This window comes from Sinimarinibacterium thermocellulolyticum (genome assembly GCF_040327995.1).
Lineage (GTDB): Bacteria > Pseudomonadota > Gammaproteobacteria > Nevskiales > Nevskiaceae > Solimonas > Solimonas thermocellulolyticum.
Genome location: NZ_JBEPIJ010000019.1, coordinates 1 through 43,556, shown reverse-complemented (window position 1 = coordinate 43,556; position 43,556 = coordinate 1). Strand labels below are relative to the sequence as shown.

Sequence of the window (43,556 nt, the reverse complement as noted above, 5' to 3'; positions counted from 1 at the left end):
CCCGGCGCACCTTCATCGCCGCCGCCGAGTCCGACAAGCACGGCGAGACCGCCGCCAACTGGATCAAATTCGTCAGCGCCGAAATCGAACGCAAACGCGCCATGGAGCAGATGCCGCAGCAGGGGGGAGCGGGGATCCAGAACCTGTGAAGAAATGCACGTTTGCGGGCATTTCTCCCGTCGCAAGCCCAGTCTATGCCCGGACTGATCGAACGTGAGTCGAGCACGTCTCGCAACCACGCTCGGCTGGATCGGCGTGCGGCCATTCTGGGTTGGCCGAGCGGCTGCGCACTTCCTCGACGCTCGGGCCACGGCGCGGGACCCGCGTCGCTGTCGCATCGGTCTATCGACTCGCGGACAAACGAAGAGCCAGGCACGGGCCTGGCTCTTCGACGTGTCTGGTGGACGGTACAGGGCTTGAACCTGTGACCCCCGCCGTGTGAAAGCGGTGCTCTACCGCTGAGCTAACCGTCCAAGGGGCGCAGATGATAGTGGTGGGACCCTGCCAGGTCAACGCGCGCTGGATGCGGCAGCGGTTGGCGCCGCGCGGAGTTCAGGACGGGTTCAGAGCGCAGCGGCCACCTTTGCGGCATCCGGTCCACACGGGAATGAATGCGATGAAAAAGGGTTTGCGGGTCTGCGCGGTGGCGCTCGGCTTGGGCTTGTCCGCCCCGGTGATGGCGGATGACAGGGTCATCGGCGCGGTGATCGGCGGCACGGCCGGCGGTGCCGTGGGTTATCAGCTCGGCGGCGAGGATGGCGCGGCGATCGGCGCGCTGGTCGGCGCCGTGGTCGGTGCCGAACTGGCGGACGATCACGGGCATCGACCGCATCGGCACCCTCGGCACTACGACGCTTACCCCTACCATCGCCATCTCGACTACGCGCCGCCGCCGCACGCGGCGGTCTGGGGTCATCGTCCGCCGGTGCGGGTCATCTACGTCGACCACGGGCGTTCTGGATACCACGCCGATCGGCGCCACCGGGACCATTGGCGCGATCATCGTCATCGTCACGGCCGGTATTGCGACCACTGAATCCGGTTGACACCGATGCAGGGAACGAGAGCGGGCCTTGGGGCCCGTTTTCGTTATGCTCGCGTGCATGGATGAACAGCGTCTCATCGACATCGAAACCAAGCTCGCCTTCCAAGAGGAGGCGCTGCGCCAGCTCAACGATACGCTGATCGACCAGCAGGCGCGCGTCGCCGATCTCGAGCGCTTGTGTCGAGAGCTGGCCGCGCGCATCGCGCGCATCAGCGAGGGCGCCGAGAAGGGGAGTGCGGCCGAGGAGATCCCGCCCCACTATTGAGACGGGCGCTGACGCCTGTGCTGCGCCGCGGCGTCGCCGATCGACGCGCTGGGGGCCGTCACCGGCGCTTTCGAAGACTGCTTCGTCGACGGGGCGGCGGGGGATCGGCTACCGTTGCGGGTTCGGCTAAAGCGTGCGCCGCAGCGCGATCACTTGCACGTGCCGTGACGGCCCGATCATCTGAACCGTGCGCCGGCGACGCGCGACGGCTCAATGTCCGGTGGCAGCAGCACGTGCGCTTCGACCAGGCGCGGATCGTCAAAGCGCAACTGCAACGGAGCCAGCGGCGCGTGATGCCCGAGTTGCCGCGCGGCTCCGCCATCGGCGTCACGCAAGTGACCGCGCGCATCGAAGACGCTCATCGTGCCGCCGCCGCGGGGCAGCGTCAGCAGGTCTTCGTACGCGGCCAGCGTGTATTCGCGCGGCGCGGCGGCGACCGACGACGGCGTCGTGCCGTCGGCCGAGACTGCGATGACACCTGCGGTATCGGCGTCGAGCTCGACGCGCACTGGCCCGAGTCCGACCACCTCGTCGGCGATGACGCCAGACTCGGCGATGGACGCGCTGCGCGCCTCGAGTGCCCGTGCCGGATGGATACGATATCCCCGTCCGTCGGCACCCAGGCTGTCGTAGAGCAGCGGCCGACCTTGCGGATCCAGTGTCACACGCAGAATCACGCCGTCGATCGCATCGTCGTGCCGTGCGAACCAGACGAAGTAGTGGAACTGCATCAGTACGGTGTCGCCGGCGCGTGCGAAGGCAGGCAGGAAATACACCGTCGGCGTCGACGGGTCGGCCGACAGGCGGTCACCGTCCCAGACCAGCGCCGCCGGTGCGTTGCGGCCTGCGGCGCCGGTGATCGCCCATGTGGGTGCGAACTCGGCGGCCAGGGCCCTCCAGCCGTCGACCGTCAGGCCGGTGCGCTGGAGCGGGTCGCGTGGCAAGCTGGCGAAGCGCTCGAGCAGCGCCGTGGCCTCGGCTTCGCGTGCGCTGCGAAAGACTTGTACGGTGGCGTCACCGCGCATCGGCGCCGGTGCCGGCGAGCCGTGGGTGTTCGCCGGCGCGGCCGCTTGTGCCGACTCGCGCACGGCGCGGATCAGTGCACGCAGGCGCTGTGGATCGCTGGCGTCCATGAAGGACAGCCAGACCGCGCACAGGCGCATGTCGAGCAGCAGTGTCGATCGCTCACTGGTGTCCAAGCCGAGATTGCGCAGTTCGATGTCGCGCGCAAAGGCATCGTTGTCGCGCAGCTGCAGCAGCCAGGCCTCCAGCACGCGCGGATCGTCGAGCTCTCGGTCGTACGAGGACATCAGCCGATCGGTGCGCAGGTAGGGAAAGCCGTTCACACGCAGATAGCTCGCATCGCCCGCACCCGCCTGGGCGACACGGCGGTCGACCTCCTCAAAGCGCGGTCCGCAGCTCGGCAGGAACTCGGCCACCGCCGCGCGCGGATCGTCGGCGACTTGCACCGGCTGCGCATACAGCGCGCCATGAGCGAACGTCAGCGCAAGGCCGAGGAGCACCGGGTATCGCCGGAGATGGCGGCCGAAGAACGTCATCCGAACTGCTTCCATAACAGGACCACGCTCCGAAATTCTCGTTGCGCCCAATTGCACGTCAACCTGCCCGAACGGGTGGTGACGCGTACCGCTTGGGCGGACACAGTACGAAGGCTCGCGCTGGGTCGCGATGGTCCATTACGGAAGATCGCACCCGCTGGATGATCCACGGCCAGGGTCCGACCGTCCGTAAAAGAGCGCTGGCGTGGGCGTGCTGCCGTGCGAGCAGTGTGCGTGAGAGGAGAGCGCGGATGCAGCAGGTGGGGCTGGGCAAACATCGCTCGTTGCCGGTGTCGAGCAGCATCGGTGCGCGCGGACGCATGAGCGTCGCCGGTGCAACGGGTACGGGATCACGCCCATGAACGCGACCCGATTTCGTATCGCCGCATGGGTGATGGCGCACCGCCACTGGGCAGCGCTGTTCTTCGTTCTCGTGACGCTAGGTTTCGCGGCGGGCATTCCGGGCGTCACCATCAAGACGATCTTCTCGGATCTGTTGCCCAAGGACGATCCCTTCGTCCAAGTGTTCAAGGATCACCCGAACTTCGGCAACCCGCTGACCGTGACGGTGATGATCAAGCGCACGGACGGCCAGGACATCTACAACGCCGAGACGCTGGGCAAGGTCTGGCAGTTCACGCGCGACATCGACCTGGTTCCCGGCATCAACCACGATTCGCTGATCTCGATCGCGACCGAGAAAGCTCGTTACGCCGAGGCCACTCCAGACGGTGTCGACATGCGACCGCTGATGGGCGACAGCGTGCCGGACACTGACGATGAGATCGCCGACTTCCGCCGCCGTGTCGAGCAGAGCCCGAACGTCCGCACTTTCTACGTCTCTGGCGACGAGACGGCGACACTGGTGACCGCGGCCTTTCTCGAGAATCTGCTCGAATACGACGTGGTGTTCGAGCATGTACAGCGTCTGGCGGAACAGTATCGTGACGAGCACCACGAGCTCTACGTCGTCGGCCAGCCGATCCTCACCGGCTGGGTGTACAAGCTGCAGCAGCAGACCTACGTCATCTTCGGCATCACCCTGCTGGCGCTGGTGATCGCGCTGGCGCTGTACATGCGCAACCTCGCCGGCACGCTGACGCCGATCATCTGCTCGGCGACCGCAGCGGTGTGGGGTTTCGGTCTGGTCGGCTGGATCAGCTCGCCGATCGAACCGCTGCTGATGATCGTGCCGTTGCTGCTGATCGCGCGCTCGTTCTCGCACTGCGTGCAGTTCACCGAACGCTTCTACGAGATCTACGCTCACCTCAGGGATAAACGCAAGTCCGCGGAAGTGACGATGGGCGTGATGATGGCGCCGTCCATCCTTGGCGTGATCACCGACGCGCTGGGGATTCTCTTCATCGCCGTGGCGCCGATCCCGGCGATGGAGCGCTTTGCGCTGTTCTGCGGCTTCTGGGCGTTTTGCATCATCCCCACCGGCGTGTTTCTGATCTCGATCCTGCTGTCGTACCTGCCAGCGCCGAAGAACGTCGAGGCGATCGTCGCAGAGAGGGGCGAGGTGGGTCTTCACGCGGTGCAGAAGCGCGTGCTCGAACGCATCGCCCGCCGCACCCACGGCGAGAAGGCCAAGCTGACGGCTGCTGTCGCCGCCGTGGTCGCCGTGGTCGCGATCGCGTTGAGTTTTCAGATCAAGATCGGCAATCCGGTCGAGGGCTCCAACCTGTTGTGGGAGGATTCCGATTTCAATACCGCGATCCGCGCCGTCAACGACCATTTCCCCGGTGTCAACACGCTGGAAATCATCCTCGAAGCCAAGAATCGGGACATCAACAACCGCGTCGCGCGCACGCCCGAAGTGGTCGAGGTGTCACTCGCAATCCAGGCGATGGTCGAGGCCGACGAGACCATGCCGCCACGCGCGACGCTGTCGTTTACCGACTACATGATGGAGGGCAATCGCCTGTTTTCCGGGGGCAATCCGAAGTGGCTGCCGCTGGATCCGACCGACAGCGCGGTGCGCGCGGCAGGCAATGCCGTGGTGTTCGGTACCAACCCGGTGAACTTCTCGCACATTACCGATTTCGAGTTCCAGAACTCGACGATCTCGCTCTGGTACAAGGACAACAAGCAGGAAACCGTGGACGCGGCCTTGGCCAGCGCCAAGCGTGCGGTCGACGCCGTCGGTATCGAGCACGAGAACTTCCGCGTGCGACTAGCGTCGGGAACGATTGCCCTGCAGCAAGCGATGAACGTGGTGGTGTCGCGCTATCACTGGTTGATTCTGGGTCTGCTGAACACGGCGATCTTCATCGTCGCCGCCTACGCCTACCGTTCGGTGATCGCCGCGTTCATCGTGCTGATTCCGGTGAATCTGTCCAACTTTCTGCTCACCGCGACGATGCACGTGATGGGCATTGGCCTCGACATCAACTCGGTCATGGTCGCGGTGCTCGGCGTAGGCGTGGGTATCGACTACGGCATCTACTTACTGTCGCGCATCTGCGAGGAATTCACGGCACAGGATCATGACTGGGGCAAGGCGATCACCGCGGCGCTGACGACGACCGGCAAGGCGATCATGTTCACGGCGACGATCATGCTGATCGGCATCCTGCCCTGGTACTTCCTGTCCGATCTCAAGTTCATGGCCGACATGGGGCTGCTGCTGGTTGCGATCATGCTGATCAACATGGTGCTCGCACTGGTGGTGCTGCCTTTGTTGGTGTGGCTGATCAAGCCGAAATTTGCGGCGCGTGAGGATTTGATGGTGGGGGAATCAGTCGACTTGACCAAGTTCATGGATGCGGAACCGGCGTCAACGATGCGTACGGCGCCGGTGGCGGGATGATGTGTGCATGGATGGCGAATCCGCGCGCTGGGTTACGGCGTATCAGCCTCATCTGCCGCGGCGCGCTGGAGTTCAGCACGACGAGGTAGGCCGGAACGCGCCCCCGGCTTCCAGCGGGCGGTACAGGTGGTAATGAGGAGACACGAGATGCATATCAGGAAATACGACTTCGACTATGGACGTCGCCAACTCATGAAGAACGTGGCGATCGGTGCAGGCGCTGGCGTGCTGATGCCGCTGTCCAAACTGTTCGCCGCGGAAAAGAGCATCGCCAAGGCTTATCCCGACGAGCTGATGTCGATCGAGATGTACACCAAGGGCAAGATCAAGACCGGCGATTACATCACCGCGCAGAACGTGGACATCGTCAAGGATCTGCTCGATCCCATCGTCTACGACCAGATCAAGACGATGAACCGCAGGATCAAGATCCGTGCGACGGAGACCGATCTGGCCAAGATGTTTCCCTACGAGTCTTACCAGGCCACGCTGCGCAACCAGAGAGAAGGGATTCACGCGAAGTTCGACGCCGACGGCAACGTCGTCACCAGCGACGGGCGCAACTGGGTCGGGGGTCTGCCGTTCCCGGACCCCAAGACCGGTGACGAGGTGCAGGCCAACATGGCGATGGCCTGGGGCCGCGGTGACTACAACCAGTACGCGGTCAACGACACCGTGTTCAATCCCGATGGCTCGAAAGGCTACAGCTACGACTTGGTGTGGGCCGAGCTGCAGGTGCAGGGTCGCTCCGACGGCAAGGTGTTCCGCGACATGAAGGACCTGCTGCGCCTACAAACGGTGCTGTTCACGTCGACCCAGGATGTCGCCGGCAGCTCCTTCCTGAGCGTCTGGTACTACGATCAGCGCAAGTTCCCCGACCTCTACGGCTACCTGCCGCAGTTCCGCCGCGTGCGTCAGTTCCCGACCAACCAGCGCTTCGAGCCGCTGATTCCGGGCGTGACCTGGTTCCTGTCCGATGCCTGGGCAGCCGGCGATCCGATGCGCACCTGGGGCGAGTTCAAGATCCTCGAGCGCAAGCCGATGCTCGGCGCGTTCAACTCGAACTGGGGGGGCGCCGACTCCGACAACTGGGTGCACAAGGTGCACGGCGGGCCCAAGGGCGAGACCTTCTTCGACGTCGAGTACGAGCTTGCGCCGGAGGTCGTGGTGCTCGAATCCAAGCCGGTGGGCTACCCGCGCTCGCCGGTGGGTCGCCGCCTGGCCTATGTCGACGTGCGCAACAGCATCTTCTGCGGCTGCATCCGCTTCGACCGTCAGGACAAGCCCTGGGTCAACTTCGAAGCCGGTTTCGGCCAGTACAAGGCCGGTGACAAGGAGGTCAAGGGACCAGATGGCAAACACACCGCCTGGTCCTGGACCTACGTCATGTCCTTCGATGCGCAGACGCGGCGCATGAGCCGTATCGCGCACCAGAAGGAATGCGCAGGCGGTTGGCAGAGCATCTTCAAGCAGGGCGAAGACGAGAACATGTACAGCCGCTTCTTCACGCAGCAGGCGTTGCAGCGTCTGGGTCAGGTGTGAGCCTCGAGCGGGGGCGCGTGCGCGCCCCCGCGCCTTCACGGGAACCTTTCAGCCGGGACAAGGGGTATGCACGCAAGAGGATTGATGACGGCAGCGCTTGCGATCGCATTCGTTTGCTCGGGCACGAGTTTGGCCGCGCCGACACCCGTCGTGGTGGCCAGCGGTATCCCGCACGAAGCGCTGTTTGCGGTCGACTTCGACGGTGCGACCGGTTACGCGGTCGGCGCAGGCGGCGAGATACTAGCGTCTACGGACGGCGGTGCGAGCTGGATGCGTGAGGAAACGCCGACGCGGCTGGCGATGCTCGGCGTGTCGGTGCGCGGCGAGCGCGCGCTCGCGGTCGGGCAGATGGGCGCGGTGCTGGTGCGCGGTGCCGACGGTCAGTGGACCGAGGTGCAGAGCGGCACCGAGGAGCGTCTGTTCGGGGTCGACGTCAACGCGCAGGGCATCGCGCTCGCGGTCGGCGCATTCGGCGCGCTGCTGCGCTCGACCGACGGCGGCCTGACCTGGGCCCCGAGTGCGCCGCAATGGGCGGGCACCTTCAAGGACACGGCGGGCCGGCTCGGCGATTTCTTCGAGCCGAGCCTGTACGGCGTGCAGATCGCCGACGACGGCCGCGCCTGGGTGGTCGGCGAACTGGGCTTGGTGCTGCGCAGCGAGGACGGCGGCCAGACCTGGTCGGTCGGCCATGCCGGCGAGAGTGCGGTGGACGGCGTCGACCCGACGCTGTTCGGGCTGAGCGTGCGTGCCGACGGGGTCGGCTTCGCGGTCGGGCAGGAGGGCTACGTCCTCAGGACCGACGACGACGGCGTGAGCTGGAGCGCGATCGAGCGACCGACGCATGCCAACCTGCTCGACGTGACCGCCAGCGCCGACGGCACGGTGCTGGCGACCGGCATGCGCGACATGCTGCTGAGCCGCGATCACGGCCGCAGCTGGACCCGCGTGCAGGGCGCCGACATCGCCACCGGCTGGTACAGCGGCGCGGCGCAGCCCGGCGGCGATGCGGCACCGCTGGTGGTCGGCAATGCGGCCAGGATTCTGAGGGTGGAGAACTAGGCGCCCGGTTGTGGCGCACATGTCGACAAGATTCCGGCGGACCACGACCGGGGCGTCAAGCGAACTTCGATCACGGTGTGTCTCTTTGGAGAGAGAGGACATAAGACAATGAACGACATTCACGCCCAGCGACACTGGCTCAAAGCCGGTTGCCTCGTGGCCGGTATCGGCCTGAGCGTCCCGGCCTCGGCCGACTGGCTCGACGACATCGATGTCAGCTTCGGCGGTTTCGTCCGTGCGGAGATGGCGGCGCGCACCACGGCGCTCGAGAATCCGAACAACCAGGGCGGCAACTACTTCAACGACCAGACCAACAGCCGCACCGCCTTCGTGCCGCCGGCGCTGCTGCCGGTGCTGGGCGGCTCGGACGGCCTGTTGCAGGTGCTGCTGCCCGGCACCGAACTCGGCGAGTGGGGTTCGATCGCGATTCCCGGCTTCAGCGACTCGATCCGCCGCGGCGACGAGATCGTCTCGGTCGACAACGATTTCAACTACACCGTGCTGCGCGCCGAGGGTGAGGTCGGCATCCGCTTCTCGCCGGCGTTGCGTCTCGTCGCTCGCGCGCGCGCGATCTACGACCCGACGTTCTATGACGAGTGGGATGCCCGCAGCGTCGAGCAGTTCAACAACGGCATCGAGAGTGGTGAGGACTTCGATGCGCGGCTGTACGCCGGTGCGCCGAACTACTTCGACTACATCGTTGCCGGCGGCGGCAAGCCCAATCCGCTGGAGTGGACCGGTCGTGACTACCAGGTTTACTTCCCGGCGCTGGTGCTCGAGTACAACACCGGCGACTTGAACGTCCGCATCGGCAACCAGCAGATCGCCTGGGGGCAGTCGATCTTCTTCCGCGTCTTCGACCTGCCCAACGGCCTCGACCTGCGTCGCCACTCGATCCTCGATCGCGCGCTCGAAGAGTTCTCGGACAAGCGCGTGCCGATGCTGTCCGCCCGCATCAGCTGGCAGATGACGGACAACATCCTGCTCGACAGCTATGCCGGCAAGTTCCAGCCGACCGTGCTGGGCAACCCGAACACGCCGTACAACATCATCCCGGTGCAGTTCACCGTGCAGGACCGCTACGAGCAGGGCGGCTACGACGACGAACTCGTCTACGGCCTGCGCCTGAAGGCGGACTACGGCCAGTGGGGCTGGCAGGCGGCGGCGTCCCGACGCTACGGTCCGGAGGGCGTGTTCCGCTGGACCAAGAGCGGCGTCAACAAGCAGCTGACCGGCCCGCTCGGCAGCCTGGTCAACGTGCTGTACGCCGCGAAGCTGCCGACGACCAATCCGCTGTGCGCGAACTACAACGCCACCACCTGCCGGCGTTACGCCGATTCCGGCGAGGCGCTGGCCAACACGCCGTTCGAAGCCTCGCCGGGCGGCGTGTATTCGGCGGACGAGTGGTTCCGCTATGCCGCCGAGGTGCGCCTCGACGCGATCACCGGCCTCAACGCGAGCATCACCGACTTCGACGGTTCACCGGATGTCTACGCCACGCCGGTCGAGAACGCGCAGCAGGCCTTCGCGCAGCTCAATACCTTCTTCATCGCCGCCAACGACAGCCTGCGCGGGCACATCGAGCGCGAGTACTTCCAGGAGAACGTGTTCGCACTCGGCCTGAGTTACGTCAACGAGTCGGACAACGACTTCCTCAACCAGCTGATCTTCAACCTCGAAGCGCAGTACACGCCCGAGCGGACGTTCACCAACATCACGCTCGGCCAGGAATACATCCGGCAGGACGAGTACACGGTCTCGCTGGTGATCGACAAGTGGCATCGCTTCTTCCCCGAGTTCCCGGGCACCTACATCGTGTTCCAGGCGCTGACCAAGAACCGCAGCGATCTCGTCGGACGACACCTGTCGGGCTACGGCGGCAAGCCGTTCGACGAACTCGAACCGACTGCGACGCGTGCCACCACCGGCAAGAGCGACAACGCCACCTACGTCGTGTTCGGCTTCCTGCAGCCGTTTCCGAACAAGATCTGGGAGATCGAGTTCGCGACGCTGTTCGATCCGGAGGGCGGCATCTTTGCGCAGCCGGGCGTACGCTGGAACCCGGGCTCGGGCGTGACCGTCGAGGGCTTCTACAACTACATCGACGGCGGTCTGTGGGGCAACCCGAACGACAATCTGCTGTCGACCCTCGACTTCGCCGAGGAATTCACGCTGAGGCTGACCTATCAATTCTGATCTGTCTCTCCCCGCCGCTCGCGTTTCCCCAGGAGCGGCCTCCTTCGGCCGGTGGCAGCACGCCACCGGCCTGCCTTTTTGCTGCGCAGCGCAGGTGCCGCGATGACGCCGCTGCGCTGGTCGTCGCGTCTGAGCCGTCGCGCGCTGCTGCGGCACGGTGCGCGCTTCGCCGGTGCCGGCCTGCTGGCGCCCCTGTGGCCGACGATCGCGGCGACCGGCGGGATCGGCAAGGCCTATCCCGACGAACTGCTGTCGGTCGAGGCGTACACCAAGGGCCGCATCAAGACCGGCGATTTCATCACCGCGGCCAACGTCGAGCACGTCAAGGATCTGCTCGAACCGGCCAAGTACCACCATGTCGCGAAGATGGGCCGGCGCCTGAAGGTCGTGCCGACGACCACCGACTGGATGAAGCTCGGCCCCTGGGAATACCTCGAAGCCACGCTCCGGCACCAGGGCCAGGCCCGCTTCGACGACACCGGCAATGTCGTCACCGCCGACGGCCAGCCGTGGATCGGCGGTCATCCGTTCCCCGGCAGCGACAACGCCCTCGAACTGTTCGCCGGCCTGACCCTGTCGTGGGGCCGCCACGACGCCAACCTGTTCGCGATGCGCGAGGCCAACGTCGCCGACGGCGGCAACGTCGACTACCGCTACGACCTGGTCTGGGCCGAGCTCTCGCCGGTCGGCCGGCTGGTGCTCGACCCCAAGCCCTACTGGAACAAGCACGCCGACAAGCTGCGCTTCAACACCGTGGTCTACACCGCGCCGGAATCCGAGCGCGGCGCAAGCTATCTGAACATTTGGCCTTACGACCAACATCAGTTCCCGGAGCTCTACGGCTATGTGCCGCACTTTCGCCGCGTGCGTCAGTTCCCGACCAATCAGCGCTTCGAGCCGTTGGTCGCCGGCTCCGCGCTATACCTGTCCGACGCCTGGGCTGCCGGTGATCCGCTGCATACCTGGGGCAACTACAGGGTCGTCGGTCGTCAGCCGCTGCTCGCCGGCGTGTCGAGCGGCTGGAATCCGGATCATCCGAACTGGGAACACGCGGTGCACGGCGGGCCGAAGAACCAAAGCTTCTTCGACAGCGTCGTCGAGATGGTGCCGGAGACGATCATCTGCGAGGCCGAGCCCACGGGCTTTGCACGCGCGCCGGTGAGCAAGAAGCGTGTTTGGTTCGATGTACGCAACGGGATGCCGGTGGCGATGGTGACGTATGACCGTCAGGGTTTGCCGTTTCGCTCCTTCGACGGCTGTTACAGCCTCTACGAGAAGAACGCTCAGCGCTTCATGAATGGCGCGCACCCCTACTGGTCGTGGACTTATGTGCATGCCTATGAATTCCAGACCGGGCGCATCACGCGGCTCGAACAAGTAAGAGAACTGCCGGGGGGGCACCGAACCTCCGTCAACGACGGATCCATCTACGAGAAATACCTGACCCACGTCGCGTTGCAGCGGCTGGGGCGGGTTTGATTTCCACGCGTGTCCTTGCGCCGTTGCGTCAGCTACCCGATCGAGTGGCGATCGCCGAATGGCGGCGTGGCATGTTGCCTGAGAACAGGCGCATTCGCAGACGGCGATCCGCCGCCGTCATTCGGATTCGGATGCGCCGTGTGCGAAGGAGACGGTCGTGACTGAACGCGAGCAAGTGCAGGCCGCCGGACGCGCTACCGGCGTAAGAAGCACGGATTACGACGCCCTGGTCATCGGCGCGGGGCTGTCCGGTTTGTATCAGGTGTATCGGCTGCGCGAGGCCGGCTTGTCGGTCCTGGCGCTCGAGGCGGGCGCGGACATCGGCGGGACTTGGTTCTGGAACCGCTACCCCGGCGCCCGCGTGGATTCGCCCTGCTACGTCTACCAGTATTGGTTCTCACGCGAACTGCACGAGCAATGGTCCTGGAGCGAGCGCTTTCCCGACCAGGCCGAACTCGAACGCTACATTCACTTCATCGCCGATCGCTGTGGCTTACGCCCCCATGTACGTCTGAAAACGCGCGTGACGGCCGCTCACTATGACGAACGCCTGGCGCGCTGGCACGTGACCACAGAAGGTGGCGAGACGCTCACCGCACGCTTCTTGATCAGTTGTGCCGGCATGCTGTCGGCGCCGATCGAAAACCTGTTCCCCGGACAAGATCGCTTCCGCGGGCAGATCTTTCACACCGCGCGCTGGCCGCGAGAGCCCGTCGAGCTGCGCGGCAAGCGGGTGGGCGTCATCGGCAACGGTGCGAGCGGCATCCAGGTGATCCAGACCATCGCACCGGAAGTGGCGCAGCTCAAAGTGTTTCAGCGCACGCCGCAGTACACCATCCGCATCAACAACCCACGTTTCACGGACGCCGACCGCGCCGCCTGGCGCGCGCGTTACGACGCCTTGCGCGAGCGTGTCAACCGCACGTTCGCGGGTTTTGATTTCGACTTCGAGCGTGGCGGTTATCACGACACGCCGGCCGATCAGCGACGCGCGGTGCTCGAGGAGCTATGGCAGGACGGCTCGCTTGCCTTCTGGGTCGGCGGATATCCGGAAGTGTTGCTCGATCCGAGCGTCAGTGCGGACTTCACCGAGTTCGTGCGCGCCAAGATGCGCGCCCGGATCCGCAAGCCGGAAGTTGCGGCCCGGCTGATCCCGACGCGCTATGGGTTTGGCACTCGGCGTGTGCCGCTGGAGAGCCACTATCTGGAAACCTTCGATCTGGATCACGTGGAGCTGGTGGACGTCGCCGAAGCGCCGATCCAAGGTATCAGCGAACGGGGTGTGGTAACCCGCGCCGGCGAACATCCGCTGGACGTGCTGATCCTGGCGACCGGCTTCGACGCCTCGACGGGCGCTCTCACGCGTATCGACATCCGCGGCCGCGGCGGCCTCGCGCTCGCGGACAAATGGCAGCGGGACATCCGCACTGCGATGGGTCTGCAGGTCCACGGGTTCCCGAATTTGTTCATGATCGGCGCACCGCTCGCGCCTTCGGCGGCATTCTGCAACATGACGACTTGCTTGCAGCAGCAGGTCGATTGGATCACCGACACGATCCTGCATGTTCTCGGTGACGGGCGGCGCAGCATCGAAGCGACGGCCGAGAAAGAAGCGAGCTGGCTCGCGCATCACGAAGAGCTGGCCAACGCGACGCTCGTGGTCAAGACCGACTCTTGGTACACGGGCAGCAATGTTGCAGGCAAGCAACGCCGACTGCTCACCTACGTCGGTGGTGCGCACACCTACCGGCAGCTGTGTGACGAGGAACGCGCGCAGGGTTATCCAGGTTTTACGATCATGTGATTCGACTTGACATCGACCAGGAGGAGACGTGGCATGAATCCGCGATGCAAGCTGCCGATGCTGCTCGCCGCCCTCGGCGTGATCGCCGGACTCATCGGCTGCGGTTCGCAAAAGGCTCCGCAGGCGACGCCGTCGCCGACGCCAGCGGGCGTCGACGACCATCGAATCCGCGCCAACCAGGCCAGCGGCAAGGAGTGGCTGTCGTACAACTTCGATTACGACGAGACACGCTACAGCCCGCTTCGTCAGATCGATACCGGCAATGTCGGGCGGCTGGGGCTGGCGTGGAGCTACGACCTGGGCTCGGAGCGCGGCGTCGAGGCGACGCCGATCGTCGCCGACGGGGTGATGTACGTCACCGGTCCGTGGAGCGTGGTTCACGCGATCGACGCGCGCACCGGCGCGCGACTCTGGGTCTACGATCCCAAGGTGCCGCCCGAGTTCGGCGCCTGGGCCTGCTGCGACGTCGTCAACCGGGGCGTCGCGGTGTACAAGGGCAAGGTCTTCGTCGGCACGCTGCACGGCTATCTGGTTGCGCTCGAGGCGGCGAGCGGCAAAGAGCTGTGGCGGGTCGACACCAACATCGACCGTACGCGCTACAAGCACACGATCACCGGTGCACCGCGCGTCTTCCGCGACAAGGTGGTGATCGGCCACGGCGGCGCCGAGCTGGCCGCGGTCGGTTACGTCTCCGCCTACCACGTCGATGATGGGCGCATGTTGTGGCGCTGGTTCTCGGTCCCGCAACGCGTCGAGCCGCCCTTTTACGATCCTTCGCAGGAGCGCGCCGCGGCCACCTGGGACCCCAAGGGCGCATGGCGCGAGGTGGGCGGCGGCGGCACCATCTGGGACGCCATGGTCTACGACCACGAGCTGAATCGGCTCTATGTGGGCACTGGCAACGGCAACCCATGGAACCGCGAGGTGCGCAGCCCTTCGGGCGGAGACAATCTCTATCTGTCCTCGGTGGTCGCGCTCGACGCCGACACCGGACGGTACCTGTGGCACTTCCAGGAGGTCCCGGGCGATACCTGGGACTACACCGCCACGCAACACCTGATCCTGGCCGAACTCAAACTGGCGTCGGGTAAGCGCAAGGTCCTACTGCACGCGCCCAAGAACGGGTTCTTCTATGTCATCGACCGTCAGGACGGCAAGCTGATCTCGGCCAAGCCCTACGTGGAGGTCAACTGGGCCACGGGTTACGACGAGAGCGGCCGACCGATCGAAGTCGAGGATGCGCGGGCAAGACAAAAGCCCTGGGAGACGCGGCCCAGCGCCTACGGCGCTCACAACTGGCATCCGATGTCGTTCAACCCGAACACCGGGCTGGTCTACATCCCCGCGCAGGGCGTGCCGCTGGCGATCGAGCACGATCCGCAGTGGCGCGCCCGCACCCATTTGCCCGGGCGGCCGATGAGCAATCTCGACTGGAATCTCGGCTACGTGCTCAACACCATCCCGCCGCAGGCCAAGCCGTTCGGCCACCTGCTGGCCTGGGATCCGGTGGCGCAAAAGGAAGTCTGGCGACAGGAATATCTGTCGCCCTGGAACGGCGGCACCATGACCACGGCTGGCGGTCTCGTCTTCCAGGGAACCGCAGACGGACGCTTCATCGCCTACGATGCCAAGACCGGCGCGTCGCTGTGGCAGGTGGAGGTGGGGTCTGGCGTGATCGCCGGGCCGGCGACCTATGAGATCGACGGCACGCAATACGTCACGGTGGCGGTCGGCTGGGGCGGCGTTTATGGACTCGCGGCGCGTGCCACGGAGCGTCTGAGTCAAGGGCGGGTGTACACCTTCAAGCTCGACGGCAAGGCGCCGCTGCCGCCGGTGCGCGAGTACGCCCAGCTGCGCCGCACGACGCTCGCGAGCGGCCTGCCGTATCGAGCCGAGGACGTCGGCCCCGGCGCCCAGCTCTACGTCTCGAACTGCCTGTTCTGCCACGGTGTGCCGGCGCTCGATCGTGGCGGCAACCTGCCCAATCTCGCCTACAGCGATCCGCAGATCCTCAGCGAGCTGCCCAAGCTGGTGCGCGGCGGCGCATGGCGTGCGCGCGGGATGCCGGACTTCGCCGAGCGGCTGAGTGACGCCGACGTTGAACGCATCGCCGCCTTCATCCTCAACATGGCCGATATCGTGGCGCAGACCCAGGCCGAGAACGCGGCGGACCAAGAGCCATGAACGCTGCGTCCAGCTACGTTAGTGGTTGCAGCGACGCGCCGCTTCTGGGTTGCACCATCGGCCAGTTGTTCGACGAGGTCGCGACGCGGTACGCCGACAACGAGGCGCTGGTGTCGGTGCACGAGCACAAGCGCTACACCTATGCCGAGCTGCGCGGCGAGGTCGATCGCTTGTCGCGCGCGCTGCTCGCGTTCGGCATCGACAAGGGCGAGCGCGTCGGGATCTGGTCCACCAATCGCGCGGCGTGGTGCATCACTCAGTTGGCGACGGCGAAGATCGGCGCCATTCTCGTCAACATCAACCCGGCGTATCGTTTGCGCGAACTCGAGTACGCGCTCGCACAGTCCGGGACCGCGCTGCTGATCACCGAGGCGCGGCACAAAACCTCGGATTACGTCGGCATGTTGCGCGAGTTGCTGCCGGAGCTCGGCCAACCGCCGGCGAAGACCCGCCTCGCCAAGGAGCGCCTGCCCGAGCTGCGTGCAGTCGCCTGCCTCGATGATGCCGAGGCTGCGCCGGGAATGATCCGATGGTCGGACTTGCTCGCGATGGCCTCGCAGGCGAGGCAAGACGCCCTCACGGTGCGCGCGCAGACGCTGGACTTCGACGATGCCATCAACATCCAGTACACGTCCGGCACGACCGGTGCGCCCAAGGGCGCGACGCTGACGCATCACAACCTCGTCAACAACGCCTACTTCACTGCCCGGCGCATGGGATTCTCCGCCGCGGATCGGCTGGTGATCCCAGTGCCGCTTTATCACTGTTTCGGCATGGTGCTCGGCAATCTCGCCTGCATCAGTCACGGTGCGACGATGATCTACCCGGCGCCGACATTCGATCCGCATGCAACGCTCGCTGCAGTCGATGCCGAGCGTGCGACCGCGCTGTACGGGGTGCCGACCATGTTCATCGCCGAGCTCGAACACCCTGAGTTCGGCCGCTTCGACCTTTCGCATCTGCGCACCGGCATCATGGGCGGATCGGTCTGCCCGCGTCCGGTGATGGAACAGGTGATCGCGCGCATGGGCATGCGCGACATCACCATCTGTTACGGCCAGACCGAGACCAGCCCGGTGAGCTTCCAGACACTCCCCGACGCGCCGCTCGACAAGCGCGTCTCGACGGTGGGGACGATCCATCCCCACGTCGAGGTCAAGATCGCCGACCCCAACACCGGCCGGCCGGTGCCGCGTGGACAGCCGGGCGAGCTGTGCGCGCGCGGTTACAACGTGATGGCGGGATACTGGCGCAACGATGACGCCACGCGCCAGGCGATCCGCAGCGGCTGGATGCACAGCGGCGACCTCGCCACCATGGACGAGCACGGCTACGTCACCATCATCGGGCGGCTCAAGGACATGGTCATCCGCGGCGGCGAAAACATCTACCCGCGCGAGATCGAGGAGTTTCTGTATACGCATCCGGCGATCTCGGACGTACAAGTCGTCGGCGTACCCGACCCGCGTCTCGGCGAGGAACTGTTCGCATGGATCAAGCGCGCCCCCGGGGCGGCGCTCGACGAGGCCGGGGTACGCGCCTACTGCGAGGGCAAGATCGCGCGCTACAAGATTCCGCGTTACATCCGTTTCATCGACGAGTTCCCGCTCACCGTCACCGGCAAGGTGCAAAAGTTCCGGCTGCGTGAAATGGCCGTGGCCGAACTCGGTGTCACCACCTCCTGAGGAGAATCCCCATGGACGACGTCGCGACCCCTGTGAGCCTGCTGCCGCAGGTTGAGGCCTTCATCGCAAAGCCGCGCAATATGCTGATCGGCGGCCGCTGGCAGGCGGCCGCCTCCGGAAAGACCATCGACGTGATCGATCCGTCGAACGGCCGCAAGCTCACGACCGTACCGTCCGCCGATGCCGAGGACATCGACCGCGCGGTGCGCGCCGCACGCACGGCGTTTCGTGACGGTCCCTGGTCGCGGATGAAGCCGGCCGAACGTGGCCGCATCATCTGGCGCATCGGCGATTTGCTCTGGCAGCACCGCGACGAGCTGGCGCAGCTCGAATCGCTGGACAACGGCAAACCGATGACCGTCGCCCAGGTCGCCGATGTGCCGCTGTCGGCGGAGATCTTCCAGTATCAGGCCGGCTGGGCGACCAAGATCCACGGGCTGACGATTCAGCCCTCGGTGTCTTACATGGACGGCGTGAGCTGGCATGCCTACACCCGGCGCGAGCCGCTCGGTGTCTGCGGTCAAATCATCCCCTGGAACTTCCCGCTGTTGATGGCCGCGTTCAAGCTCGCTCCGGCGCTCGCCACCGGCAACACCGTGGTGCTCAAGGTTGCCGAGGACACCCCGCTGTCGGCGCTGCGCCTGGGTGAGTTGATCCAAGAAGCGGGTGTACCGGATGGTGTCGTGAACATCGTCACCGGTTATGGCGAGACCGCCGGTGCCGCGCTCGCCGCACATCCGGACGTGGACAAGCTCGCGTTCACCGGCTCGACCGAGGTGGGCAAGCTGATAGTCGACGCGGCGCGAGGCACGCTCAAGCGCGTGAGCCTCGAACTGGGCGGCAAGTCACCGAACATCATTCTCGACGATGCCGACCTCGAGGCCGCCATACCCGGCGCTGCGATGGCCGCATTCTTCAATCACGGCCAGTGCTGCACGGCGGGTTCGCGTCTGTTCGTTCAAAGCGGCGTTTACGACCGCGTGGTCGAAGGCGTGGCCGAGTTCGCTCGCGCGATCAAGCTCGGCCCCGGACTGGCGCCGGACACGCAGATGGGGCCTCTGGTGTCGGAAAAGCAGTTGCAGCGGGTGCTCGGCTACATCGACATCGGGCGCAACGAGGGTGCCCGGCCCTACACCGGCGGCGCACGCGCACCCGGCGCCGGCTTCTTCGTCCAACCGACGGTCATGGTCGACGTCGGCGACGGCATGCGCATTTACCAAGAGGAAATCTTCGGACCGGTGGTGTCGGCCGTGCGCTTCGACGAAGTCGACGATGCGCTGATCCGGCGCGCCAACGACACCATCTATGGTCTCGCCGGCGCGGTGTGGACGCGCGATCTGCGCAAGGCGCACCAGCTCGCAGCCGCGCTCAAGGCGGGAACGGTCTGGATCAACGCCTACAACGCCTTCGACGCATCCCTGCCGTTCGGCGGTTACAAGCAATCGGGCTGGGGACGCGAGGGGGGCGAAGCGGTGCTGGAGCACTATCTCGAAACCAAGGCGGTGGTCGTTTCCGTGTAGGCGCCCGGCGAAGGCGCGCGGCAGCGCGTCGGCGCGCGTCACCCGATCAGGCCGTGGCTGCGAGCGACGGTGATCGCGCGTAGGCGGCTGTCGACGCCGAGCTTGGCGTAGATGTTCTTGAGGTGGAACTTGACCGTGTTCTCGGACAACGCGAGTCGATGCGCCATCTGTTTGTTGGAGACCCCTTGCGCGAGCAGGCCCAGGATCGCGAGCTCGCGTTCGGTCAGCGGCTCGCAGGGCGGTGGCGACGCCGCGGCGACTTGAGCGCCGCAGGTTTCGAGCAGCCGCCGGGTGAACGCCGAGGCATCCGTGGGCTCACCGGTGGCCAGACGCGCGAGCAGCGGCGCGAGCGCGCTCGCCTCCTCGACGAAAGCGCGCACGAAGCCACCCGGCGCGGCCAGACGCAGGGCCTCGCGCAGCGCTCGCTCGGCGGCGCGGTCCTGCCCCGCGCGCGCATGGTTCTTGGCCTGAAGGATGTGCAGGCGCATCTGCCGATAGGGGCGCGAGCCGGCGTCGGTTCTCGCGCTCTCGATCAACTGCTCGGCGAGATCGTGCTGCTTACTCTCGATCGCCAGCAGGATGCGCGCGTACAGCGGATTGCCCAGATCGTCGGCGAACAGCCGCCAGCGGCTTGTTGTCGTGCCGGCATGTGGCATTGCCGTGGCGAGCGTGCGCGCGTAATCGACGTGGCCTGCCGCCAGGGCCCGACGCATGCGTTCGCCGACGACCAGACAGGACAGCCGCGTCCAGCCGTTGGCTTGGGCCAGCGACTCCAGCTCCTGCAGACGTTCGTCGGCCTGCGTGCGCCGCGAGCGCGCATCGTCGATGCGCGCCATCGCGAGCAGGGCGAGGGCGGTGAAGTCGGCCAGGGTCGATTCAACGATGATGTCGTGGTGCTGGCCGTAGATCGTGTCCGCGGTGTCGAGCTCGTTGGCCTCGTAAAGGGCCCACAGATAGCAGGCATACATCGCCGCCGCCGCGACCGATCGATCGAGCAGTGGCTGCGCCTCGGTCGCGAAGCGGCGACAGCGAGCCAGCGCGGTGTGCAGGTCTCCCTGGAGCATCGCCGCGACCGCCGCGACCGCGGCGTTGTAGCCGCCGGAAAACGGCGCGGGCGCGCGCTCGCTGTGCTGCAGCGCCCGCGCCAGCAGCTCGGTGCCCCGATCGAAGGCGTTCTCCGCCAGCGCGCGATAGGCCGCCAGATTGCCCGCGGCGCCGAGTTCGAAGGCCTCAAAGCCGCGACTGTGCGGCTGGTCGAGCGCGAAGCGTTCGGATCGTGCGAAGGCCTCTTCGACATCGTCCGCCGAGATCGCCGCCATGGACATCACGATGTTGGCGTCGAGCTGCGCCGACCGCTCCAGCTCGCCGATCTTTTCGAGCAGCGGCGCCAGGGGGCGGTGTCGACGCAGGAAGATGTAGGTCCAGGCGATCTTGACCATCAAGGCCGGGTGCTTGGCGATCGCCTCCCACGGCAGTTGTTGCGCCCAGCGCTCCACGGTGATGAGCTGGCCTTGCGGAACCAGCCGGGAGGCCCAGCGGTCGAGGGTCTGCGCGGCGAGCGCGTAGTCCCCGCAGGCGATGGCGTGATGCAGGGTTTCGGCGTGCATCGCCTGCGCCTCGTACCATTCGGCTGCGCGTCGGTGCGCGGCCGTCAAGGCCTGCGGATCGCGCATCGCGAGCTGATCCATCAGACAGGTCGCGAACAACGAATGGTATTTGAACCAGCGCAGCTCGGCGTCGAGGCTGCGCAGGAACAGGCCGGCGCGTTCCAGTTGCAGCAGCAAATCCTGCGCGCCGGTCTGCCCGGTGACCGCTTCGCACAGCGGTGCGCAAAGACGCGTGAGTACCGAGGTGCGCAACAGGAATTCCCGCACCTGTGGCGGCTGTGTCGCGACGACGTTGTCGACGAGGTAGTCGGTCAGCTCTCGTGGTCGCGGCAGCTCCGGCTCCTGCAGGCGTGCACGGACGCTGGCTCGCTTGAGCGACAGGCGGAAGAGTTGCAACGCCGCGGGCCAGCCTTCGGTGCGGCGATGGATGGTCTCGATCTCCGCCGACGTCAGGTCGAGATCTTTGGCATCGGCGAAAAAGGCCGCGGCTTCCGGCAACGAGAATCGCAGCTCCTCGGCGAGGATCAGCACGCCCCGGCCTTCGACGATCGCCCTGGGCAGTCCGATGTCGGGGATCGCGCGCGAACCGATGTAAAGCCGCACGTTCTCCGGCAGGCGTTCGCTGAACTCGCGGAAGAATCGCAACAGTTCGGGCGAGCTCAAGGCCTGGAACTCGTCAAAGAACAGCGCCGTGTGTCGGGGCAGGCGGCGCAGCGACTCGATCATCCAGTCGGCCCGGTGCCGTCCGCGCAGCTCGGGCACGTCGATCCCCAGATCGGGGGCGAGCCGATTGATCAGCGCGCCCAGGTGTGGCAGCAGCCGACGCGGATCGTTGTCGGCCTCGTCCAGCGTGAACCAGCCGGTCAGGCTGCCATCCGCCTCGCATTGCTGCTTGATCTGGATCAAGGTGGTCGTCTTGCCATGGCCAGCCGGTGCCTGCAGCACCACCAGGCGCGCACCGCCGCGTTGGCGCAGCAGGTCCAGCAGCGCTTGACGACGCACCAGTGGGCGCGACACGGATGGCGCAAACAGCTTGTGCGCGCTGAGAGGGGACTCGTGGCTGGAGGACATGGGCGTACAACGGATGACGCGCGGGAGCATAACGCAATGTTCACGGACCATCGCTCGGTGTCGGACGCCGACTCTGTCGATCGACCGGCGCACGCTCGATGGGGTCGCTACCATATACGGCACAGCTTCGCCCGGGCCTTTTCGATGCGTATCGTCGTCGCTCTTGCCGTCGCCATGACGCCGGCAATCTCGACATTCGCCGTGCACGCACAGCAGACGCTGCCGCCGCTCGAGGTGCGCAGTCCGCGCATCGAGCTGCCGTGGTCGCAGACACCGGCGGCGGTGGGCGCGGTGTCGGCCAACGAGCTGCGCGGCGATCCGCAGCTCGCGCTCGACGAGGCGCTGGTGCGTATTCCCGGCATCTACGCGCAAAACCGCTACAACCTCAACCAGGGGCTGCGCCTGTCGATCCGCGGCTTCGGCAGCCGCGCGAGCTTCGGCGTGCGTGGCATCCGCGTGCTCGTCGACGAGGTGCCGCTGACGATGCCGGATGGCCAGACCGATCTCGATGCGCTGGACCTTGCGCTGCTGCACGGCGTCGAGGTGCTGCGCGGCCCGACCTCGGCGCTGTACGGCAACGGCGCCGGCGGCGTCGTCGCGCTGCGCACGCGCGATGTGCCCGAGCTGCGCCATGGTCGCGTCGATCTGGTGGCCGGCGAACTCGGCGAGCGACGCTGGCGCGTCGAGGCCGGCGGCATCGGCGAGCGCTTCAGCGGGCTCGCAGCGGTCGCCCGCCGCGAACTCGACGGCCATCGCGACAACATGGCCGCCGACAGCACCATCGCCAGCGGTCGCTTGCGTGCGGCGCTGGGCGGCGGCGTGCTGGAGCTTTCGCTCCACACACTGGACATCGACGCCCTCGACCCCGGCGCGCTGACCCGCGCCGAGGCCGACGCCGATCCGTCTGCGGCCAATCCGGCGGCGCTGCGCTTTGCCGTCGGCGAGTCCATCGAGCAGCAACGACTCGCATCACACTGGTCGCGCGCCATCGGCGAGGCCACCGAGATCGCTTTGCGCGGCTGGATCGGTGAACGCGACTTCGCCAACCGCCTGCCGTTTGCCCGCGGCGGCCAGACCGTGTTCGACCGTCGCTTCGGCGGCATCGGTGTTGCGCTCGATCATCGTTTCACGACCGCCGGTCTCACGCACACGCTGAGCATCGGCGGCGATTTCGAGTCGCAGCGCGATGCGCGTGCACGTTTCGACAACGCCGAAGGCGGCGTGCGCGGTGCACAGACACTCGATCAGGACGAGAAGGCACGCGGGCTGGGCCTTTTCGTCGTCGACCAGATCGAGCTCGGCGGGCCGTGGCTGGCGGCACTGGGGCTGCGTCATGACGAGATCCGGCTCGCGGTCGACGATGCCTTCATCGACGACGGCGACGACAGCGGCCGGCGCGTGTTCGACGAAACCAGCGTCAACCTCGGTCTCGGTTATCGCCTCGGCGACTCGGCGCTGCTGTATACGCGCTACGGCAGCGGCTTCGAGACGCCGACCAACAATGAACTGGCCAATCCCGCCGGTGGCGGCTTCAATCCGGACCTCGAATCGGCCGCGGCGCGCAATCTCGAGGCCGGCGTGAAGTTCGCACTCGCGACGCTGCGCGCGGAGCTCGCGATTTATCGCGTGCGCAACGACGATGAGCTGGTGCGCTTCGAACTGGACGACCAGCCCGGGCGCAGCTTCTATCGCAATGCCGGCGCCACCGAGCGCGATGGTGTGGAGCTGGGCGTGGCCTGGCAGGCTCTGCCGTCGCTGATGCTGTCCGGCGCGTACAGCTTCAACGACTACCGCTACGAGCAATACCGGCTCGGCGACGACGACTTCGGCGGCAAGGCGATTCCCGGCATTCCGCGCCAGCAGCTGTTCGTCGAGACCGCGTGGACGCCGCAGCCCGGCTGGCTGGCGCGCGTGCAGGCAGTGGCGCTCGATCGTGTCTTTGCCGACGACGCAAACGAGGCGCGCGTGAGCGGCTACCTCGTGGCCAACGCGCGCCTGTCCTGGGAAGGTCGCGTCGGTGACGTCACGCTGCGACCGTGGCTGGCGCTGAACAACGTCTTCGACACCGACTACACCGACAATCTGCGCGTCAACGCTTTCGGTGGGCGGTACTACGAGCCGGCTGCCGGACGTACGCTGATCACCGGAGTCGAGCTGCTCCTGTGACCGGCGTGCGGCCCGCCGCTCGGCGTGCTGATGCCACCCGGCCTCACATCACGGTGAGTTCGACGCGCCGGTTCTGCTCGCGGCCCTCTTCGCTGTCGTTGTCGGCGACCGGGCGGGTCTCGCCGTAGCCCACGGCGGTCAGGCGCGCGCCGTCGATGCCGTGGTCGACCAGATAGTCGCGCACGCTCGCGGCGCGTCGTTCGGACAGGCGCTGGTTGTAGGCCTCGCTGCCGCGGGCATCGGTATGGCCGCCGATTTCGACGCGGATCTCGGGTGCGGCTTGCAGCGCCGCGACGACACCGTCGAGGATCGTCTGTGCATCGGCGGTCAGGCGCGCGCTGTCGAACTCGAAAGTCACGCCGCGCAGCACGACGACATCGCCGGCCGCGCAGCCGGACAAATCCACCTCACCGTTGTCGCCCACCGGCGCGCACACCGGCTCGGGCGCCGGTGCCGGTGTGCAGCCGGTCGCGTCCACGCTCGCGCCGTAGGCTGTGTCGGGGCACTGATCGACATCGTCGAGCACGCCGTCGTTGTCGGCATCGGCAACCGCGACGACCGCGATCGGCTCCGGTGCCGGTGGTGGCGGCGGCGGGCGGTAGAACAGCGGGAACATGAAGCCGGCGCTGAGCACGACATCGCCGAACCGATCGTCGCTGCCGTCGCCCAGATCCGGCTCGCCGTGATCGTCGAGCCGGTACTTGGCCTCGACGCGCAGCGCCGCCGGGTTGCCGAACAGGTCGAAGGCGCCGAGGTAGCCCAGGCCCAGGTCGTAGACCGTGGAATCGTAGTCGGCGAGGCCGACCACGCCGTCGACGGTGAGCGGATGATTGCGCACGTCGTTGTAGGCGGCGCCGGCGAGCAGGAAGACGTCGCGCATCGCCCCCGGCAGCGGGAACAGCAGCAGATTGCCGCCGTAGCCGGTGGCTTCGGTGCGCGCGCCGACGAAGATGTCATCCTCGTCGTTGAACTTGGTGTAGTAGGCCAGCGCCTCGACGGCGGCAAAGCTCAGCAGGCGCGTGCCGAGCGCGAGCGTGCCGCCGTAGCCGACCTTGGTGCGACGTGCGCTGTCGTCGACGGTGAAGGAGAGTAGCGGCGCCACGTACACCGGTCGCCCCATGTTCTCGATGCGCCGTGGCGGCGTCTCATCGACCTGTGCGGCAACACTGCCGGTCGCCAGCATGGCGGCGGCTGCGGCGAAGAATGTCGCTCCCCTCATGTTTCGATCTCCTCGCTTCTGTGAATATCGCTGCGACGCCGGTCGCGTCCGCCACACGCGGGCGCGGGCCCGAGCACGCGGCCTGGACTGCTTGGCTGCACATCATCGCGCCTTGTCGCGCGCAATGAACTACCCGTCGGGGTGGTGGTGGCCGGCGGACCATCGGCTAGGCTGCGATCGGCCGCCGTCGTGAGCTTGCCGGTCGCCCTCTGGCTTCGACGTGGGCATCGCGGGAACGCCGTGCGGTGGTCGTGCGTGCCGTGGCGTGCAGCGAGCGTGGACAGCGAGGACCCCAGCGATGGATTACCGCACCGCTTTTCGTCTCGATGGCAAGGTCGCACTGGTCACCGGCGCAGCGCGTGGCCTCGGTCGCGAGATCGCGCGCGCCCTGGCCGCGGTCGGCGCCAAGGTCGCCGTCAGCGACATCATCGACGACGGCGCCAGGGCGACCGTCGAGTGGCTGCGCGCGAGCGGTGCCGACGCACGCGGGTTCGTGCATGACGTGACCGATGAAACGCAGTGGCAGCAGACCATCGCCGGCACCATCGAGGCGCTGGGCGGCCTCGATATCCTCGTCAACAACGCTGGCGTCGAATCAGGGGCCTTGCTCGCCGAGTGCACCGTCGAGGACTTTCACCGTATCCAGGACGTCAACGTCACCGGCACGTTTCTGGGTTGCAAGCACGCGATCCGCGCGATGTCGCCGGGCGGTGCCGCCGGTCGCGGCGGCGCGATCGTGAATCTGTCGTCGGCGGCCGGGATGATCGGCGTCATCGCGCACAGCGCCTATGGCGCATCCAAGGGGGCGGTGCGCGCGCTGACCAAGGCGGCGGCGGTCGAATGCGGGCGGCTCGGCGTTGGCGTGCGCGTGAACTCACTGCATCCGGGGCTGATCCTCACGGCGATGGGCGAGCAGTTGCTGGACGGTCTGGTGCGGCTCGGGCTCGCCCCCGATCGGAAGCAGGCGCAGGCCGCCTTGCTCGCACTGCATCCGATCGGCCGCTTCGGCGAGCCCGCCGACGTCGCCGCTGCGGTGATCTACCTCGCGAGCGATGCCGCCCGCTGGGTCACCGGCGCCGAGCTGTCGGTCGATGGCGGCGTGGTGGCGGCTTGACCGCGTGAGGCTGACGCGATGATCGACCAGACTCGTTCGTTGATGCGGGCACCGCATGCGCTGCGGTGCCTCTGTGTCTGACCGGAGACCACCCCCATGCACAGACTTCAAACCGAGCATTGGTTTTCTTTCGCGGCCACGCTGGCGCCGCCCGAGCTGATCGGGCCCGTGGCCGAGGGGATTCGCGTCAATTTCTGGCTGACCGGCGGCGAGGCCAAGGGACCGCACATCCGGGGCAAACTCCGTGCCGAGGGCGCGGACTTCTTCACGCTGCGCACGGATGGCGTCGGTGTGTTGAGCGTGCGCACCGTGATCGAGACCGACGACGGTGCGCTGATCGATCTCGCCTACGAGGGACTCAGCGACCTGGGCGCGGACGCGTACACACGGTTTCTCGCCGGCGATCTACCGCAGCGTCTCGAACTGCGCATGCAGCCGCGGCTGCGCAGCGCGCACCCGGCCTACGCCGATCTGGCGCGCCGGCTGTACGTGGGGGTCGGCGTCGGCGAGATCGGTAGGCTGAGTGTCAGCTACGACGTCTATGCCGTCGTCTGAGCGCGACACCAAGACGCGAGATGGCGCAGGACCCCGGCGCGTATCGGTGGCACCCGGATGCACCTTTCTACCCACGGATGACATGACTGTAAGACGGGAGACACGACGATGACCGCTCTTGATCCTCACGCCCGAAAGGTGCTCGACCAGATGGCCGCGTCCGGTGCGCCGACGCTCGACCAGCTTGCGCCGGTGCAGGCCCGCGCGGCGGCCCAGGCCGGCTTTCTGATGTTGCAAGGGCCAAAGCCCGATGTGGCCTCGACCGCCGATGTCGCGGCCGAAGGCCCGGCGGGACCGATTCCGCTGCGCATCTATCGTCCGCTCGGCAGTCGTGCCGACCAGCGGCTACCGGCGTGCCTGTATTTCCACGGCGGCGGCTTCGTGATCGGCGATCTCACCTTGTACGACAACCTGTGCCGCATCCTCGCCAACGCGGCGCGCTGCGCGGTGATCGCCGTGGACTACCGCCTGGCGCCCGAGGCGCGCTTTCCGGCAGCGGTCGAGGACTGCTGGGCGGCGACGCGCTGGGTTGCCGCGCACGCCGGCGAACTGATGATCGACGCAGAGCGGCTCGCCGTGGCCGGTGACTCCGCCGGTGGCAATCTCGCCGCGGTCGTCGCCTTGATGGCGCGCGACGCCGGCGCGCCGAGCCTGCGCCACCAGTTGCTGATCTATCCGGTGGTGCAGCTCGCCGAAACCGAGAGCCTGCGGCGCAACGCCGACGGCTACTTCCTGACGGCGACGCTGATGCAGTACTTCGTCGGCCACTACCTCGGCGACAACACCGCGGCTTTGCAGGATTGGCGACTCGCGCCGATACTCGCCGCCTCGCACGCCGGGCTCCCCCCGGCCAGCATCCTGGTCTGTGGTTTCGATCCGCTGCACGACGATGGCGTGGCCTATGCCGACAAGCTACGCCGCGCCGGAGTCGAGGTGAAGTTCACCTCGCTGCCCGATCAGATCCATGGCTTCGTGTGCATGGACGGTGCCATCCCGGCGGCGCAGCCGGTGCTCGAGGCGCTGGGGCGGGAGCTGGCCACATCGCTCCAATGAACCGTGTCGCCGGCAAGGTCTGTGTGGTCACGGGTGCTGCGCGCGGTCTGGGGCTGGCCGCGGCGCAACGGCTGTACGCCGAAGGGGCGCGCGTGCTGCTGACGGATATCGATGCCGACGCCGGAACGGCCGCAGCTCGCGACCTGGACCGCAGCGGCGCGCGTGCCGCCTTTGCCAGGCACGACGTGACGTGCAGCGAGGACTGGTCGCGCGTGCTCGATCTCGCGCAGCAGACCTTCGGCGCGCTGGACGTGCTGGTCAACAATGCCGGCGTGGCCGCCATCATGGATGTCGAGGCGCTGACACCGCAGGAATGGCAGCGCACGCTCGACGTCAACCTGTCCGGCGTCATGTACGGCACCCAGGCGGCGATCGCGCGCATGAAGGGTCGGGGCGGTTCGATCGTCAACATCGCCTCGATCGAGGGGCTGATCGGTGAGCCGCTGATCCCGGCCTACAACGCCAGCAAGGGTGGCGTGCGCATCTTCACCAAGTCCGCGGCCATCCACTGCGCGCGTGCCGGCTACGGCATCCGCATCAACAGTGTCTGCCCCGGCTTTGCCGAGACCGAGATGGTCGCCGGCGCGCTGGCCGGCATGGCGCCAGAGGACGCACAGGTCTTCGTCGCGCGCACGCTGGCGCGCATTCCGCTCGGCCGCTTCGCCCAGCCGGCGGAGATCGCCGCCGCCGTGCTGTTCCTCGCCTCCGACGAGGCCAGCTACGTCACCGGCGCGGATCTCGTCGTCGATGGCGGCCTGACCGCCTGAATCCCGGGTCACGCGCGCAGCCGTTTCACGATGACCGCCGTACTCGTGCGGCTGCTGGCGCATCGGTGGGACCCGGCGCAAGGCGCGTGATGCGCGCGCGAGTCCGACGACGCGCCGCCGTCCTGGCAACGGCAGCAGCGGTGAGCAGGACCGCATCGGCATGAACGGTTCCGATCGCAATCTCCGGAAGTGACCGCTCGATCTCATCGTCCATGCGTGTATTGGACTGCCGCGGCGCAAGACGCCTTCGCGATCGATTCTGAGCGCGGTGTTCGCATACCGGCTAGTATGCAATACCTCGATGGGAGAGCCCGTTCATGGAAGCGCGTATCGCCGCCGCACTCGTGCGGTATCGGCTCGGTCTTTTCGTAGTCGGTCTGCTGTCGCTGCTGGTGCTGGCCGCCGGTGCGCGCGATCTGTGGTTCGAGGGCAGTTATCGCATCTTTTTCTCGGACGACGATCCGTACCTGGTCGCCAACGACCAGATCGAGGCCTCGTATACCAAGGCCGACAACGTCGCCTTCATCGTCGCGCCGAATGACGGAGAGATCTTCACGCGCAAGACCCTTCGGGCGCTGCGCGAGCTGACCGAGGCCGGCTGGACGCTGCCGCGCTCGATCCGCGTCGATTCGATCACCAACTTTCAGTACGCGGTCGCCGAAGGCGACGATCTGCTGGTCAATGATCTGGTCCCCGACCCCGATGGTCTGAGCGACGATGACATCGCACGCCTGCGCGAGATCGCACTCGCCGAGCCGGCGCTGGCCGGCGCGCTGCTGTCGCGCCGGGCGCATGTGGCCTCGGTCAACGTGCGCCTGGAGATGCCGGGCGACAGCCGCGAGACCAGTGAAGTCAATCGCGAGGTGATGCAAGCCGCGCGTGCGATGCGCGATGACTTCGAGGCGCGCTACCCGCATCTGGACATCCATCTGATGGGGCAGGTGGTCGTCAATCACGCCTTCAACGAACTCGCCGAAGCCGACGCCGCCACGCTGGTGCCGGTGATGTTCGTCGTCGTCGTCGCGCTGCTGGCGCTGTTCCTGCGCTCGCTCGGGGCCGTGGTCGTCACCAGCCTGGTGATCGTCGCCAGCATCATCGCCACCGTCGGCGTGCTCGGCTGGCTGGGTTATCAGATCAACCAAATCAACGTGTCGGCGCCGGTGATCATCCTGACTTTGGCGGTGTCCGACTGCGTGCACATCCTCGTGCACTACCTCAACGATCTGCGACGCGGCATGGCCAAGCTCGATGCGATGCGCCACGCGCTGGAGATCAACGTCGTGCCGGTGTTTCTGACCAGCCTGACGACGGCGATCGGCTTTTTCTCGCTCAACAGCAGCGACTCGCCGCCGTTTCGCGAGCTCGGCACCGTGGTCGGCTTTGGTGTCTTCGCAGCGATGTGCTTCGCGCTGGTACTGTTACCGGCGCTGATGCTGTGGCTGCCGGTGCGCGTCGGCACGCAGACGCGTCTCCAGCAATTGCATCTGGCGGGACTGGCCGACCGCATCCTCGCGCGCCACGGCCTGTTCTTCTTCGGCACCAGCGCGCTGGCGCTGCTGCTGATTGCCTTCATTCCGCGCAACGAGCTCAACGACGACACCGTGGCCTATTTCAAGCCGCCGCTGGAGATCCGCACCGCCTTCGACTTCGTGCAGGACAATCTGACCGGCGTCGACTCCGTGGCCTACTCCCTCGATGCGGGCGGACCGTCGGGCATCAACGAGCCGGCGTACTTGCGCAAGGTCGAGGCGTTCAAGCAGTGGCTCGAACAGCAGCCCGAGGTCACGCACGTCGCCAGCTTCACCGACGTGGTCAAGCGCCTGAATCGCAACATGCACGGCGACGATCCGGCGTACTACCGGATTCCCGACGACCGCGAGCTGATCGCGCAGTACATCCTGCTCTACGAGCTGTCGCTGCCGCAGGGGCTGGATCTCAACGATGCGATCACCTTCGACAAGTCGGCGACGCGCGTCTCGGTCAGCGTCAACAACGTCGCCTCAAAGGGGCTGATCGCCTTCGAGCAGCGCGCTGCCGAATGGCTTGCGCAGAACGCGCCGGAATTCCAGGCGCAGGGTTCGAGCGTGAGCCTGATGTTCGCGCACATCGGCCAGAACAACATCTACAGCATGCTGCAGGGCTCGATGATCGCCATCGTGCTGATCGCGCTGACGCTGATCATCGCGCTGCGCTCGGTGAAGTTCGGCCTGCTGTCGCTGTTGCCGAACGCGTTTCCGGCCGCCATCGCCTTCGGCGTCTGGGGCATCGTCGACGGCCACGTGAATCTCGCCGCCGCCGGTGTGTTCTCGATCACGCTCGGCATCGTCGTCGACAACACCATCCATTTCTTCAGCAAATACCTGTACGCGCGCCGTCAGCGCCAGCAGGACACGGCCGAGGCGATCCGCTACGCATTCTCGACGGTCGGCGCCGCGTTGCTGGTGACCACGGTGGCGCTGGCGCTGGGATTTTTGATCCTGGCGCAATCCGATTTCGCGGTGAACGCGACCATGGGCCTGATGACGGCGATGGTCATCGGCATCGCGCTGGTGTTCGATCTGCTGTTCCTGCCGGGGTTGCTGATGCGTGCCGATCGCAGTCCGCCGACGCCGCGGCCTGTGTGAAGATAAGTGGCTCGTCGCAGCGGAGGACCCGCGTCATGAATCCCGATCGCCGTTTCTTCACCCACGAGGTCGAGAATCAGGCGCCGCCGCTGGCCGACTACAACGCCTGGCGCACGGACACGGTGCTGCGCGAGGGCGTTGCCCGCGAAGGCGGCGGCTGGGCCGAGGTGCACCTGGATGCCTTCGGCGCCGTCGCCGGCGGCGAGCTGATGCGCCAGGGCGTTCTCGCCAACGAGAACAAGCCCAAGCTGCGCGCCTTCGACCGCTATGGGCATCGCATCGACGAAGTGGAGTTTCACCCGGCCTATCACCGCGTGATGCAGCTCGGCATGCTCTACGGCGTGCACGCCTTCGCGTGGCGCAACGAGAACCAGCCCGGTGCGCATGTCGCGCGTGCGGCGCTGTCCTACATGCACGCTCAGGCCGAGGCCGGTACCGGTTGTCCGCTGACCATGACCCACTCGGCGGTACCGACGCTGCGCCACAGCGCCGCGCTCGCCGCACGCTGGCTGCCCAAGCTCACCGCCACCGAGTACGATCCGCGCGTGCTGCCGATGGCCGACAAAACCGCCTGCACGATCGGCATGGGCATGACCGAGAAGCAGGGCGGCTCGGACGTGCGCGCCAACAGCACGCGTGCCGAGCGTCAAGCCGACGGCAGCTACCGCATCGTCGGCCACAAGTGGTTCTTCTCGGCGCCGATGTGTGACGCCTGGTTGGTGCTGGCCTACACCGACGCCGGCCTCGGCTGCTTTCTGATGCCCAAGGTGCTCGACGATGGTTCGCGCAATGCGATCCGCATCCAGCGCCTCAAGGACAAGCTCGGCGATTGGAGCAATGCGTCGAGCGAGGTCGAGTTCCACGGCGCCTGGGCCGCCCTCGTCGGCCAGGAAGGGCGCGGTGTGGCGACCATCCTGCAGATGGTCGCGCTGACGCGGCTCGATTGCATGATCGGTTCGAGCGCGCTGATGCGTCAGGCGCTGGTACAGGCGATCCACCACGCGCAGCATCGTAAGGCCTTCGGCAAGCGGCTCGTCGAGCACGCGCTGATGAAGAACGTGCTCGCCGATCTGGCGCTCGAATCCGAGGCCAGCACCGCGCTGACGCTGCGCGTGGCGCGCGCCGTCGACGCTGCGGCGCGCGACGCCGGAGAAGCCGCGTTCGCGCGCCTTGCCACCGCGATCGGCAAGTACTGGATCTGCAAGCGCTGCCCATCTTTCGTCAACGAGGCGCAGGAGTGTCTCGGCGGCGCCGGCTACGTCGAGGAGAGCAATCTGCCGCGGCTGTACCGGCAGGCACCGCTGAACTCGATCTGGGAAGGCAGCGGCAACATCCAATGCCTGGACGTGTTGCGCGCGCTGAGCAAGGAGCCGCAGACGCGCGAGGCCTACTTCGCCGAGCTGTTCGCCGCCAAGGGGGCGCACGCCGATCTCGACCGCGAGATCGGCTGGCTGTCGTCCGCCTTCGACGACATCACGACGCTGGAGTTGCGCAGCCGCATGATCGTCGAGCGCATGGCGCTGGCCCTGCAAGCCTCCGTGCTGCTACGTGCCGGCGTGCCCGGCGCCGAGCTGTACGCGTCGACGCGGCTCGGCGGCGAGCACGGCCTGAACTACGGCACGCTGCCGGCGCATGCGCCGTTCGACGCCTTGATCGCGCGCGCGGCGATCGCGGCTTAGCCCGACGCAAGCAGTCAGTCTCGATCGCGGTCGCGACGTCCGCCGAAACCGTAAGTCACGGAGAAGCCGATCGCGTCCACGTCGCTGAGGAAGCGCGAGTACAGCAGTTCGACGCCGCCCAGCCCCTTGCCGTAGCGCCAACCGCCGCCGACGGTATACACCGAGCCGCTGCGCTCGCGCTCGTCGATGTCGCGGATCGATGTGATCTGGTAGCCGTAGCCGAGCTTGCCGGTGGCATAAAAGCGCCCGGGCGAGCGCAGGACCAAGTAGGCCCCGATCAACTGCATCTGGAAATCGTCACCGGTGGTCGTCACTTGCTGGCCTTCGCTCGCCGGCGTACAGCCGGGCGGCAGCGGGGGATTTTCGGAGATGCAATTGCCGTCGCTACCGCCGATGATGGCCGTGCCGCCGCGATTCTCGCCGGGAATGATGCTGACCGACAGATTGATTTCGGCAGCGATCCAATCGAGGTTGGGGACGCGGATGCCCAGCACGCCCTCCAGGTTGACCGCCTCCTTGAGGTTGTCGAAATCGGTGCTCACGCGCGACAGGCCGATGCCGCTATAGGTCACCGACGCTTCGTCGTCGTCACGATCCGCAGAGTCCGACGCCTTGGAGCCGTCCGGCTTGGATTCTTCCTCTGCCGTCGCTTGGTCTTCGCTCGCCTTGGCCTCGTCCTGAGCTGTGGCCCACAAGGGGGCGAGCAGGGCGCCGAGCAAGGCGGCTCTACGCATCCACACAGACATGGTTGGTTCTCCTGAACTTCATCGCATTCCGATCGAAGCGGGCCGGTGCGGCAACGGCGTATCGCCGTTTTCGCCCGCCGCCGCATCCTGCCCTGCATACGCCCGCGGCCGGGGCCTGGACGCGCAAGTCGAGCGCGAGTGCGGCACAACTATACCCGTTGCGCAACGCGGCCGACCGGTAGGGCCGCGGGTGGTATCCGCGGCGCGGTCGACGTGACTATCCTTGGGTACGGGGACGGTACCGAGGGTCTTGCGCATGCGCTTGTTCGTCCGGTTGTCGCTGTTTCTCCTCGCCGCGGTGATCGCGATCGCGTTGTATGCGAGCTGGCGCACGCCGGGACACCTGTATCGTGAGAGCGGCGTATTCGCCGGTTGCCCACCGCGCCCGAGCTGCGTGTCCTCGGTCGCGAGCGACCCGCGGCAGCGTGTCGAACCCTTGCACTATCGCGGCGATCCGGCCTCGGCACGCGAGCGGCTCCTCGCCGCGATAAACGCCATGACCGGCAGTCGGATCCAGCAGGTGGGTCCCAACTATCTGCACGTGCTGTTCGTTACCCCGCGGATGCGCTTTCGTGACGACTTGGAACTGCTGATCGATGCCGGCGGTGAAATCCAGGTGCGTTCGATCTCGCGCTTTGGCTATCGCGATTTCGGCGTGAATCGGGCGCGCATCGAGGATCTGCGCCGGCGTTTCGCCGCCCTCGACGACTGAGCCATGAAGCGCCCGCGCGATCGGCGCGCGGGCGTTACATGCTCTGGCGGTGTGCCGATCCTCACTCGGCGTGGACCTGCCCCTGCACGTCGGCGTTCACGCTGGCGTCGACGGATCCTGCCGTGCCGAGTACACCGCCCACTACGCCGACCCCGGTTTGTACGCCGGACTTGATCGCGCCGCCGACGGCCTTGCCGCCGCCGACCGTCGCGTCCTTGGCCGCAGCGAGGCCCGCGCGGGTCTTGGCCTGGGTCTGAGCCTGGGCCTCGGCCGCGCCTTCGACCGTGGCCTGCTTGGCTTTCACCGCCGCATCGGCGCCCGCCCCGGTTCCGGCTTGCGCTTTGGACTGGGCTTGGCTGCCGAGCTCGCGGGCGGCGTTCGCCGTCGCCTGTCCGGCCGCCTTGGCCGAGTCTGCGGTCGCGGCTGCGGCGCCTTCGACGCTGTGCGTCGCGCTTTGGGCATCCACGGCGACGCCGACCGAGGCCTCGGCCTTGACGTCGGCCTTAGTCTGCGCCGATGCCGGCAACGCCGTGACGAGCGCGGCGGCGGTGAGCATGCAAGACAGCTTGTTCATCGTTTTACCCCTTCTTGAGTGCGTGACTCCGGCGCGGACGGTGGCCGGACGGACACAGCCTAAGGTAGGGGGCTGAATTGGGTGTGAACGAGCGGCCGTGTCGAGCGCGGCCTTGCCGGTCCTGCGCGCGCGCCGGTGGTTCGCCGCGTGACGCATCGTTTCACGACAGACCCGGCTCACCCCGGGGGCCATTTGAGGGGACGGCCGCCGAGCAGGTGCAGGTGCAGGTGGAACACCGACTGGCCGGCGCCGGCGCCATTGTTGACGACCAGGCGAAAGGCCTCGCCGTGGCCCTGGTCGGCGGCGATCTTGGCCGCGGTCAGCATCAGATGGCCGAGCAGAGCCTGGTCATCGGCGCGCGCATCGCACAGTCGCGGGATCGGCTTGCGCGGCACCAGCAGGATGTGCATCGGCGCACCGGGGTTGATGTCGCGGAAGGCGACGCAGTGTGCGTCCTCGTGGACGATGTCGCCGGGGATCTCGCGGTCGATGATTTTCTCGAACAGGGTCTTGCTCATGACGGCTGAAGGAGTAAGGCGGGCGAGTTGGTAGCATACGCCGAACCTTACACGACTCCGGCATGAGCACCGCCGCCCAAGCTGCCCGCAAGCCCTGGCCGACCTATCGACGCCTGCTCGGCTACTCGTTGCCGCACTGGCGCGTGATGCTGCTCGCATCGCTGGCGACCGCTGCCTTCGCTGCTGCGGATGCCGGATTCGCGGCGCTGGTCAAGCCATTGCTCGACAAAGCCTTCGTCGAACAGAACGCGGCGTACATCCGCACCCTGCCGCTGCTGATCGTCGGTCTGTTCTTGCTGCGCGGGATCAGCTCCTTCGCCGCCACCTATGGCATGTCCTGGGTCGCGCGCCGCGTCGTCAAGGATCTGCGCGGTCAGTTGTTCGACAAGCTGCTGGTGCTGCCGGCGCGCTTCTATGACAGCGTGGGCTCCAGCCAGTTGATTGCGCGCCTGACCTATCACGTCGAGCAGGTTGCCGATGCCGCGAGCACAGTGCTCACCGGCGTGCTCAAGGATACGCTGACGATCGTGTTCTACATCGGTCTGATGGCGTGGCTGAACTGGAAGCTGACGCTGTTCGCCTTCGTCGTCGTACCGTTCATCGCCTTGATCATCCGCTACGTCAGCGTGCGCTTTCGCAAGATCAGTGTGCGTATCCAGGACAGCGTCGGCGATGTCACCGAAGCGGTCGACGAGGCAGTGAGCGGACAGCGCGTGGTCAAGGTCTACAACGGGCAGGACTTCGAGTCGCGACACTTCGATGCGATCAACGAACACAACCGCAAGCTGTCGATGAAGATCGTCGCGACCAAGGCCGGCAGTGCGGCGCTGATCCAGTTCATCGCCGCCTGGGCGGTCGCCGCGATCGTGTTCTTCGCGACGCAGCCGGGCATGATCGAGGACATGACCGCCGGTACGTTCGCCGCGTTCATGCTGGCGATGATGTCCTTGATGCAGCCGATGAAGAACATGGGCACGGTCAACGAGCGCCTGCAGCGCGGCATCGCCGCGGCGACGGAGATCTTCGCGACGCTCGATCAGCCCGCAGAGGTGGCCGAGGGCAGCCGTCCCCTGCGGCGCGCACGTGGTGCGATCGAGTTCGAGCACGTGCGCTTCCGTTATCGCGACGAGCTCGGCGATGCGCTGCACGACATCAATCTGCGCATCGAGCCGGGACAGTCGGTCGCCTTCGTCGGCAAGTCGGGCAGCGGCAAGAGCACGCTGCTGTCGCTGCTACCGCGCTTCTACGATGTCGATGCCGGCGCGATCCGCCTCGACGGCGTGGACCTGCGTGAGTACCGGCTGCACGACCTGCGCCGGCAGATCGCCCTGGTCGATCAGCAGGTGCGCTTGTTCAGCGCGACGGTGGCCGAAAACATCGCCTACGGCCTCGATCCGCAGCCCGACGAGGCGCAGATCATCGATGCCGCCAGGCGTGCGCACGCCTGGGAATTCATCGAGAAGCTGCCGCAGGGTCTGCACACGCCCTTGGGTCAGAATGGCGCGACCCTCTCCGGCGGCCAGCGTCAGCGGCTGGCGATCGCACGCGCGCTGCTCAAGGATGCACCGATCCTGATTCTCGACGAGGCCACTTCGGCACTCGACACCGAGTCCGAGCGCCTGATCCAGTCGGCGCTCGAAGCGCTGGTCGGTGGGCGCACGACGCTGACCATCGCGCACCGGTTGTCGACGATTCAAAACGCCGATCTGATCGTCGCGATGCAGGACGGCCGCATCATCGAGACGGGTACGCACGCAGACCTGCTGGCGCGCGGCGGTCTGTATGCGGCCCTGCACCGCATGCAGTTCGAGACCGACGCCGCGCCATGAACTCTTGGCTCGTCGCGCGCTGGTACGCCGACGCGCCCGCGCCGCTGCTGCTGCGCCCACTGGCCAGCCTTTACGGGCGCATCGCCGCGCAGCGGCGCCTGCGCTTGCAGGCGCGTGCGCAACGTCTCGGGGTGCCAGTCATCGTGGTCGGCAACATCGCCGTGGGCGGCACCGGCAAGACACCGCTGGTGATCTGGTTGGTCGAGCGTCTGCGTGCCTGGGGCTGGCGTCCGGGCGTGGTCAGCCGCGGCTACGGCGGAAAGCCGCCGCAGCGACCGTATCTGGTGCGCGCCGACGGCGATCCGCGCGCCTGCGGCGACGAGCCGCTCTTGATCGCGCGCCGCGGTGGCGTGCCAGTGGTCGTCGATCCCGATCGTGTCGCGGCGGCGCGCCAGCTGCTGCGCGCCGGCGAGGTCGACGTCATCGTCAGCGACGACGGCCTTCAGCACTACCGTTTGGCGCGCGACCTGGAGATCGGCGTCGTTGACGCTCGCCGTGGTCTCGGCAACGGCGCATTGCTGCCCGCCGGCCCGCTGCGCGAACCCCCGGCGCGGCTGCGCGAGCTCGATCTCGTCGTCGTCAACGGCGAGGGCTGGAGCGATGTTTCGCTGCGGCCGCTGCGCATGCGTCTGCTCGCCGGCGAGGCCGTCAGCGGTAGCGGCGAGCGGCGGGCGTTGAGCGCCTTCGCCGGCCGGCGTGTGCACGCGGTCGCCGGTATCGGTCATCCGCAACGCTTCTTCGAGACCCTGCGTGCCGCCGGCATCGAGGTGATCGAGCACGCCTTCGCCGATCACCACCGTTTCCGGCCACAGGATCTGGCATTCGCGGATACGCTGCCGCTGATGATGACCGAGAAGGACGCAGTCAAGTGTGCGGGCTTCTTTGGGGCTGACTGGTGGGTGCTGCCAGTGTCGGCGCACTTCGACGCCGCCGACGAGCGTCGCGTGCGAGAATCCGTCGAACGCCTGAGGACGGACCGATGATGGACAAACGCCTGCTCGACATACTCGTGTGCCCGGTGACCAAGGCACCGCTGGAGTGGCACCCGGAGCGCAACGAGTTGTGGTGCCGCGCTTCGCGCCTGGCCTATCCGGTGCGCGACGGCATCCCGGTGATGCTGGAAGAGGAGGCGCGCACGCTGACGGACGAAGAGCTCGGGCGGTGAGCGACACCACGGCGGGACTTGCCTTCAAGGTCGTGATCCCCGCACGACTGGGCTCGACGCGGCTGCCGCGCAAGGTGCTGCTCGACATCGCCGGCAAACCGGTGATCCGTCACGTCTGGGAGGCCGCGCGTCGCGCCGGCGCCAGCGAGGTCGTGATCGCCACCGACAGCCAGGAGGTGGTCGAGATTTGTGCGGGCTTCGGCGCCGACGTGCAGATGACCTCGGCGCAGCATCAGTCCGGCACCGATCGCGCCAACGAGATCGCGCGCCGCCGCGGCTGGAGCGCCGACACCATCGTCGTCAACCTGCAGGGTGACGAGCCGCTGATGCCGCCGGCACTGGTGCGCCGTGCCTCAGCCCTGCTCGCCGACGACGCTGAGGCGCACATCGCCACGCTGTGCCATCCGATTCATCGCCAGGACGAATGGCACAACCCCAACGTCGTCAAGGTGGTGATGGACCGGCGCGGTTACGCGCTGTACTTCTCTCGCGCGCCGATCCCGTGGCCGCGCGACCAGGCGCCGGCGATGCCGGCCGGGCTTGCGTATCGACACATCGGTCTGTATGCCTATCGCGTCGCCGCGCTGGGCGAGTTCAGCGAGCTTCCGGCGGCGCCGCTCGAAAGCTGCGAGGCGCTCGAACAGTTGCGCGCGCTGACCCACGGCTTTCGCATCAAGCTTGGCGTCGTCGAATCACCGCCGCCACGAGGTGTCGACACCGCGGATGATTTGCTCGCAGTGGCCGCGCTGCTGACGCAGCGCGGCGCCTGATCCGCATCTCGCTTCAGCCGGACTTGCCGGCGTCATCGTGCTCGCTGTGCGCGTTGCGGACAGCCTGCTCGAAGTACTTCAGATAGTCGGCCGCGGGTGCCGTGGCCCGAAACTGCGGCCCGCCGGCCGTCGTTGCGCGCTCGCTCGCGAGCGGCTCGGTGGCGTTCGCGCCGTCCTGGGCGCGGTCCGCATCGATCGGGGTCTGGTCGAGCGGTTCCGGCGCTGCGTCCTTTGCCGGCGCCGGCGCGGCCTCGGGGGCGGCGCCGTCACCGAGGGCCGCGGATTGCGCTGCCGGCGGTGCCGGTCCGCGCGTCGCCGCGGCTTCGTCGCTGCCCGTCGCCTGTTCCTGGCTTGCCGTTTGGTCGCGCACCGTGATGCCGAGCAGGCCGTCGGCGGCAGGGGCATGCTCGCCGTCGGCTGCTGCCGTGATCGGCGTTGACGGCGGTGTCGGCGCGAAAGCATCCGGTGCAGCGTTTGCGTCGCGGCTCGTCGGTTCGGCGTTGATGACGGCGAGTGACGCCGTCTGCGTCGCCGTAGTCGGGGCGTGCGGTGCCGCAGTCAGTGCCAGCGCCTGCTCCTGCTCGTCGCGCGCCGGCGCGTCATCGGTCATCTCGTCGGCGGCCTCATCCACCGCGCCGGACGGCGCGCTGCCGGTCGCGCCGTTGACCCCTGCGGCTTCGCGATCACGGCGACCGCGTCCACGCCCGCCGCGGCGGCGGCGCGCGCGTCCGCTGCGCTGCGCCGGCGCTGCCGTGCCCGCCTCGCCGCTCGCGGCGACGTCGCTGATCACCGTGCTCGCGGCCGCCGCAGACGCCGCTGGGGCAGTGCCGACGGTGTCCTCCGCACGCGCGTGCGGGGGACGCGCCGTCGGCTCGTCGCGCCGGCTGGGAACGGCGGTGCTCGGCGTGGCGGAAGCCGCGGGCGCGCGCGCGCCCGGCGCGGCTTGGCTCGGCGGCAGCGGCCGCGCGCTGCGCGGCTTGTCGGCTGCACTGGTGTCACGCTGCGGCGGGCGGCCACGGCGATCGTTGCCGCGACGTTTCTCGCCGCGTGCGCCGTCGCGGCGCTCGTCGCGTCGCGCACTGCCCGCGCGCTGCTCGTGCGCGGGCGTCTTCTGCGCGGTCTGCGCTCGTGTCGCGACCGGTCGGGCGCCGAAGCCGAGCCAGCTCAAAAGCCGCGTCCAGAAGCCACCGCTCGATGCCACCGCAGTCATCGGTGCCGCGACCTCGCGAATCACGATCGGCGCGGGGCTCGATGGCAGGATCTGCTTGACCGCGGCCTCGGGACTCGTGCGGGTCACCGTCTGGGGCCTGATTAGTTCTTCATGCGCGGCGGCGTCGAAGTTCTGCGCCAGGGTGTAACTGATGGCGCTGTTGTCGTCTTGCTGCAGATGGTCGGCGCGCACGCGCCGGATCTCGTAGTTCGGCGTGTGCATCGTCGGGTTGGGGACGATGGTGATGTGTGCGCGGCAGCGGGCCTCGATCTCACGCACCGCCAGGCGCTTTTCGTTGAGCAGGAAGGTGCCGACGTCGACCGGAACCTGTGCGATCACCCGGCCGGTGCGTTCTTTCATCGCTTCTTCTTCGATCAGGCGCAGGATCGACAGCGACAGACTCTCCACCGAGCGGATCTGGCCGCGGCCGGAGCAGCGCGGGCAGGGGATCTGCGTGTGTTCGGCGAGCGTCGGCCGCAGACGCTGGCGCGACAGTTCGAGCAAGCCGAAGCGTGAGATGCGGCCGAGCTGGATGCGCGCACGATCGACTTCGACCGCCGTTTCCAGGCGCTTTTCCACTTCGCGCTGGTTCTTCGGCGAGTTCATGTCGATGAAATCGATCACGATCAGGCCGCCGAGGTCGCGCAGGCGGAGCTGGCGTGCGATCTCGTCGGCCGCTTCGAGATTGGTGTTGAGCGCGGTGTCCTCGATGCTGGCGCCGCCGGTGGCCTTGGCCGAGTTGATGTCGATCGCGGTCAGCGCCTCGGTGCTGTCGATGACGATCGAGCCGCCCGATGGCAGGCGGATCGTGCGCTCGTGCGCGAGTTCGATCTGCGATTCGATCTGGAAGCGCGAGAACAGCGGCATCTCGTCCTTGTAGAACTTCAGCCGCGGCAGTTGATGCGGCATCACGTGTTCGAGATGCGTGCGCGCCTGCTCGTAGATGTGTTCGTTGTCGATCATCACCTCGCCGATGTCCGGGCGCAGGTAATCGCGCAGCGCGCGCAGGATGATGTTGTTCTCCTGATAGATCAGGAACGGACCCTTGCGTTCGGCGGCGGCCTTCTCGATCGCGTTCCAGATGTCCTTGAGATAATCGGCGTCCCACTGCAGCTCCTCGACCGAGCGACCGACGCCGTTGGAGCGGATGATCACGCCCATGCCGTCGGGCAGTTGCAGCTTTTCGAGCGCCTCCTTGGCTTCTTCGCGCTCGTCGCCCTCGGCGCGGCGCGAGATGCCGCCGGCCTTGGGATTGTTCGGCATCAGCACCAGGTAACGGCCGGCGAGGGAGACGTAGGTCGTCAACGCCGCGCCCTTGTTGCCGCGCTCTTCCTTCTCGACCTGGACGATGAGCTCCTGGCCTTCGTGTAATTGTTCACGCAGGTTGCCGGATTTGCCGTCCTTGAAGTAATTGCGGGCGATTTCCTTGACCGGGAGAAAGCCATGACGCTCGCCGCCATAGTCGACGAAGCAGGCTTCGAGCGAGGGTTCGACGCGGGTGATGCGTCCTTTGTAGATGTTCCCTTTCTTCTGTTCCCGGGCGGCGGTTTCGATGTCAAGGTCGATCAGCTTCTGTCCATCGACGATGGCCACTCGCAGCTCCTCGCGCTGCGTGGCGTTGATGAGGATGCGTTTCATGCATGAGATCCTGGTCGATACGGCGGCGCCTTTCCGGGCCGTGCGTCCGAATCTCAGCCATATGGCGAGTCATGGTTCGGTCCCCGGGTGAGGCGCGTACGCGCGTAAGGTGATGTGGAGCGACAAGCTTGCGACGGCAGGCGCGGCAACGCGCATGCGGTCTCGGACTGTTCGGCGGCGGGCGGGCTGATACAATGCCGGGCGCTTCGACGCCTTCTCGATTTCCGTTAGCGTTGATGCGGGAATGGTCTGATTTGCATCAGTTTTCCCACCCGTACTGACGGATCGTCATAGTTTGACACAGAATCGCCCCCAAGTCCGCAAGATCGTCGTCGGCGCCCGCGAAGATGGGCAGCGCATCGATAACTTCCTGATTCGTCAGCTCGCGGGCGTCCCCAAATCGCACGTCTACCGCCTGCTGCGTTCCGGCCAGGTGCGGGTCGACGGTGGGCGCGCCAAACCTGAACGCAAGCTGGTCAAGGGCGAGGAAGTCCGCATCCCGCCGGTGCGGGCCGCGGAGCGTGGCGAGGCGGTTCGCCCGCCGGATGCGGTGCTCGACAAGCTGCGCGCGGCCATCGTCCATGAGGACGAGCATTATCTCGCCATCAGCAAGCCGGCCGGCCTCGCCGCCCATGCCGGTAGCGGAGTGAGGTTCGGCGTGATCGAGGCGGCTCGCGCCTGGGGGCAACACGCGTTCCTGGAGCTGTGTCACCGCCTCGACCGTGACACCAGCGGCGTGCTGCTGCTGGCCAAGTCGCGTGCGGCGCTGCTGCGTGCGCAGCGCGCGTTCAAGCACGGCGAGGCCGACAAGCGCTATTTCGCGCTGCTGGTCGGACGCTGGAAGGGCGAGGACCGGGACGTGGACGCGGCGCTGGTACGCAATGCCATCGCTGGCGGCGAGCGCCGCGTGCGCGTCGACGAGGACGACGGCAAGCCGTCGAGGTCGCGCTTCTCGCCCCGCGCGCGTTACGCCACGGCGACGCTTTGCGAGGTCCAGATCTACTCCGGACGCACCCACCAGATCCGGGTGCATGCCGCGGCCCTGGGCCACCCGGTGGCCGGCGACGACAAGTACGGCGAGCGCGAGCACAACCGCGCATTGCGTGAAATGGGTCTCCGGCGCATGTTCCTGCACGCGCATCTGCTGAGCCTGCCGGCTGCAGGCGAATTCCCCAAGCTGCTGCTGAGCGCGCCGCTGCCGGATGAACTGCGCGAAGTGCTCGACCAACTCGGCGCGCCGCAGGCGATCGGGACCAGGCGCCGACGCTAGCCCGGATCCGTCACGAGTAGGCTGCTGAGAAGGCACGGCGGATTCGCTGTTGCCCAGTAGAATTCGGTTGTCGAAGCCAATTCTCTGGAGCGAATCCGCCGTGACGGAATGCTACCAAG

The 43,556-nt window shown here is 67.0% G+C and carries 31 protein-coding genes and 1 tRNA gene; 24 read left to right on the top strand and 8 right to left on the bottom strand.

Going from position 1 to position 43,556, the window contains the following annotated elements:
- Nucleotides 1–398: 398 nt before the first annotated feature.
- Nucleotides 399–473: transfer RNA gene (locus ABSH63_RS13575), tRNA-Val, on the bottom strand.
- A gap of 134 nt (nt 474–607) precedes the next feature.
- On the opposite strand from ABSH63_RS13575, the gene ABSH63_RS13570 reads away from it, so the two are divergent.
- On the top strand, nt 608–1,036 hold the full coding sequence (locus ABSH63_RS13570) for a YMGG-like glycine zipper-containing protein (RefSeq protein WP_352890415.1): 429 nt from the start codon (nt 608–610) through the stop codon (nt 1,034–1,036).
- Between the two features lie 67 nt (nt 1,037–1,103).
- A complete protein-coding gene (locus ABSH63_RS13565) occupies nt 1,104–1,310 on the top strand; it encodes a SlyX family protein (protein ID WP_352890414.1) in 207 nt (68 codons plus the stop codon).
- Nucleotides 1,311–1,486: 176 nt separating this feature from the next.
- Here ABSH63_RS13565 and ABSH63_RS13560 read toward each other — a convergent pair whose 3' ends face one another.
- Entirely contained in the window at nt 1,487–2,869 is a 1,383-nt protein-coding gene (locus ABSH63_RS13560; protein WP_352890413.1) for a hypothetical protein, read from the bottom strand.
- 358 nt (nt 2,870–3,227) lie between these two features.
- Here ABSH63_RS13560 and ABSH63_RS13555 point away from each other — a divergent pair, with 358 nt between their 5' ends.
- From ABSH63_RS13555 to ABSH63_RS13515, 9 genes are all read left to right on the top strand, one after another.
- A complete protein-coding gene (locus ABSH63_RS13555) occupies nt 3,228–5,681 on the top strand; it encodes an efflux RND transporter permease subunit (protein WP_352890412.1) in 2,454 nt (817 codons plus the stop codon).
- A 147-nt stretch (nt 5,682–5,828) separates the two neighbouring features.
- Nucleotides 5,829–7,223, top strand: a complete 1,395-nt coding sequence (locus tag ABSH63_RS13550; RefSeq protein WP_352890411.1) for a DUF1329 domain-containing protein — start codon at nt 5,829–5,831, stop codon at nt 7,221–7,223.
- Nucleotides 7,224–7,307: 84 nt separating this feature from the next.
- Nucleotides 7,308–8,282: a WD40/YVTN/BNR-like repeat-containing protein gene (locus ABSH63_RS13545; RefSeq protein WP_352890410.1), complete on the top strand. Its 975-nt coding sequence runs from the start codon at nt 7,308–7,310 to the stop codon at nt 8,280–8,282.
- Between the two features lie 108 nt (nt 8,283–8,390).
- Nucleotides 8,391–10,478, top strand: coding sequence for a DUF1302 family protein (locus ABSH63_RS13540; RefSeq protein ID WP_352890409.1), 2,088 nt, complete (start codon nt 8,391–8,393; stop codon nt 10,476–10,478).
- 102 nt (nt 10,479–10,580) lie between these two features.
- Nucleotides 10,581–11,957: a DUF1329 domain-containing protein gene (locus ABSH63_RS13535; protein WP_352890408.1), complete on the top strand. Its 1,377-nt coding sequence runs from the start codon at nt 10,581–10,583 to the stop codon at nt 11,955–11,957.
- A gap of 157 nt (nt 11,958–12,114) precedes the next feature.
- Nucleotides 12,115–13,761, top strand: coding sequence for a flavin-containing monooxygenase (locus ABSH63_RS13530; RefSeq protein WP_352890407.1), 1,647 nt, complete (start codon nt 12,115–12,117; stop codon nt 13,759–13,761).
- Nucleotides 13,762–13,794: 33 nt separating this feature from the next.
- Entirely contained in the window at nt 13,795–15,945 is a 2,151-nt protein-coding gene (locus ABSH63_RS13525; protein WP_352890406.1) for a PQQ-dependent dehydrogenase, methanol/ethanol family, read from the top strand.
- Nucleotides 15,942–17,630 carry an AMP-binding protein gene (locus ABSH63_RS13520; RefSeq protein ID WP_352890405.1) on the top strand — a complete coding sequence of 563 codons (1,689 nt, stop codon included), beginning with the start codon at nt 15,942–15,944 and terminating at the stop codon, nt 17,628–17,630. Before ABSH63_RS13525 ends, ABSH63_RS13520 begins: the two co-directional genes overlap by 4 nt.
- 11 nt (nt 17,631–17,641) lie before the next feature.
- A complete protein-coding gene (locus tag ABSH63_RS13515) occupies nt 17,642–19,150 on the top strand; it encodes an aldehyde dehydrogenase family protein (RefSeq protein ID WP_352890404.1) in 1,509 nt (502 codons plus the stop codon).
- A 38-nt stretch (nt 19,151–19,188) separates the two neighbouring features.
- Here the strand turns inward: ABSH63_RS13515 and ABSH63_RS13510 are convergent, their stop codons facing one another.
- Entirely contained in the window at nt 19,189–21,759 is a 2,571-nt protein-coding gene (locus ABSH63_RS13510) for a winged helix-turn-helix domain-containing protein (RefSeq protein WP_352890403.1), read from the bottom strand.
- Nucleotides 21,760–21,972: 213 nt separating this feature from the next.
- Here ABSH63_RS13510 and ABSH63_RS13505 point away from each other — a divergent pair, with 213 nt between their 5' ends.
- The gene (locus ABSH63_RS13505) at nt 21,973–23,994 is read left to right on the top strand and encodes a TonB-dependent receptor family protein (protein WP_352890402.1); all 2,022 of its coding nucleotides are present in this window, start codon (nt 21,973–21,975) and stop codon (nt 23,992–23,994) included.
- Nucleotides 23,995–24,037: 43 nt separating this feature from the next.
- Here ABSH63_RS13505 and ABSH63_RS13500 read toward each other — a convergent pair whose 3' ends face one another.
- Nucleotides 24,038–25,213 (bottom strand): OmpA family protein, encoded by a 1,176-nt coding sequence (locus ABSH63_RS13500; protein ID WP_352890401.1) that lies wholly within the window; start codon nt 25,211–25,213, stop codon nt 24,038–24,040.
- 298 nt (nt 25,214–25,511) lie between these two features.
- On the opposite strand from ABSH63_RS13500, the gene ABSH63_RS13495 reads away from it, so the two are divergent.
- From ABSH63_RS13495 to ABSH63_RS13470, 6 genes are all read left to right on the top strand, one after another.
- On the top strand, nt 25,512–26,327 hold the full coding sequence (locus ABSH63_RS13495) for a glucose 1-dehydrogenase (protein WP_352890400.1): 816 nt from the start codon (nt 25,512–25,514) through the stop codon (nt 26,325–26,327).
- Between the two features lie 96 nt (nt 26,328–26,423).
- A complete protein-coding gene (locus ABSH63_RS13490; RefSeq protein ID WP_352890399.1) occupies nt 26,424–26,882 on the top strand; it encodes a DUF3237 domain-containing protein in 459 nt (152 codons plus the stop codon).
- A 108-nt stretch (nt 26,883–26,990) separates the two neighbouring features.
- Nucleotides 26,991–27,935 carry a LipP1 family hormone-sensitive lipase gene (lipP1, locus tag ABSH63_RS13485; RefSeq protein WP_352890398.1) on the top strand — a complete coding sequence of 315 codons (945 nt, stop codon included), beginning with the start codon at nt 26,991–26,993 and terminating at the stop codon, nt 27,933–27,935.
- Nucleotides 27,932–28,702, top strand: coding sequence for a glucose 1-dehydrogenase (locus ABSH63_RS13480; protein ID WP_352890397.1), 771 nt, complete (start codon nt 27,932–27,934; stop codon nt 28,700–28,702). The genes lipP1 and ABSH63_RS13480 overlap by 4 nt, the downstream gene beginning before the upstream one ends.
- Before the next feature lie 317 nt (nt 28,703–29,019).
- Nucleotides 29,020–31,326: an efflux RND transporter permease subunit gene (locus ABSH63_RS13475; protein ID WP_352890396.1), complete on the top strand. Its 2,307-nt coding sequence runs from the start codon at nt 29,020–29,022 to the stop codon at nt 31,324–31,326.
- 35 nt (nt 31,327–31,361) lie between these two features.
- Entirely contained in the window at nt 31,362–33,005 is a 1,644-nt protein-coding gene (locus ABSH63_RS13470; RefSeq protein WP_352890395.1) for an isovaleryl-CoA dehydrogenase, read from the top strand.
- 14 nt (nt 33,006–33,019) lie between these two features.
- Here the strand turns inward: ABSH63_RS13470 and ABSH63_RS13465 are convergent, their stop codons facing one another.
- Nucleotides 33,020–33,751 carry a hypothetical protein gene (locus ABSH63_RS13465; protein ID WP_352890394.1) on the bottom strand — a complete coding sequence of 244 codons (732 nt, stop codon included), beginning with the start codon at nt 33,749–33,751 and terminating at the stop codon, nt 33,020–33,022.
- Nucleotides 33,752–34,007: 256 nt separating this feature from the next.
- Here ABSH63_RS13465 and ABSH63_RS13460 point away from each other — a divergent pair, with 256 nt between their 5' ends.
- The gene (locus ABSH63_RS13460) at nt 34,008–34,463 is read left to right on the top strand and encodes a DUF1499 domain-containing protein (protein ID WP_352890393.1); all 456 of its coding nucleotides are present in this window, start codon (nt 34,008–34,010) and stop codon (nt 34,461–34,463) included.
- A 61-nt stretch (nt 34,464–34,524) separates the two neighbouring features.
- Here the strand turns inward: ABSH63_RS13460 and ABSH63_RS13455 are convergent, their stop codons facing one another.
- Both ABSH63_RS13455 and ABSH63_RS13450 read right to left on the bottom strand, forming a co-directional pair.
- On the bottom strand, nt 34,525–35,019 hold the full coding sequence (locus ABSH63_RS13455) for a hypothetical protein (protein WP_352890392.1): 495 nt from the start codon (nt 35,017–35,019) through the stop codon (nt 34,525–34,527).
- Nucleotides 35,020–35,213: 194 nt separating this feature from the next.
- Nucleotides 35,214–35,555, bottom strand: a complete 342-nt coding sequence (locus ABSH63_RS13450; protein WP_352890391.1) for a histidine triad nucleotide-binding protein — start codon at nt 35,553–35,555, stop codon at nt 35,214–35,216.
- Nucleotides 35,556–35,617: 62 nt separating this feature from the next.
- Here ABSH63_RS13450 and msbA point away from each other — a divergent pair, with 62 nt between their 5' ends.
- Genes msbA through kdsB form a run of 4 tightly spaced genes read left to right on the top strand, consistent with a single transcriptional unit; the run spans nt 35,618 to nt 39,319 of the window.
- Nucleotides 35,618–37,384: a lipid A export permease/ATP-binding protein MsbA gene (gene msbA, locus ABSH63_RS13445; RefSeq protein ID WP_352890390.1), complete on the top strand. Its 1,767-nt coding sequence runs from the start codon at nt 35,618–35,620 to the stop codon at nt 37,382–37,384.
- On the top strand, nt 37,381–38,367 hold the full coding sequence (lpxK, locus tag ABSH63_RS13440) for a tetraacyldisaccharide 4'-kinase (protein ID WP_352890389.1): 987 nt from the start codon (nt 37,381–37,383) through the stop codon (nt 38,365–38,367). Before msbA ends, lpxK begins: the two co-directional genes overlap by 4 nt.
- Nucleotides 38,364–38,549 (top strand): Trm112 family protein, encoded by a 186-nt coding sequence (locus ABSH63_RS13435; protein ID WP_352890388.1) that lies wholly within the window; start codon nt 38,364–38,366, stop codon nt 38,547–38,549. Before lpxK ends, ABSH63_RS13435 begins: the two co-directional genes overlap by 4 nt.
- Nucleotides 38,546–39,319 (top strand): 3-deoxy-manno-octulosonate cytidylyltransferase, encoded by a 774-nt coding sequence (gene kdsB / locus ABSH63_RS13430; RefSeq protein ID WP_352890387.1) that lies wholly within the window; start codon nt 38,546–38,548, stop codon nt 39,317–39,319. The genes ABSH63_RS13435 and kdsB overlap by 4 nt, the downstream gene beginning before the upstream one ends.
- Nucleotides 39,320–39,332: 13 nt before the next feature.
- Here kdsB and ABSH63_RS13425 read toward each other — a convergent pair whose 3' ends face one another.
- The gene (locus ABSH63_RS13425) at nt 39,333–42,167 is read right to left on the bottom strand and encodes an Rne/Rng family ribonuclease (protein WP_352890386.1); all 2,835 of its coding nucleotides are present in this window, start codon (nt 42,165–42,167) and stop codon (nt 39,333–39,335) included.
- A gap of 295 nt (nt 42,168–42,462) precedes the next feature.
- Here ABSH63_RS13425 and ABSH63_RS13420 point away from each other — a divergent pair, with 295 nt between their 5' ends.
- Complete coding sequence (locus ABSH63_RS13420) at nt 42,463–43,437, top strand: RluA family pseudouridine synthase (protein WP_352890385.1); 975 nt, start codon at nt 42,463–42,465, stop codon at nt 43,435–43,437.
- Nucleotides 43,438–43,556: the final 119 nt, after the last annotated feature.

What these genes read in the sequence shown, in the direction of transcription:
- ABSH63_RS13500 (WP_352890401.1), bottom strand. Translation starts at nt 25,213, where the DNA reads ATGAGGGGAGCGACATTCTTCGCCGCAGCCGCCGCCATGCTGGCGACC.
- msbA (WP_352890390.1), top strand. Translation starts at nt 35,618, where the DNA reads ATGAGCACCGCCGCCCAAGCTGCCCGCAAGCCCTGGCCGACCTATCGA.
- lipP1 (WP_352890398.1), top strand. Translation starts at nt 26,991, where the DNA reads ATGACCGCTCTTGATCCTCACGCCCGAAAGGTGCTCGACCAGATGGCC.
- ABSH63_RS13480 (WP_352890397.1), top strand. Translation starts at nt 27,932, where the DNA reads ATGAACCGTGTCGCCGGCAAGGTCTGTGTGGTCACGGGTGCTGCGCGC.
- ABSH63_RS13490 (WP_352890399.1), top strand. Translation starts at nt 26,424, where the DNA reads ATGCACAGACTTCAAACCGAGCATTGGTTTTCTTTCGCGGCCACGCTG.
- ABSH63_RS13495 (WP_352890400.1), top strand. Translation starts at nt 25,512, where the DNA reads ATGGATTACCGCACCGCTTTTCGTCTCGATGGCAAGGTCGCACTGGTC.
- ABSH63_RS13470 (WP_352890395.1), top strand. Translation starts at nt 31,362, where the DNA reads ATGAATCCCGATCGCCGTTTCTTCACCCACGAGGTCGAGAATCAGGCG.
- ABSH63_RS13555 (WP_352890412.1), top strand. Translation starts at nt 3,228, where the DNA reads ATGAACGCGACCCGATTTCGTATCGCCGCATGGGTGATGGCGCACCGC.
- ABSH63_RS13535 (WP_352890408.1), top strand. Translation starts at nt 10,581, where the DNA reads ATGACGCCGCTGCGCTGGTCGTCGCGTCTGAGCCGTCGCGCGCTGCTG.
- ABSH63_RS13525 (WP_352890406.1), top strand. Translation starts at nt 13,795, where the DNA reads ATGAATCCGCGATGCAAGCTGCCGATGCTGCTCGCCGCCCTCGGCGTG.
- ABSH63_RS13515 (WP_352890404.1), top strand. Translation starts at nt 17,642, where the DNA reads ATGGACGACGTCGCGACCCCTGTGAGCCTGCTGCCGCAGGTTGAGGCC.
- ABSH63_RS13560 (WP_352890413.1), bottom strand. Translation starts at nt 2,869, where the DNA reads ATGACGTTCTTCGGCCGCCATCTCCGGCGATACCCGGTGCTCCTCGGC.
- ABSH63_RS13465 (WP_352890394.1), bottom strand. Translation starts at nt 33,751, where the DNA reads ATGTCTGTGTGGATGCGTAGAGCCGCCTTGCTCGGCGCCCTGCTCGCC.
- ABSH63_RS13545 (WP_352890410.1), top strand. Translation starts at nt 7,308, where the DNA reads ATGACGGCAGCGCTTGCGATCGCATTCGTTTGCTCGGGCACGAGTTTG.
- ABSH63_RS13565 (WP_352890414.1), top strand. Translation starts at nt 1,104, where the DNA reads ATGGATGAACAGCGTCTCATCGACATCGAAACCAAGCTCGCCTTCCAA.
- ABSH63_RS13435 (WP_352890388.1), top strand. Translation starts at nt 38,364, where the DNA reads ATGATGGACAAACGCCTGCTCGACATACTCGTGTGCCCGGTGACCAAG.
- ABSH63_RS13475 (WP_352890396.1), top strand. Translation starts at nt 29,020, where the DNA reads ATGGAAGCGCGTATCGCCGCCGCACTCGTGCGGTATCGGCTCGGTCTT.
- ABSH63_RS13455 (WP_352890392.1), bottom strand. Translation starts at nt 35,019, where the DNA reads ATGCTCACCGCCGCCGCGCTCGTCACGGCGTTGCCGGCATCGGCGCAG.
- ABSH63_RS13460 (WP_352890393.1), top strand. Translation starts at nt 34,008, where the DNA reads ATGCGCTTGTTCGTCCGGTTGTCGCTGTTTCTCCTCGCCGCGGTGATC.
- ABSH63_RS13450 (WP_352890391.1), bottom strand. Translation starts at nt 35,555, where the DNA reads ATGAGCAAGACCCTGTTCGAGAAAATCATCGACCGCGAGATCCCCGGC.
- lpxK (WP_352890389.1), top strand. Translation starts at nt 37,381, where the DNA reads ATGAACTCTTGGCTCGTCGCGCGCTGGTACGCCGACGCGCCCGCGCCG.
- ABSH63_RS13570 (WP_352890415.1), top strand. Translation starts at nt 608, where the DNA reads ATGAATGCGATGAAAAAGGGTTTGCGGGTCTGCGCGGTGGCGCTCGGC.
- ABSH63_RS13540 (WP_352890409.1), top strand. Translation starts at nt 8,391, where the DNA reads ATGAACGACATTCACGCCCAGCGACACTGGCTCAAAGCCGGTTGCCTC.
- ABSH63_RS13505 (WP_352890402.1), top strand. Translation starts at nt 21,973, where the DNA reads ATGCGTATCGTCGTCGCTCTTGCCGTCGCCATGACGCCGGCAATCTCG.
- ABSH63_RS13425 (WP_352890386.1), bottom strand. Translation starts at nt 42,167, where the DNA reads ATGAAACGCATCCTCATCAACGCCACGCAGCGCGAGGAGCTGCGAGTG.
- ABSH63_RS13550 (WP_352890411.1), top strand. Translation starts at nt 5,829, where the DNA reads ATGCATATCAGGAAATACGACTTCGACTATGGACGTCGCCAACTCATG.
- ABSH63_RS13520 (WP_352890405.1), top strand. Translation starts at nt 15,942, where the DNA reads ATGAACGCTGCGTCCAGCTACGTTAGTGGTTGCAGCGACGCGCCGCTT.